Annotated in this window: 56 protein-coding genes and 2 tRNA genes (2 of these 58 cut by a window edge); 54 read left to right on the top strand and 4 right to left on the bottom strand. The window is 40.4% G+C overall.

What is annotated here, in order from left to right:
* From DWW43_RS08080 to DWW43_RS08000, 18 genes are all read left to right on the top strand, one after another.
* Nucleotides 1–279: the end of a nitrogen-fixing protein NifU gene (locus DWW43_RS08080; protein ID WP_008401546.1), read on the top strand. 429 nt of this gene lie to the left of the window's left edge; only the last 279 of its 708 coding nucleotides appear in the window; its start codon lies beyond the left edge, outside the window; the stop codon is at nt 277–279.
* A 20-nt stretch (nt 280–299) separates the two neighbouring features.
* Nucleotides 300–1,310, top strand: coding sequence for a GGGtGRT protein (locus tag DWW43_RS08075; protein ID WP_008401547.1), 1,011 nt, complete (start codon nt 300–302; stop codon nt 1,308–1,310).
* 279 nt (nt 1,311–1,589) lie between these two features.
* A complete protein-coding gene (locus DWW43_RS12095) occupies nt 1,590–1,736 on the top strand; it encodes a hypothetical protein (protein WP_165853045.1) in 147 nt (48 codons plus the stop codon).
* A 14-nt stretch (nt 1,737–1,750) separates the two neighbouring features.
* On the top strand, nt 1,751–2,095 hold the full coding sequence (locus tag DWW43_RS12465; RefSeq protein WP_347475258.1) for a hypothetical protein: 345 nt from the start codon (nt 1,751–1,753) through the stop codon (nt 2,093–2,095).
* 125 nt (nt 2,096–2,220) lie between these two features.
* Nucleotides 2,221–2,358 (top strand): hypothetical protein, encoded by a 138-nt coding sequence (locus tag DWW43_RS12460; RefSeq protein WP_274922252.1) that lies wholly within the window; start codon nt 2,221–2,223, stop codon nt 2,356–2,358.
* A gap of 84 nt (nt 2,359–2,442) precedes the next feature.
* Entirely contained in the window at nt 2,443–3,048 is a 606-nt protein-coding gene (locus tag DWW43_RS08060; RefSeq protein WP_119963252.1) for a TetR/AcrR family transcriptional regulator, read from the top strand.
* Between the two features lie 102 nt (nt 3,049–3,150).
* Nucleotides 3,151–3,780, top strand: coding sequence for a CatB-related O-acetyltransferase (locus DWW43_RS08055; protein ID WP_008401554.1), 630 nt, complete (start codon nt 3,151–3,153; stop codon nt 3,778–3,780).
* Between the two features lie 65 nt (nt 3,781–3,845).
* Nucleotides 3,846–5,195 carry an MATE family efflux transporter gene (locus tag DWW43_RS08050; RefSeq protein ID WP_119963251.1) on the top strand — a complete coding sequence of 450 codons (1,350 nt, stop codon included), beginning with the start codon at nt 3,846–3,848 and terminating at the stop codon, nt 5,193–5,195.
* A gap of 323 nt (nt 5,196–5,518) precedes the next feature.
* Nucleotides 5,519–5,812 carry a hypothetical protein gene (locus DWW43_RS08045; protein ID WP_133302407.1) on the top strand — a complete coding sequence of 98 codons (294 nt, stop codon included), beginning with the start codon at nt 5,519–5,521 and terminating at the stop codon, nt 5,810–5,812.
* The gene (locus tag DWW43_RS08040; RefSeq protein ID WP_119963249.1) at nt 5,809–6,162 is read left to right on the top strand and encodes a hypothetical protein; all 354 of its coding nucleotides are present in this window, start codon (nt 5,809–5,811) and stop codon (nt 6,160–6,162) included. The genes DWW43_RS08045 and DWW43_RS08040 overlap by 4 nt, the downstream gene beginning before the upstream one ends.
* Nucleotides 6,163–6,265: 103 nt before the next feature.
* Nucleotides 6,266–7,327 carry a histidinol-phosphate transaminase gene (gene hisC, locus DWW43_RS08035; RefSeq protein WP_119963248.1) on the top strand — a complete coding sequence of 354 codons (1,062 nt, stop codon included), beginning with the start codon at nt 6,266–6,268 and terminating at the stop codon, nt 7,325–7,327.
* A 305-nt stretch (nt 7,328–7,632) separates the two neighbouring features.
* The gene (locus DWW43_RS08030) at nt 7,633–8,565 is read left to right on the top strand and encodes a DUF5688 family protein (RefSeq protein WP_119963247.1); all 933 of its coding nucleotides are present in this window, start codon (nt 7,633–7,635) and stop codon (nt 8,563–8,565) included.
* A gap of 148 nt (nt 8,566–8,713) precedes the next feature.
* Complete coding sequence (locus tag DWW43_RS08025; protein ID WP_008401562.1) at nt 8,714–9,301, top strand: TetR/AcrR family transcriptional regulator; 588 nt, start codon at nt 8,714–8,716, stop codon at nt 9,299–9,301.
* An 18-nt stretch (nt 9,302–9,319) separates the two neighbouring features.
* Nucleotides 9,320–9,712, top strand: a complete 393-nt coding sequence (locus DWW43_RS08020) for a response regulator (protein WP_008401563.1) — start codon at nt 9,320–9,322, stop codon at nt 9,710–9,712.
* Nucleotides 9,713–9,721: 9 nt separating this feature from the next.
* Nucleotides 9,722–11,038 (top strand): replication-associated recombination protein A, encoded by a 1,317-nt coding sequence (locus tag DWW43_RS08015; protein ID WP_008401564.1) that lies wholly within the window; start codon nt 9,722–9,724, stop codon nt 11,036–11,038.
* Nucleotides 11,038–11,286, top strand: coding sequence for a hypothetical protein (locus DWW43_RS08010; RefSeq protein ID WP_119963246.1), 249 nt, complete (start codon nt 11,038–11,040; stop codon nt 11,284–11,286). The genes DWW43_RS08015 and DWW43_RS08010 overlap by 1 nt, the downstream gene beginning before the upstream one ends.
* A 54-nt stretch (nt 11,287–11,340) precedes the next feature.
* On the top strand, nt 11,341–11,844 hold the full coding sequence (locus DWW43_RS08005; protein WP_008401566.1) for an SEC-C metal-binding domain-containing protein: 504 nt from the start codon (nt 11,341–11,343) through the stop codon (nt 11,842–11,844).
* A 107-nt stretch (nt 11,845–11,951) separates the two neighbouring features.
* Entirely contained in the window at nt 11,952–13,970 is a 2,019-nt protein-coding gene (locus tag DWW43_RS08000; RefSeq protein WP_119963245.1) for an ATP-dependent helicase, read from the top strand.
* On the opposite strand, the gene DWW43_RS07995 is transcribed toward DWW43_RS08000, so the two are convergent.
* Nucleotides 13,967–14,281, bottom strand: a complete 315-nt coding sequence (locus tag DWW43_RS07995; RefSeq protein ID WP_008401569.1) for a DUF1292 domain-containing protein — start codon at nt 14,279–14,281, stop codon at nt 13,967–13,969. The two genes, DWW43_RS08000 and DWW43_RS07995, sit on opposite strands and share 4 nt — an antisense overlap.
* 228 nt (nt 14,282–14,509) lie before the next feature.
* Between DWW43_RS07995 and glgA the strand changes: the two genes are divergently transcribed.
* The 16 genes from glgA (at nt 14,510) to DWW43_RS07915 (ending at nt 32,630) form a co-directional block, all read left to right on the top strand.
* Nucleotides 14,510–15,946, top strand: coding sequence for a glycogen synthase GlgA (gene glgA, locus DWW43_RS07990; protein ID WP_044945451.1), 1,437 nt, complete (start codon nt 14,510–14,512; stop codon nt 15,944–15,946).
* A 144-nt stretch (nt 15,947–16,090) separates the two neighbouring features.
* Complete coding sequence (locus DWW43_RS07985) at nt 16,091–17,839, top strand: NFACT RNA binding domain-containing protein (protein ID WP_119963244.1); 1,749 nt, start codon at nt 16,091–16,093, stop codon at nt 17,837–17,839.
* Nucleotides 17,840–17,907: 68 nt separating this feature from the next.
* On the top strand, nt 17,908–18,786 hold the full coding sequence (locus DWW43_RS07980; protein WP_008401574.1) for a YicC/YloC family endoribonuclease: 879 nt from the start codon (nt 17,908–17,910) through the stop codon (nt 18,784–18,786).
* Nucleotides 18,787–18,791: 5 nt separating this feature from the next.
* On the top strand, nt 18,792–19,412 hold the full coding sequence (gmk, locus tag DWW43_RS07975) for a guanylate kinase (protein ID WP_008401576.1): 621 nt from the start codon (nt 18,792–18,794) through the stop codon (nt 19,410–19,412).
* Between the two features lie 32 nt (nt 19,413–19,444).
* A complete protein-coding gene (gene rpoZ, locus DWW43_RS07970) occupies nt 19,445–19,687 on the top strand; it encodes a DNA-directed RNA polymerase subunit omega (RefSeq protein WP_044945455.1) in 243 nt (80 codons plus the stop codon).
* 63 nt (nt 19,688–19,750) lie between these two features.
* A complete protein-coding gene (locus tag DWW43_RS07965) occupies nt 19,751–21,250 on the top strand; it encodes a UDP-N-acetylmuramoyl-L-alanyl-D-glutamate--2,6-diaminopimelate ligase (RefSeq protein ID WP_119963243.1) in 1,500 nt (499 codons plus the stop codon).
* On the top strand, nt 21,207–23,459 hold the full coding sequence (gene priA, locus DWW43_RS07960; RefSeq protein WP_119963242.1) for a primosomal protein N': 2,253 nt from the start codon (nt 21,207–21,209) through the stop codon (nt 23,457–23,459). The genes DWW43_RS07965 and priA overlap by 44 nt, the downstream gene beginning before the upstream one ends.
* A 14-nt stretch (nt 23,460–23,473) precedes the next feature.
* Nucleotides 23,474–23,935 carry a peptide deformylase gene (gene def, locus DWW43_RS07955; RefSeq protein ID WP_119963241.1) on the top strand — a complete coding sequence of 154 codons (462 nt, stop codon included), beginning with the start codon at nt 23,474–23,476 and terminating at the stop codon, nt 23,933–23,935.
* 40 nt (nt 23,936–23,975) lie between these two features.
* Nucleotides 23,976–24,929 (top strand): methionyl-tRNA formyltransferase, encoded by a 954-nt coding sequence (gene fmt, locus DWW43_RS07950; RefSeq protein ID WP_119963240.1) that lies wholly within the window; start codon nt 23,976–23,978, stop codon nt 24,927–24,929.
* Nucleotides 24,922–26,271 carry a 16S rRNA (cytosine(967)-C(5))-methyltransferase RsmB gene (gene rsmB / locus DWW43_RS07945; RefSeq protein WP_008401583.1) on the top strand — a complete coding sequence of 450 codons (1,350 nt, stop codon included), beginning with the start codon at nt 24,922–24,924 and terminating at the stop codon, nt 26,269–26,271. Before fmt ends, rsmB begins: the two co-directional genes overlap by 8 nt.
* Before the next feature lie 70 nt (nt 26,272–26,341).
* Nucleotides 26,342–27,406: a 23S rRNA (adenine(2503)-C(2))-methyltransferase RlmN gene (gene rlmN / locus DWW43_RS07940; RefSeq protein ID WP_119963261.1), complete on the top strand. Its 1,065-nt coding sequence runs from the start codon at nt 26,342–26,344 to the stop codon at nt 27,404–27,406.
* Nucleotides 27,407–27,420: 14 nt separating this feature from the next.
* Nucleotides 27,421–28,143, top strand: coding sequence for a Stp1/IreP family PP2C-type Ser/Thr phosphatase (locus DWW43_RS07935; protein ID WP_119963239.1), 723 nt, complete (start codon nt 27,421–27,423; stop codon nt 28,141–28,143).
* A 14-nt stretch (nt 28,144–28,157) separates the two neighbouring features.
* A complete protein-coding gene (pknB, locus tag DWW43_RS07930; RefSeq protein ID WP_119963238.1) occupies nt 28,158–30,377 on the top strand; it encodes a Stk1 family PASTA domain-containing Ser/Thr kinase in 2,220 nt (739 codons plus the stop codon).
* 8 nt (nt 30,378–30,385) lie between these two features.
* Nucleotides 30,386–31,264: a ribosome small subunit-dependent GTPase A gene (rsgA, locus tag DWW43_RS07925; protein ID WP_119963237.1), complete on the top strand. Its 879-nt coding sequence runs from the start codon at nt 30,386–30,388 to the stop codon at nt 31,262–31,264.
* Entirely contained in the window at nt 31,265–31,924 is a 660-nt protein-coding gene (rpe, locus tag DWW43_RS07920) for a ribulose-phosphate 3-epimerase (protein ID WP_008401588.1), read from the top strand.
* Nucleotides 31,925–31,982: 58 nt separating this feature from the next.
* Nucleotides 31,983–32,630 carry a thiamine diphosphokinase gene (locus DWW43_RS07915; RefSeq protein ID WP_119963236.1) on the top strand — a complete coding sequence of 216 codons (648 nt, stop codon included), beginning with the start codon at nt 31,983–31,985 and terminating at the stop codon, nt 32,628–32,630.
* A gap of 166 nt (nt 32,631–32,796) precedes the next feature.
* Here the strand turns inward: DWW43_RS07915 and DWW43_RS07910 are convergent, their stop codons facing one another.
* The gene (locus tag DWW43_RS07910; protein ID WP_119963235.1) at nt 32,797–34,794 is read right to left on the bottom strand and encodes a Na/Pi cotransporter family protein; all 1,998 of its coding nucleotides are present in this window, start codon (nt 34,792–34,794) and stop codon (nt 32,797–32,799) included.
* Nucleotides 34,795–35,081: 287 nt separating this feature from the next.
* Between DWW43_RS07910 and DWW43_RS07905 the strand changes: the two genes are divergently transcribed.
* The gene (locus DWW43_RS07905; RefSeq protein ID WP_119963234.1) at nt 35,082–36,506 is read left to right on the top strand and encodes a hypothetical protein; all 1,425 of its coding nucleotides are present in this window, start codon (nt 35,082–35,084) and stop codon (nt 36,504–36,506) included.
* Complete coding sequence (locus DWW43_RS07900; RefSeq protein ID WP_008401593.1) at nt 36,503–36,958, top strand: 23S rRNA (pseudouridine(1915)-N(3))-methyltransferase RlmH; 456 nt, start codon at nt 36,503–36,505, stop codon at nt 36,956–36,958. The genes DWW43_RS07905 and DWW43_RS07900 overlap by 4 nt, the downstream gene beginning before the upstream one ends.
* Here DWW43_RS07900 and DWW43_RS07895 read toward each other — a convergent pair.
* Nucleotides 36,942–37,343, bottom strand: coding sequence for a 23S rRNA (pseudouridine(1915)-N(3))-methyltransferase RlmH (locus tag DWW43_RS07895; RefSeq protein ID WP_119963233.1), 402 nt, complete (start codon nt 37,341–37,343; stop codon nt 36,942–36,944). The two genes, DWW43_RS07900 and DWW43_RS07895, sit on opposite strands and share 17 nt — an antisense overlap.
* A 185-nt stretch (nt 37,344–37,528) precedes the next feature.
* Between DWW43_RS07895 and DWW43_RS07890 the strand changes: the two genes are divergently transcribed.
* The 17 genes from DWW43_RS07890 (at nt 37,529) to DWW43_RS12455 (ending at nt 56,980) form a co-directional block, all read left to right on the top strand.
* Nucleotides 37,529–38,338 carry a Cof-type HAD-IIB family hydrolase gene (locus tag DWW43_RS07890; RefSeq protein ID WP_243104435.1) on the top strand — a complete coding sequence of 270 codons (810 nt, stop codon included), beginning with the start codon at nt 37,529–37,531 and terminating at the stop codon, nt 38,336–38,338.
* Between the two features lie 137 nt (nt 38,339–38,475).
* Nucleotides 38,476–39,708, top strand: coding sequence for an LCP family protein (locus tag DWW43_RS07885; RefSeq protein WP_119963231.1), 1,233 nt, complete (start codon nt 38,476–38,478; stop codon nt 39,706–39,708).
* Between the two features lie 193 nt (nt 39,709–39,901).
* Nucleotides 39,902–40,603, top strand: coding sequence for a UMP kinase (pyrH, locus tag DWW43_RS07880; RefSeq protein WP_207666007.1), 702 nt, complete (start codon nt 39,902–39,904; stop codon nt 40,601–40,603).
* 21 nt (nt 40,604–40,624) lie between these two features.
* Nucleotides 40,625–41,170, top strand: a complete 546-nt coding sequence (gene frr, locus DWW43_RS07875; protein WP_008401599.1) for a ribosome recycling factor — start codon at nt 40,625–40,627, stop codon at nt 41,168–41,170.
* Nucleotides 41,171–41,182: 12 nt separating this feature from the next.
* Complete coding sequence (locus DWW43_RS07870) at nt 41,183–41,911, top strand: isoprenyl transferase (protein WP_008401600.1); 729 nt, start codon at nt 41,183–41,185, stop codon at nt 41,909–41,911.
* Between the two features lie 12 nt (nt 41,912–41,923).
* Complete coding sequence (locus tag DWW43_RS07865; RefSeq protein WP_008401601.1) at nt 41,924–42,721, top strand: phosphatidate cytidylyltransferase; 798 nt, start codon at nt 41,924–41,926, stop codon at nt 42,719–42,721.
* 140 nt (nt 42,722–42,861) lie between these two features.
* A complete protein-coding gene (dxr, locus tag DWW43_RS07860; protein WP_008401602.1) occupies nt 42,862–44,004 on the top strand; it encodes a 1-deoxy-D-xylulose-5-phosphate reductoisomerase in 1,143 nt (380 codons plus the stop codon).
* 3 nt (nt 44,005–44,007) lie between these two features.
* On the top strand, nt 44,008–45,105 hold the full coding sequence (locus DWW43_RS07855; RefSeq protein ID WP_008401603.1) for a M50 family metallopeptidase: 1,098 nt from the start codon (nt 44,008–44,010) through the stop codon (nt 45,103–45,105).
* 27 nt (nt 45,106–45,132) lie between these two features.
* Nucleotides 45,133–46,191, top strand: a complete 1,059-nt coding sequence (ispG, locus tag DWW43_RS07850; protein ID WP_008401604.1) for a flavodoxin-dependent (E)-4-hydroxy-3-methylbut-2-enyl-diphosphate synthase — start codon at nt 45,133–45,135, stop codon at nt 46,189–46,191.
* A gap of 3 nt (nt 46,192–46,194) precedes the next feature.
* A complete protein-coding gene (locus DWW43_RS07845) occupies nt 46,195–50,739 on the top strand; it encodes a PolC-type DNA polymerase III (RefSeq protein WP_119963230.1) in 4,545 nt (1,514 codons plus the stop codon).
* Nucleotides 50,740–51,165: 426 nt separating this feature from the next.
* Nucleotides 51,166–51,237 (top strand) — tRNA-Glu (locus DWW43_RS07840).
* A 125-nt stretch (nt 51,238–51,362) separates the two neighbouring features.
* A complete protein-coding gene (gene cysS, locus DWW43_RS07835) occupies nt 51,363–52,769 on the top strand; it encodes a cysteine--tRNA ligase (RefSeq protein WP_008401607.1) in 1,407 nt (468 codons plus the stop codon).
* Entirely contained in the window at nt 52,754–53,212 is a 459-nt protein-coding gene (locus tag DWW43_RS07830) for a ribonuclease III domain-containing protein (RefSeq protein WP_008401608.1), read from the top strand. Before cysS ends, DWW43_RS07830 begins: the two co-directional genes overlap by 16 nt.
* Nucleotides 53,213–53,227: 15 nt before the next feature.
* A complete protein-coding gene (gene rlmB, locus DWW43_RS07825; protein WP_008401609.1) occupies nt 53,228–53,983 on the top strand; it encodes a 23S rRNA (guanosine(2251)-2'-O)-methyltransferase RlmB in 756 nt (251 codons plus the stop codon).
* Between the two features lie 15 nt (nt 53,984–53,998).
* A complete protein-coding gene (locus tag DWW43_RS07820; RefSeq protein ID WP_119963229.1) occupies nt 53,999–54,601 on the top strand; it encodes a sigma-70 family RNA polymerase sigma factor in 603 nt (200 codons plus the stop codon).
* Between the two features lie 111 nt (nt 54,602–54,712).
* A complete protein-coding gene (locus DWW43_RS07815; protein ID WP_119963228.1) occupies nt 54,713–55,999 on the top strand; it encodes a ComEC/Rec2 family competence protein in 1,287 nt (428 codons plus the stop codon).
* Between the two features lie 30 nt (nt 56,000–56,029).
* Nucleotides 56,030–56,980 carry a cysteine-rich small domain-containing protein gene (locus DWW43_RS12455; protein WP_119963227.1) on the top strand — a complete coding sequence of 317 codons (951 nt, stop codon included), beginning with the start codon at nt 56,030–56,032 and terminating at the stop codon, nt 56,978–56,980.
* A 5-nt stretch (nt 56,981–56,985) separates the two neighbouring features.
* Here the strand turns inward: DWW43_RS12455 and DWW43_RS07805 are convergent.
* Nucleotides 56,986–57,058, bottom strand: a tRNA-Thr gene (locus DWW43_RS07805).
* A gap of 171 nt (nt 57,059–57,229) precedes the next feature.
* Between DWW43_RS07805 and DWW43_RS07800 the strand changes: the two genes are divergently transcribed.
* On the top strand, nt 57,230–57,671 hold the 5' portion of the coding sequence (locus DWW43_RS07800) for a glutamine--tRNA ligase/YqeY domain fusion protein (protein ID WP_044946142.1). The gene runs 1,223 nt beyond the window's last position; 442 of the gene's 1,665 nt are visible here — the first part of the coding sequence; its start codon is at nt 57,230–57,232; its stop codon lies off the right edge, out of view.

The following is a 57,671-nucleotide window of genomic DNA, read 5'->3' as shown; positions in this document are numbered from 1 at the left end:
GGTAAGGGACTTCGTTCACAGGTTGGTACTATGTACGGTACATTAAAGAAGGGTCCTAGATACCTTGAGATGGCTGAAGGATATGTAAATGCTATCGCTCTTGATGAAGAGGGTATGATCATTGGATATAAATTCGTTAACCTTGGTAAGATGACTGATTTCATTAAGAAGGGTGATGACCCTAACACAGCTTATGAGAAGTCATGTGGACAGTATGGACGTGTTGCAGATGCAGTTAAACTCATCGACCCACGTACAGACAAAGAGATTGAGAAATAATAGAAGGAGGTAACGATATAATGGCATTATTTGAATCATATGAAAGAAGAATCAAACAGATCAATGAAGTATTAAACAGCTACGGTATCTCCTCAATCGAAGAGGCAGAGAAGATTACAAAGGATGCTGGTTTAGACGTATACAATCAGGTAAAGAGCATTCAGCCTATTTGTTTTGAGAATGCATGCTGGGCATACACAGTAGGTGCAGCAATCGCAATCAAGAAGAACTGCAGAAAGGCTTCAGAAGCTGCAGCAGCAATCGGTGAAGGACTTCAGTCATTCTGTATCCCAGGTTCAGTTGCTGATACACGTAAGGTTGGTCTTGGACATGGTAACCTTGGTAAGATGTTACTGGAAGAAGAAACAAAGTGCTTCTGTTTCTTAGCAGGACATGAGTCATTCGCAGCAGCAGAAGGTGCGATCGGTATCGCAGAGAAAGCTAACAAAGTTCGTAAAGAGCCACTTCGTGTTATCTTAAACGGTCTTGGTAAGGACGCTGCTCAGATCATTTCAAGAATTAACGGTTTCACATTTGTTGAGACTGAGTACGATCCATATACAAACACAGTTAAAGAAGTATTCAGAAAGTCTTACTCAGAAGGACTTCGTGCAAAGGTTAACTGCTATGGTGCAAACTCTGTACCAGAAGGTGTTGCTATCATGCACAAAGAGGGTGTTGATGTATCTATCACCGGTAACTCAACAAACCCAACTCGTTTCCAGCATCCAGTAGCTGGTACTTATAAGAAGGAATGTAACGAGTTAGGAAAGAAGTACTTCTCAGTTGCTTCAGGTGGTGGTACAGGTCGTACACTTCACCCAGATAACATGGCAGCAGGTCCTGCTTCCTACGGTATGACAGATACACTTGGACGTATGCACAGTGACGCTCAGTTCGCTGGTTCATCATCCGTACCTGCTCACGTAGAAATGATGGGTCTGATCGGTGCTGGTAACAACCCTATGGTTGGTATGACAGTTGCTGTAGCTGTTTCTGTTGAGGAAGCAGCAAAGGCTGGTAAGTTCTAAAAAAGCTAGGAAATAAGCCAAATAAAGAAACGTGAAAATACCTGAAAAAGTGATTGTAACTAACAAACAACTAACAGGTAACTAACACTCGTAACTAACAAAAAACGGGGCAGCAATTATAATGATTGTTGCCCCATATTTTTATTTTATCTTTTCAATTTCAGTGTGAAGTTGCTTCATGGTCCTGTGGGTGTACACTTTCTCAGTCACATCCTCGATAGAATGACCAACTATCAGCTTTATGATGTATTCATCCATGTAAAAGATTTATTTGAGAGCATGGGAATTATAGATGCGGAAGATAAAGCATCGAGATTTTATGCAATTATGTATTTCTATTACAGCATTTATGATGGAGCAGTTGATAAGGAAAAAGTAAAAGAAGTTGTTTTAGCATTGAGCAGCATAGTACAAGAGTTGAAATAGGGGAGAGTCATATCATGAAGGAAAATATAGAAATTCGTTTAGAAGAAAAAAGTGAATATCGTCAAGTTGAAAAAATGGTAAGGGATAGCTTCTGGAATGTATATCGTCCCGGATGCCTGGAGCATTATGTTCTTAATCAGCTAAGAAATGATCCGGCATTTGTACCGGAATTAGATTTTGTTATGTATCGGGATGGAGAACTCATTGGTCAGAACATATTTGTAAGGACTGCAATTGCAGCAGATGACGGAAGAAATATTCCGATTATGACAATGGGACCGATCTGTATCAAGAATGAATATAAACGGAAAGGATATGGAAAAATCCTGCTTGACTATTCGTTAGAGAAGGCGGCTTAACTTGGCTGCGGTGCTTTATGTTTTGAAGGAAATATTGATTTTTACGGTAAAAGTGGTTTCAGACAGGCAAGCGAGTATGGTATCCGTTATCATGGATTGCCGGAGGGGGAAGATGCATTATTTTTTTGTGTAAAGAATTGATACCAGGGTTTCTGGATGGGATTACAGGGGAATATGCAACACCGGAGGGCTATCTGGTTGACGAGCAGGAAGTGGAAGAGTTTGATAGGCAGTTAACGATGTTCTTTTCTATTTTTAAATAATAGCTGTTGACAAGTAACCGATAGGTAACTATAATAAAGTGGCCAAAAGGTAACCGATTGATGAGGCTGATTTAGGAGACAAGTGTGGAGATTAAAGAAAAGAATACAAAGGACAAAATACTGGAAGAAGCTTTAAAATTATTTGCACAGAGCGGATATATGGGAACATCCATGAATGATATTGCTTCAAAGCTTGGAGTAACCAAGGCTGCATTGTATAAGCATTATAAAAGCAAGCAGGAGATATTGGACAGTATTATTGACAAAATGAATGAACTGGATATGGAGAGAGTAAAGCGGTATGAAATGCCGGAGGGCGATCTGGAAAAGGTTGTGGCCGAGTATAAAGAAACAGCATTTGATAAAATTAAGCAGTTTACAAAGGTGCAGTTTCTTCACTGGACAGAGGAAGAGTTTTCATCCTGTTTCCGTAAGATGCTGACATTGGAACAGTACAGGGAGCCGCAGATGGCACAGTTATATCAGAATTATCTTGCAGGTGGACCATTAACTTATATAGAAGCTTTGTTCTCGGATATGCTTGGGGATACAAGAAAAGCCAGACAGACAGCACTTGATTTTTATGGACCTATTTTTTTGCTTTACAGTATATATGATGGAGTAGATGACAAGAGTCGGGTGATAAAGCTTCTGGAAGATCACATGGATCATTTTCTACAGGAAATGTAGAAAAATATATCAAACTAAAATGTCCGGTGGTGTGATGCTGAAGGTTGCAGTTATGGAGATTTCGAGAATTATGCAGATATTTTCGACAACAGGAGGCAGAAAATGAAAGATAAAATTTTTCCTAGGACATTCGATAAACAGATCGTTTATCTGAAAAATGTTATAAATACCCCTGATATAGAGGTAGGGGATTATACAATGTACAACGATTTTGTACATGATCCGATTGATTTTGAAAAAAATAATGTTTTGTATCATTATCCTGTTAATAAGGATAAGCTAAAAATTGGAAAATTCTGTTCTATTGCATGTGGAGCAAAATTTTTATTTACCAGTGCAAATCACGCAATGGAATCGTTATCTACGTATCCGTTTCCTATTTTCTTTGAAGAATGGGGGTTGGATGCAAAGAATATATGCGATGCATGGGATAATAAGGGTGATATTGTAATTGGAAATGATGTGTGGATTGGATATGAAGCAGTTATTTTGTCTGGTGTAACAATCGGTGATGGCGCAATTATAGGCACTCGTGCAGTGGTAACAAAAGATGTGCCTTCATATACGGTAGTTGGAGGAGTGCCGGCAAAGCCAATCCGTAAACGATTTGATGAAGAAACAATTCAGAAACTTGAAGAAATCAGATGGTGGGACTGGGAAGAAGAACGAATTAAAAAGAATATTCAGGCAATACAGTCTGGTGATATAAGTATGTTAGAGCGTATGAATTAGAAATAAAAACATGACTTTAATAAAGGATATATACCATTTTAATTACAAAAGAGGTGAATGCAGACATGAGTACATTTGAACATGATCTTACAAAAGGAAATATCTGGAAGCAGCTTGTATGGTTTGCTGTGCCGTTTTTTATCAGTAATTTGATCCAGTCCTTATACAGCCTGATCGATCTGATCATTTTAGGACATTTTGGCGGAACAAATTCTATATCGGCAGCTAATATCGGAGGGCAGGTGCTTGTGATCTTGACAAATCTTGCCGCGGGACTGTCAGGCGGAGGAACTGTGATGCTTGGAAATTATCTGGGATCAAAACGTAAGGATAAGATCAATGGAGCGATCAGTACATTATTCATAACATTGACAGTTATGGCAGCAGCATTTATGGTACTGTTATTTATATTAAAACAGCCGTTACTTCGATTACTTGATACACCTGAAGAGGCATTTTCACAGGCAGAACAGTATTTGTTTATTTGCACTTTGGGCCTATTATTTATTTATGGTTATAATGCATTAAGTGCAATTATGCGTGGACTTGGTGACAGTCGGACACCGATGATCTTTGTTATGATTGCATGTGTGATCAACATTATTTTGGATCTGGTGCTGGTTGCCGGATGTCATTTAGGAGCCGGTGGTGCTGCTGTTGCAACTGTATTTGCACAGGGCTGTTCGATGTTATTTTGTATAATATATTTAAAACATCATGATTTTATGTTTGATTTCAAACCATCTTCTTTTCATTTTATAAAAGAGGAATTCCACACTCTGCTTCGTACCGGATTGCCGCTTAGTATTCAAATGGTTGGTACAAATTTTTCGTTTTTGATCTTGACTACATTCATTAACAGGGCGGGTGGTGTAGCAGCATCGGCTGCAGCAGGAATAGTAAATAACTTTAATGGATTTGCAATTCTTCCGGAAGCAGCGATCAGCTCGGCTGCATCAGCCATGATCGCACAGAATATGGGCACGAAAGATGTGAAACGATCATCAAAGACTATGCACTGTTGTCTGGTTCTCTGTATTGGTGTGTCTTTGGTCGTGTTTACGTTGATGCATATATTCCCGGAGCAGATATTTCATCTGTTTGGCGTAAAAGAAGATGTCCTGGTCTATGGTATGCCGTATATCTTTGCTTTTTCGTTTGAATATGTGGGACTTCCATTTATCATGTCATTTAATACGGTTTCAACCGCAACTGGAAATGGATGGATTACGCTGGTTACAAATATGATATCTGCATTTATCGTTCGTATTCCGTTAGCATATGTTCTGGCATTTCTTTGTGAACTTGGTGTAAGAGGAATTGCGATATCTATACCGATCGCAACAGCCGTTGGAGCTATAATATCATTTTTATTTTACAAAGCCGGAATTTGGAAAAAACACATTCTGTTATAAAAGGATTTATATGCCATATCTGAAAAATTGAGTATAATATTTCTATCCGGGCAGTACAGATATAGAATGTACCTATCCCCGGCATAGAACGAAGGTTGTAGTATGTCAGTTTGAATATGGAGCGGAAAATGGCATTTTCAGAAAATACAAAAACAGAAATTCAGATACGAGAAATTAAGGCAAAGACAATACTGCTGTTTTTTATTGTGATCACGATAACAGTAGGGGTTGTTTCATTTATAATAACAAGAAAATCTTGAAACGAGATGCAGAATAAGGTTGTTAACCTGGTTGCACAAGGAAATAGGCAGCAGATTAATAATGTGAACAGCTATCTTGGAAAGATAGAAGATACGGCGGCATTGTTATTCTCTGATGAGCTATATTATGAGTTCGATGCAACGGCGCCGGCTCTCGATACATTTGAAAAGCTTCAGACCGAGAAGACGATCAAGAACCGACTGGATGATTTGGGTATTCTGGAGAATTTCTCTGACTTTGGAATCGTGTATGCAGATGATTCTACGATTGGCTGGATATCGAATACAACGATACAGTTATTTCCAAATGGAGGGTTATTCGCTTATCTTGATAATAATATCAATATTACCAGTTGATCGGAGATGAAAATCTGATCGTGCAGGGAAAATGTGAGAATAACTGGAGAGTCATTTGCGCAGCTCCTGTTAAGGTTATTTTTTCAGAAGACCTTCAGGATACAGAGAAGGGAATACCGATCAGTGATGCAGCCAGAAATGTTCTGGATGAAGAAGGTAAGCTTGTTGGTTATGAGAAGCTTGCTGATGATAAGAGAGAACAGAATACAGATCGGTTGGAAATTTTGCCGCCGATATTTGAGAAGGAAAATATCTACGATTCCTTTAAAACGAATGCTGACTATTATCTGTATGGTAAAAAGTCCAAAGAAGAAGTTGTGGATGCAATCGTAGAGTCCTTTTATAAATAAGTGTCAGATGATTCCTATCTTGTATCTCATCCTACAAAATGATAGAATAGACAACTGAAAACGATAACCTGCTGATTAGCAGAGATAACATGGAGGATAAATCATGGCATCATGGAGAGATAATATTCGTCAGGTTGAACCATATGTACCTGGTGAGCAGCCAAAGAATACAAATGTGATCAAATTAAATACAAATGAGAATCCGTATGGACCGTCTCCAAGAGTAAAAGCGGTTCAGGATAATGAGGATCTGTTACGGTTATATCCGGATCCGACGGCAAGCGTACTGGTGGACGCACTGGCGGAGTATCATGGTGTGGATGCATCACAGGTATTTGTAGGTGTAGGTTCCGATGATGTACTTGCAATGTCATTTTTGACCTTCTTTAATTCGGATAAACCGATTCTGTTTCCGGATATCACATATTCTTTTTATGATGTATGGGCAGAACTGTTCCGGATTCCATATAAGCAGATGCCACTTGATGAGAACTTCCGTCTGAAGATAGATGATTATAAGGGCGAAAACGGTGGAATCGTATTCCCGAATCCAAACGCACCGACCGGTATCTACGAATCGTTGGATCATGTAGAGGAGATCATAAAGAACAATCCGGACGTGATCGTGATCGTAGATGAGGCATATATTGATTTTGGAGGAGAAACAGCACTTCCGTTGATCGACAAATACGACAATCTTGTGGTAGTCAGAACCTTTTCAAAATCACGTTCCATGGCGGGACTTCGAATCGGTTATGCGATCAGCAACCCTGAACTGATCAAAGCCTTAAATGATGTGAAATACTCCTATAATTCATATACGATGAACCGACCGTCTCTGGTGCTCGGTGTAGAATCCATTCATGATGATGCATATTTCAGGGAGAAGGTTGGACAGATCATTGCAACCAGAGAAAGATTTGTGAAAGAGATCGCAGAGCTTGGATTTACCTGTCTGCCATCATCTGCAAACTTTGTATTTGCAACACATGAGAGTATTCCTGCAAAGGAGATCTTTGCTGCGGCAAAAGAGAATAATATCTATGTGCGTTATTTTGATAAGCCAAGGATTGACAATTATCTGAGAATCTCGATTGGAACTGACGCAGAGATGGACACATTTGTTGCATTCTTAAAGGGATATGTAGAGACAAAGCAGAATTAAAATTTACAATGACTGAAAATTAAAAGTAATTATAGTATAAAGCTAATAAATAAGCCAAAAGAAAGATTTGTTTTTCATAAAAATATCAGAAAACAGATTTGATTTTGGCTTATTTTTTTCGCGCAGTTATGCACGTTGCGTAGATGTATGTGTTAATATAGCACAAATGACTCAAAATAGCACACGCAAAATGTTGACTTTGATCTAATCTCTTTTTATTATGGGAGTCAGAAATATTTCAGACAAAAATCCGGATTTTATCAATTTTCGAAACGTTTCAATATAAGTTACGAAGGAGAGATAAAATGAATTTTGAGGAATTTACAGAAACTATAAGAACAGGGTTGGTTCAGGTATTTGAGATGAATGATATGGACATAACCGTGAATAAAATAGTAAAAAATAATGGAATTATGCTAACAGGAATTAATATAAGACAGGCACATACGATGGTGGCACCTACGATTTATATCAATGATTTTTACAGAGAAGATGTGGATAAAAAGGAGATTGACAACATTGTACTGAAGATCAAACGAATCTATCAGGGAAGATGCAAGGAGAATCCGGTCGGGGAAGAGGTGAAAAATTATTTGGATTTTGACTGGGTAAGTGAGAGAATCTTTTATACCTTGATAAACCATTCTATGAATGAAGAAATACTGCAGAATGTCCCATATCTGCCATTCTATGATCTGGCGATTGTATTCCGTTGTGTTTTCCATATCGGTCAAAATGGGATTGCGTCATCGGTAGTATCCGAGGATGATATGAAACGATGGGGGGTAGATACGAAATTGTTGTATCAGTTGGCAGCAAAGAATACGCCACGACTTTTCCCTCCTGTAATGGATAAGATTACTCGTTATCTGAAGGTTCATGCAAACGTGCCGGATTCCTTATTAGAAGATTTCCCGCAGGACGATGATAAACTCTATGTGCTGTCTAATTCGTTTGGGATCAACGGAGCAGCGGCGCTTTTATATGAAGGTCTGCTTGCGGATTGTGCAGATCTGGTTGGGGAGGATATATATGTATTGCCATCCAGTATTCATGAAACGATATTTGCAGGGGTGTCTATAGTAGATGATCCTGAGTTGCTGACCGAGATTGTTCAGGAGGCAAACGACAAAGTTATCAGCCAGTCGGATATATTATCCTATAATGCATATCGGTACAGTAGAAAGGTGAAAAGGCTAATGATGATTCGGTCGGAACAGGAAACAGTTCCGGTATAGATCTCAAAGTATAAAGGTACATTGAAAAATAAATAACAAAAGAACTAACAGCACGGACAGATGATTCTCTGTATTGACAAAAGAAAGAGCATGACATAGAATTAAAAGGTGTATTGGGTGTAAATTTATGTGTTGAGAGGAGAACGGTGTGGCTGAAAATTATGTATCAAGGAGAGATAAAATTGTTGCATCGGCAGTCGAATTGATCGGCGATCTAGGGTTGAACGCTCTGACAACGAAAAATCTGGCTCGTAAAGAAAATATATCCGAAACCCTAATTTATAAGTATTTCGGGGGCATAGATGAAGTACTTACAGAAGTAGTTCTGCAGTATGCTGTATTTGATAAAAATATTCAGATGACGGTAGTAAAGCAGAGTGGCTCAAATATGGATAAGTTAAGGTTTTATGCAGATACATATGCTACATACTATGATAATTATATCGGTATGGGAGCAATCATGTTGCATTATGAGGAATTATTACATTTAAGTGAGACACGGGAGATTATCTCAGAATGTATACTGAAAAGAAACGAATTTGTCTGTAAGCTTTTTGAAGATGCTATAGCAGAGAGAGAGATTCGGGCGGTATTTACCCCGAGAGAATTGACATTGATGTTTAATGGTATATTTACTGAAGGCTTACTGGAGCGAAGAACAAAGTATTCGAAGAAGACATTTCGTGTGGAAGTGAAGGAAATGTTGAACCAGATTGAAAAGATGCTGAAATTCTAGTATAGGAGGAAGTTTGTCATGAGAATTTTAATTGCTGAGGACGATGTTGCAAATGCAAAGTTTTTATCAAAATATTTAAGCAAATTCGGAGAGGTTGTTATTACACCGGATGGAATTGCAGCTGTGGATGAGTTTGTAAAACACCTGGAAAAAGGCGAAAACTTCGAACTTGTATGTCTGGATATTATGATGCCAAAGATTGATGGTTATAAAGTACTTGCATCGATTCGAAATGCTGAGAGAAAGCACGGGGTATCCAGAATGCTACGTTCCAAGGTAATAATGACCAGTGCTTTGGATGAAACAAGTTTTGACAGCAATCAGGCAAGTGATGATTATGATGAATACATCTGTAAGCCGATTGATATTATGAAGTTAAATGATATTCTTAAGAAATTGGATGTAATTTAGGACAGATAGATGGATTTGTTTGATTATATGAGAGAGAATCAGAAGGATGATGATTCTCCACTGGCAAAGAGAATGCGCCCGGAAAATCTGGACGAAGTAATTGGACAGGAACATATCATAGGTAAGAATAAATTGTTATATCGTGCGATCAAGGCGGATAAGTTGGGCTCATTGATCTTTTATGGACCTCCGGGGACAGGAAAGACAACACTTGCTATGGTGATCGCGCATACGACAAAAGCGGATTTCAAACAGATCAATGCGACAACTTCCGGTAAAAAGGATATGGAGCAGATCATCGAGGAAGCAAAGAATACGAAAGCTATGTATGGCAGGCGTACGATTCTGTTTATCGATGAGATTCACAGGTTTAATAAATCGCAGCAGGATTATCTGTTGCCGTTTGTTGAAGATGGAACGATCATATTGATCGGTGCCACAACGGAGAATCCATATTTTGAAGTGAATGGAGCTTTGATTTCGAGGTCGAATATATTCGAGCTAAAGCCGTTATCAAAAGAGAACATTAAAGACATTATCTTAAAGGCTGTTTATGACCAGAAGGGCATGGGAGCCTTTAATGTATGTATAGATGATGATGCGGTAGAGTTCTTAAGTGATATGTCGGAGGGAGACGCCAGAAGTGCATTAAATGCAGTGGAACTTGGCGTGCTTTCTTCAGAGCCGGCAGCGGACGGCAGGATTCATATAACTCTGGCAGTAGCAGAGGAATGTATTCAGCGGCGGGCACTTCGGTATGATAAAGACGGAGATAATCATTATGACATTATATCAGCATTTATAAAAAGCATGCGTGGATCAGATCCGGATGCAGCTGTTTTCTATCTGGCTAAGATGCTTTACGGTGGTGAGAGTATCACGTTTATTGCCAGGAGAATTATGATTTGTGCCTGTGAGGATGTTGGAAATGCAGATCCGAATGCAATCTGTGTTGCAACGGCATGTGCGCAGGCAGTGGAACGGGTTGGTATGCCGGAGGCACAGATCATACTGGCACATGCAGCTATATATGTGGCGTGTGCTCCAAAGAGCAATGCTATTGTGAATGCGATCTTTTCTGCGAAGGATGTCGTAGAACATGAACAGTCGGGGCAGGTTCCGGTCTATCTTCGAGATGCACATTATGGCGGAGCGAAGAAGCTTGGACATACAGGTTATAAATATGCACATGATTATCCCAATCATTATGTAAAACAGCAGTATCTGCCGGATGAGATTGCGGACAGGCAGTTTTATGAGCCGTCGGATAACGGATATGAGCAGAATATAAAACAATATTTTAAGAAGATAAAGGAAGGACTTTAATGGAGATAATAAAGCGGATAGCAGCTTTTCTTATGATCCTAGTGATCTTAGGACTGGTTGTTTGGGCGTTTATCCTTGGGATAACAGGAAGTGAATATTTTTCGGCAGCATTGTTTCTGTGTATTCTGGTACCGGTACTATTTTATGGAATCAGTCTGGTCACAAGGCTGCTTACAGCAAAAGGAAAAGAACTTGCGGATCAGACCGGGTCAGACGTCGAAACAAAAAAGAATAATGTTGAAAAATAAGGTATAATCTGATATACTCTATAAAGTTTTAAAAATTGAAACGAGGTATGTAACATGAGTTTATTATCACAGTGGCGCGAATATGCGTATGGTTTTGATGACAGAACACCGGAAGGAAAGCAATTCTGGTTTGATTATTTTCAGGCTGAAAAAGGAATCTATGAAACAATTCTTGCAACACCAAAGGCAGATCCTGTGAAAGGAACTGTGAAAGAACTTGCAGAGAAGTATAATGTCAGCATTCAGACAATGATCGGTTTCCTGGATGGAATTGATGACAGTTTGATCACATCTAACAATCTGGATGATGTAACAGAGGATTCAGAAGTAACACTGGGTATTGATTATGAGAAACTGTATATGAATATGGTTGGGTGTAATGCAGAATGGTTATATACATTACCTGCATGGGATAAGATCTTTACAAAAGAAAAGCGAGACGAGCTTTATAAAAAAGAGAAGACATCCAGAACACTTGTAAAACCTCCAAAGGTTGGAAGAAATGATCCATGTCCATGTGGTAGCGGTAAGAAGTATAAGAAGTGCTGCGGTAGATAATCAGTTACAGGGTAACTATAGCAGAATTCAATAACAGGGAAAGACAAAGAGAACAGACAGATGGTGGTATCCGTCCTGTTCTCTTTTCAGTTGAAGGGAAGAAACAATTGGAAAAGAAACAGCAATTCAGCAAAGAACAAACAGATGCGATCCGGTATGAAGATGGACCTATGCTGGTCCTGGCGGGACCCGGAAGCGGCAAAACAACCGTAATTACGTATCGTGTGAAATATATGCTGGAGCAGACAGGTATAAACGGGAATCAGATTCTGGTGATAACATTTACAAAAGCTGCAGCAAATGAAATGAGGACACGATTTGAGAAAATAAGTGGTTATTCCGATGGAGTTACATTTGGAACATTTCATTCTGTGTTTTTCATGATCCTACGTCATGCTTACGGATATAATAGTAGCAATATTATACTCGAATCAGAGAAGTATCAGATCATAAATGGAATCATTGAAAAGCATAATATGGAATATAACGGACAGGATGATTTTGCAAAGAATGTGATAGCAGAGATCGGCTTGGTAAAAAGTGAGATGAAACCGGTGGAACAGTACCATTCAGTGAATATGAAGGCAGATGATTTTCAAATCACTTACCGGGAATATGATGAGATCCTGCGTGCAAACAATAAAATCGATTTTGATGATATGCTTGTATTTACATATGAATTGCTTCGTGACAGATCGGATATTCGGAAAATGTGGCAACAGAGATTTCAATATATTCTGATCGATGAGTTTCAGGATATCAATTGGATACAGTACCAAACCGTAAAACTTCTGCTTGGAAAGAAACAGAATATATTTGCTGTAGGGGATGATGATCAGTCAGTCTATGGGTTCCGTGGAGCGGATACAAAGCTTATGCTTGGATTTCCAAATGAATTTCCGGGAACAAGGCTGGTATATCTGAATACAAATTACAGATGCAGCAGTGCCATTGTAGAATCTGCTTGTCGTATTATAAAGAATAATAAGGAAAGATATAAAAAGGCAATTCATTCGGCATTTGAAAAAAGTCAGTGTGAACGGGTTCATGTGATCGAAGTGGATGGAATGAGACAGGAAACAGACGGGATTGTACAGAAAATTCGGAAGATGAATCAAAACGGAATCCCGTATTCGAATATTGCTGTACTTTACAGGACAAATTCTGAACCATCAGGACTTGCAATGAAGCTGATGCAGAGTAATATCCCTTTTCGTGTGAAGGATAGTATACCTGATCTGATGTCACATTTCGTAGTTGTGAATATTCTTGATTATATAAAGGCAGCACTTGGAAACAGGGAACGAGCTTTGTTTTTACGAATTATAAATCGTCCGAATCGATACGTAAGCCGGGAAAGTCTGGAGACTGATCCGGTTGATACGGAACGGATGAAAGAATTCTATAGGGATAATAACAGGCTGGTACAGAATCTGGTAACACTGGAAGCAGATCTCAGAAGAATCGCAGAATTAAAGCCATATGCAGCGGTTAATTATATCAGAAAAGCAGTTGGGTATGACGAGTATTTGAAGGAATATGCCTCATACAGAGGGATTAATCCGCAGGAGTATATGGATATTGCGGATGAATTTCAGGAAATGGCACGGGATGCGGATTCTTTTATTGAATGGTTTAATTTTTTAAATGAATACAGGATAAAGCTTAAGGAACAGATGAAGACGACGGATCACACCAGGGATGCAGTTGTACTTGCTACGATGCATGGGGCAAAAGGTCTGGAATTTGATCAGGTATTTATCATGAATGCGGTAGAGGGGATGACCCCTCATAAGAAGTCGGTTGCGGATGCTGAATTAGAAGAAGAGCGTAGGATGTTCTATGTTGCAGTTACCAGAGCACGGTACGGATTATATATCTATGTACCTAAGGTGGTTTATGGAAAGGCAGCCCAGATATCGCGTTTTGTCACAGAGATGGTAGTTGATCATGATATGCTGCAGATTGGAAATAAAATCATCCACAAACGATATGGCAGAGGTGTCATAACATTTGTGGATGATAAAAAAATTTGTGTTTATTTTGAGAAAGACCAGATCACAAAAACATTAAGTATTGAATATACGATTAAAAATAATCTGGTTACCATGTCTGAAGATGACTAATCATCTTCAGACATGGAATTGAATTCCATTTCGTCTAAGATTTCATCAAAAGCATCTGCGACAATATCAAATTCTTCTTCGTCTTCGATCGGTTCTAAGGTGAACTCGTCATTTGGAAGCTCGATATAGCGGTATACAAGGACTTCGTCATCATCGTAGCCTTCCGGTGCTTCTATAGGAAGCAAAGCAATATAAGAGGTATCTTCAACATCGAAGGTTGCAACAATCTCACATTCGAGCTTTGTTCCGTCATCAAGTTCAAGGGACATCATTTCGATATCATCTAATTCTTCATCATTCTGTTTTGACATGTTTGATCTCCTTATCAAATAAAATTACCGGTAACTTTATGATATGTTGTTATCATTTAAAATCATATTGACCGGATAATTCCATGATAATGGAAAAATAACAAAAAGTCTACATCCAAATTTTTATAAAGCAATAAAATGCAGGTGCTTTATTCATTGAATTATATGTATAAATATGATAAAATTAATATTATTTTGGAGTTATTCCATGGGAGGAAATTAGAGAAGATGAAGAAAGTTGCTTATATTGCTTCAGAGTGTGTGCCATTTATCAAAACGGGTGGTCTGGCGGATGTTGTAGGAACACTTCCAAAAATATTTGACAGAAATGAATATGATGTTCGGGTTATTATGCCAAACTATCTTTGTATTCCAAATAAATACAGAGAAAAGATGCAGTACCTGACTCATTTCTATATGGATATTGGATACAAGAATGATTATGTTGGGGTTATGTATCTGGAGTACGAAGGAGTAAAAGTATATTTCATTGACAATGAATATTATTTCAATGGCTTCACTCCATATGGAGATGTAAAGTGGGATATTGAAAAGTTCAGCTTCTTTTCAAAGGCAGCGTTATGTATCCTGCCGGCAGTTGGATTTCAGCCGGATATCCTGCACTGCCATGACTGGCAGGCGGGTCTGGTTCCGGTATATTTGAAAACATTATTTGCCGGAAATCCGTTTTTCAGTGGAATGAAGTCGGTTATGACGATCCATAATTTACAGTTTCAGGGTAAATGGGATATCGATACGATCAAGGCGGATTCCGGTCTTCCGGATTATGTATTTACACCGGATAAGCTGGAAGTCAGAAAAGATGCAAGTATGTTAAAGGGTGGTCTTGTATATGCAGACAAGATCACAACAGTAAGTAACACATATGCCAGAGAGATTCAGACACCATATTACGGTGAAGGCTTGGATGGACTTCTGAGTGCAAGATGGCAGTCACTCTGGGGAATTGTAAACGGAATTGATTATGATGTATGGAATCCGGCAACAGATCCACAGGTATATAAGAATTACAGTGTAGATAACTTCCGTGAACTGAAAAAGATCAATAAGGTTGAACTTCAGAAGGAATGTGGACTTCCACAGGATGATAAGCAGTTTGTGATCGGTATCATATCCAGACTGACAGACCAGAAGGGACTGGATCTGGTTGATCGCATTATGAATGATATTTGTTGCGATGGTGTCCAATTTATCGTTCTCGGAACCGGAGATAGCAGATATGAAGATATGTTCCGTTATTATCAGGGCATTCATCCGGCAAAGGTTTCAGCGAATATTTATTATTCGGATGAAAGATCTCATAAGATGTATGCTGGCTGTGATGTTATGCTTGTTCCATCCAGATTTGAGCCATGTGGTCTGACCCAGTTAATGGCACTTCGTTATGGAACAGTTCCGATCGTAAGAGAGACAGGAGGACTTAAGGACACGGTAGAACCATACAATCAGTTTGAGAATACAGGAACAGGTTTCTCATTTGCAAATTACAATGCATATGAGTTGCTTGATGCGATCAACTATGCAAAGGAAGTTTATTATAATAATAAAGACGCATGGTATGGTATTCAGGAGCGTGGCATGAGAATGGATTACTCATGGTATAATTCAGCAAAGATCTATAATGATCTGTATAATTCATTATAAAATGAACGAACAAACTTATTTTTCATAAATGAAAAATCAGGCAGAAGATGTTGCGATACATTTTCTGCCTTTTTACCGCAGAACGGAGAGACAAGCTGCGTGAATATGAAAATATGCGGATCTGCGCAGGAAAGGTGGTTTCATATGGCTTTTGACGGAGTTGTAATATCAAATGTTGTAAGTGATCTGAAAAAGAAATTAGTGGATGGAAGGATCTATAAGATCTATCAGCCGGAAAATGATGAACTGAATATTATTATAAAAAACAACAGGGAGAATTACCGCTTACTGTTATCTGCAGATGCAAGTCTACCTCTGATCTATCTGCTGCAGGTGCCGAAGGAGAATCCGATGACAGCTCCGAATTTCTGTATGCTGCTTCGTAAGCATATCGGAAATGGCAGAATCGTAGATGTCTGCCAGCCGGGTTTTGAACGTATCGTGGAATTCACGATCGAGCATCTTGATGAGATGGGAGATCTGCGCAGAAAGAAACTTATCATAGAGATCATGGGTAAGCACAGTAATATTATCTTCACGGATGCGGATGGAATGATCATTGACAGTATCAAACATATATCCCATCTGGTAAGCTCGGTAAGAGAGGTACTTCCGGGTAAAGCGTATGTATATCCGCCGTCCGGTGATAAGCGTCCCCCATATGATGCAGACCGGGATTATTTTATATCTACGGTATATACAAAACCGGTAACTGTCACAAAGGCAATTTATTCCTCTGTTACAGGTATTTCACCGCTGATCGCAAATGAGCTTTGTTATCGCGCGGGGATTGATGGCGGACAGTCAACAGCAGCGTTAACGGATATTCAGAAAGAGAAGCTGTATCAGGAATTTGAGAAACTGTTTTCCGATATAAATACAGAAAACTATGTGCCGAATATTGTATATGACGGGTATGTTCCGGTTGAATTTTCATCGGTAAGACTCAGTATGTATCAGGACTATCAGGCAGAAGATAAGGATGAAATTTCAAAGGTTTTAGATGAGTATTACTTTAAGAAGAGCAAGGTAACAAGAATCCGGCAGAAGTCGGCAGACCTGCGGAAGATCATCTCAACTGCAATCGAAAGAACCAGCAAGAAATATGATCTGCAGTTAAAGCAGATGAAGGATACCGAAGACCGGGAGAAATATAAGGTATATGGTGAGCTGATCAATACCTATGGATATGGAGTGGCGCAGGGAGCAAAGAGTTTCCATGCACTGAATTATTATACGAATGAAGAAATTGAGATTCCACTCGATCCAACGATATCGGTGCTTGAAAATGCCAAACGATATTTTGCAAAGTACAATAAACAGAAGAGGACGTATGAAGCATTAGAAAAGCTGATTGTTGAGACGGGACATGAGTTGGAATATCTTCAGTCGGTTCAGGCATTTATCGATATGACTCTGGATGAGAATGCATTGGCACAAGTGAAAGAGGAGCTTATGATAAGCGGATATATCAAAGGCAGATACGGAAAAAAGGGGGACAAGCATACGAATAAGAGTAAACCGTATCATTACATTTCGTCTGACGGCTTTCATATGTATGTCGGAAAGAATAATCTGCAGAATGATGAACTGACCTTCAAGTTTGCAAATGGTGGAGATATGTGGTTCCATGCCAAGAAGATGCCCGGATCACATGTGATCGTACGGATGGAGGGAGCGGAAGAACTTCCGGACCAGACTTATGAAGAGGCGGCAAGGCTTGCGGCATATTATTCCTCCGGCAGAGAAAACCCAAAGGTGGAGATCGACTATACAAAAAGGATGAATCTGAAAAAACCGGCAGGGGCAAAACCCGGATTTGTAATTTATCATACAAACTATTCTATGATAGCCGAGCCGACGATACACGGAATAGAAGAGGTAATCAGATAAAATATTTGATTTTTTATAGTGGTTGAAGTATAATATAGTATCCATTGTTTTAAGGAGAATGTGATTTTATGATTAAGAGTATGACAGGCTTTGGAAGAAGCGAAGTTGTTTCCGGAGCCCGTAAGATAGTTGTGGAGATTAAGGCTGTTAATCACAGGTTTTGCGAGATCAATGTAAAAACACCAAAGAAACTGAGTTTTTTTGAAACAACTATAAGAGCATATTTAAAGAAGTATATAGAACGTGGTAAGGTAGATGTCTTTATCACTTATGAAGATCTGACCGAGACAAATGTCTCAGTAAAATATAATAAGGAGCTGGCAGAGGAATATGTTGGCTATATGAATCAGATGGCAGCAGATTTCAATCTTACAAATGATATCAGTCCATCGGTTATATGCAGACTTCCGGAGATTTTTGTTCTGGAAGAGCAGACAGTAGATGAAGATGAGTTATGGAGCCTGATACAGGGTGCACTTGACGAGGCGGCTGATAAGTTTGTGAAGTCAAGAATGGTGGAAGGTGAGAACCTGAAGGTTAATCTGTTGGAGAAGCTTGATAATATGACGGCTGCAGTTGATTATATCGAAGAAGTTTCTCCGGAGCTAATAACAGCATACAGACAGAAGCTGATCGATAAGATTTCAGAACTGGTTGACAGTTCAGTTATTGATGAGAATCGTATTGCGACTGAGGTAGTTATATATGCGGACAAGATATGTGTAGATGAGGAAACGGTTCGATTAAAGAGCCACATTGACAGCACCAGAAAGATACTGGAGGCAGGCGGAAGTGTCGGAAGAAAGCTCGATTTTATTGCACAGGAGATGAACAGAGAGGCGAATACGATCCTTTCCAAGGCGAATTCTCTAGATGTATCGAACCGGGCGATCGAATTAAAAACAGATATCGAAAAAGTCAGAGAACAGATACAGAATTTGGAGTAAAAAAGATGGGAAACAGAGGTTCGTTAATTGTAATTTCGGGTTTTTCGGGAGTTGGAAAAGGAACGGTCGTAAAAAGACTGGTATCTGATTACGGATATGAATTATCTATATCAGCAACAACAAGAAGTCCACGTGCCGGTGAAGAACATGGAAGAGAATATTTCTTTATGGACAAGAGTGAGTTTGAGAATCTGATCGATTACGGTGGATTTATCGAGTGGACACAGTATGTTGAGAATTATTATGGAACACCGAGAAAGTTTGTAGAAGAAAGTCTGGATCAGGGTAAGAACATTATTCTTGAGATAGAAGTTATGGGTGCTATGAAGATTAAAGAACAGTACCCGGATGCATTGCTGATCTTTATCAGTGCGCCAAGCATAGACAGTCTGCGCGACAGATTGCGTGGAAGAGGTACAGAAGCAGAAGATGTGATACTGAAGCGTTTAAAGAAGGCAACAGAAGAATCAGCAGACATGGATAAATATGACTACATTGTTATCAATGATGATCTGGAGGAGTGCATACAGACGGTGAATTCAGTAATTGTAGGATATGCATGCAGAACATCGAATAATAAGGCATATATAAAAGAAATAAGGGATGACCTGAAAGGCATCTGGTAAGAAAAATAAATTCAGAAAGGGGATATAATATTATGTTACATCCATCATACACAGACTTAATGGCAGTTGTTAATTCAGAGGTTGAACCGGGAGAACATCCGGTAGTTCAGAGTAGATATTCTATCGTGCTTGCAACCGCTAAGCGTGCAAGAGAGATAATCGCAGGACAGGAGCCACTTGTAAATACAGCAAGCAACAAGCCTTTATCAATAGCAGTTGATGAGCTTTACAGCGGCAAAGTAAAGATTGTTGGCGATGACGAAGAAGAGAACTAATCAGAAAAAGAGGTTGTTGCAGTTTTGCGCAGCCTTTTTCTTTTATAAAAAGGAGAGCGGCATATGAAAGCAAGAGAATTGTTAAAAGGATTACAGTATTCAGTAATCTGCGGAGACGAAGATGTTGAGATAAAAGAGATTTATAATGATTCCAGAAAAGTAGGGGAACAGGGGCTGTTCTTCTGTATTGTCGGGGCAAACTTTGATGGACATGCTTATGTAAAGAATGTAATTAATAAGGGAGCAGTCTGCCTGGTTGTTCAGAAGGATGTAGAGCCGGTTCCGGGAGTACTGATCGTAAAGGTAGACAGTACGAGATATGCAATGGGAATCGTCAGCAGCAATTTCTACGGAAATCCTTCATCCAAGCTGACAGTGATCGGTATCACAGGAACAAAGGGTAAGACAACAACGACATATATGATTCGCGAGATGCTAATGAGTGCAGGACATAAGACCGGTCTGATCGGAACGATAGAGATTATTGACGGCAATAATGTTACGGCAGCAAATAATACAACACCGGAATCTATGATCGTGCATAAGAAATTAAAGGATATGGTTGACAACGGATTAGACAGTGTTGTTATGGAGGTGTCTTCACAGGGGCTGATGCTTGACCGTGTGGCCGGGGTTGATTTTGATTATGGAATCTTTTCAAATCTTTCCAGAGATCATATCGGACCAAATGAACATAAGACATTTGAAGAATATGCGATGTGGAAAAGCAAATTATTCACAATGTGTAAAATTGGCATTTTTAATGCAGATGATCCACATGTAGATACAATGACAGAACATGCAACCTGTAAGATTGTGACATATGGAATTAATGGCGATTATGATTATAAGGCAAATGACCATAATCTGTATAATAAAGATGGTCATCTCGGTATCGGTTATCATTTGTCAGGAAAGTTAGATGGAGATGTGCTGGTCAATCTTCCGGGTAATTTCAGTATCTATAATTCCCTGGCAGCTATTGCAGTTGCAGATCTGATGGGTGTTCCATTTGACAAGATACAAGAGATCCTGAAAACGATCAAGGTAAAGGGAAGGGTAGAACTGATCCCGATATCGGACAAATTTACGATCATGATTGACTACGCTCATAATGCAGTAAGCCTGATGAGCATTCTGGAGACATTAAGAGAGTATAAGCCGAAAAGACTGGTCAGTCTGTTTGGCTGCGGTGGTAACCGTTCAAAAGAGAGAAGATATGAGATGGGTGAAGTGTCTGGTAATATGGCAGATCTTACGATCATTACTTCCGATAACCCAAGATTTGAAGAACCACAGGATATCATTAATGATATAAAGACAGGAATCAATAAAACTACAGGAAAGTATGTAGAGATTATTGACCGGAAGGAAGCAATCCGGTATGCGATCATGAATGCTGAACCGGGAGATGTGATCGTGCTTGCCGGAAAAGGACATGAAGACTATCAGGAGATCAAGGGCGTAAAGCATCATATGGATGAGAGAGACCTGATCAGAGAGGTACTGGAGGAAGAAGATGTTACCAAGATATGCGGATATAATAATCGATATTTCGCATGAAGCTATTGATCGTCCGTTTCAATACAGAATACCGGATGGTCTGAGGGAAGATATCCGGCTTGGCAGTATGGTTAAGATCCCATTTGGCAGGGGAAATCATCTTCGAACCGGATATGTGATCGGATTTTCAGATCAGACAGAGTATCAGCCGGATCGGATTAAGGAGATTGCAGAACTCTGTGATCGTTCCGTGCCTGTGGAAGGGCGGCTGCTTGCGCTTGCGGCATGGATTCGTGAGAATTATGGATCTACAATGATCAATGCGATCCGTACGGTAATGCCGGTAAAAAAAACAATTCGACAATTAGTAGATCAGGTCGTAGTGCTTGCGGAGAATATGGATACAGAGCATCTGGCAGATATCAGGGAGCAATATCATAGAAAACATGCACAGGCAAAACTGCGTCTGTTACAGGCGTTAGAAGAAACGCCGGAACGATATCTTTCGATGGATGTCGTGAAGCAGAAATGGAATATATCACCGGCTACACTTAAAACGATGCAGCAGGACGGTGTAATTACTGTAATCAGTAAAGAACGGTATCGGACAGCAGGTGTTTATGATTATAAAGAGAATTTTCAGATTACTTTAAATAATGAACAGCAGGCAGTCGTAGATGAAGTAACTCGTGATATGGAACAGGGAAGACAGCAAACATATCTGCTGCATGGAATTACCGGAAGCGGAAAAACGGAAGTCTATGTTAAAATTGTAAAAAAGACAATTGAGATGGGAAAACAGGCAATCATACTGATTCCGGAAATTGCCCTTACCTATCAGACAGTCCGCTATTTTAGAAATTATTTTGGTGACCGGGTGACTATCATTAATTCCAGGCTAAGTGACGGAGAAAAATATGACCAGTTTATGCGTGCGAAAAATGGAGATGTAGATGTCGTGATAGGACCGCGTTCTGCATTATTTGCCCCATTTCAGAATCTGGGTATCATTATTATAGATGAAGAACATGAGACAAGTTATAAGAGTGATTACCCACCCAAATATCATGCGAGGGAGACGGCAGTAAAACGTGCAGAGCTCGAACATGCAAGCGTTCTTCTTGGTTCGGCAACTCCGTCCGTTGAGAGTTATCACAGGGCACTTAACGGGACGTATCGTTTGCTTGAACTGCATGAACGTGCGGGAAGCGGACAGCTCGCAAAGACATCGATCGTTGACCTGAGAAAGGAATTAAAAGCAGGGAATCGATCTATCATAAGCAGGGAGCTTGCAGATGATATCGCGGATCGGCTTGCCCGCAGGCAGCAGGTAATGTTATTTATCAATAAAAGAGGATATAACAGCTTCGTGTCATGCAGAAGCTGTGGTGAGGCACTTAAATGTCCGCACTGTGATGTCAGCCTGACCAGGCATGAAAATAACCGGATGATCTGTCATTATTGTGGATTCCAGATGCCTCAGCCCAAAGTATGTCCTTCCTGTCATTCCGGGCTGATCGGTGGATACGGAACAGGAACCCAGAAGCTTGAGGAGGAGGTTCGGCGGTTATTTCCTCAGGCGAGAGTCCTTCGTATGGATAAGGATACAACGGCAGCGAAGGATGCACATGAACAGATCTTAGAGAAGTTTGGAAACGGAGAAGCGGATATACTGGTTGGAACTCAGATGATCGTAAAGGGACATGATTTTTCAAATGTAACTCTGGTTGGGATCATTCTTGCAGATCTTACTTTATTCCAGAATGATTACCGGGCAGGAGAACGTACCTTTGATCTGATCACACAGGCAGCCGGAAGAGCCGGGAGAGGGACACAGCCGGGTAAAGTCGTGATCCAGACTTATAAGCCGGAGCATTATGCGATAAAGGCAGCAGCAGCTCAGGATTATTTGGATTTTTATAAGGAAGAAGAAGCGTACCGTGGACTTATGAAATATCCGCCGGAATGGAATATGATGGTGGTATTGATGGTGTGCTCAGACGAGACCTTTCTGGATCAAATGGCGGAAGATATCTGTTCAAATATCAGAAGCTGTTCAGAAAATGACCGGGATATGAGAATAATCGGACCATCGGCACCTGTAATAGCAAAGATACGAGATATTTACAGAAGGGTTGTCTATATTAAGAATTATCGGTATAATGAGCTGGTGGCTTTAAAAGACCAGATTGAAATATATGTATCAGAGAAAAAAGAACTTCAGGATTTTAGTCTGCAATTTGACTTTAATCCTTTAAATATGTATTAAGGAGAGAATGAGAAATGGCAACAAGAAAGATAAGAATCGATGGCGACAGCGTTTTAAGAAAGATATGTAAGCCTGTTACGGAGATGACACCACGGTTATCCCAGTTGATCGATGATATGTTTGATACCATGTACGAGGCGAATGGTGTCGGACTTGCAGCGCCACAGGTTGGAATCGTAAAGAGGATCGTTGTAATTGATATCGGAGATGAGCATCCATTGACACTTATTAATCCTGAGATTATAGAGACGTCCGGTGAGCAGACCGGAGACGAGGGTTGTCTGAGCCTTCCGGGAAAGGTTGGACAGGTGACAAGACCAATGTATGTTGTCTGTAAAGCACTGGATCGAGACATGAATGAGATCACGGTAACAGGTGAAGGACTTCTGGCACGGGCGATCTGCCATGAGACAGACCATCTGGATGGTATCTTATATAAAGATAAAGTAGAAGATGGTTTATACGAGACAGAATAGAAAAGTAAGCAGATAATAATAAGGAGGCAGAGACAGTCGTATGAATATTATATATATGGGAACCCCTGAATTTGCAGTAAAACCATTACAGACGATCGTAGATGCAGGACATAATGTCCTTGCATGTTTTACACAGCCGGACAAGCCAAAAGGAAGGGGCAAGACACTTCAGCCGACACCTGTTAAGGAAAAGGCTCTTTCTCTTGATATACCTGTCTATCAGCCGGTAAAACTCAGGGAAGAAGAAAATGTTCAGATTATCAGGGACTATCAGCCGGATGCTATCGTTGTTGCGGCCTATGGTCAGATATTGCCGGAATCAATCTTGAATATTCCAAAGTATGGCTGCATTAATATCCATGCGTCTCTGCTTCCCAAATACAGGGGAGCCGCTCCGATTGAATGGGCTATTATCAATGGTGAGACGGAATCCGGTGTCACAACGATGTATATGGCAAAAGGACTTGATACCGGAGATATGATCGAGAAGACGGTTGTTCCGATCACAGATACAGATACCGGTGTTACACTTCATGATAAACTTGCTGATGCAGGTGCAGCGTTGATCCTGTCTACGCTTACAAAGCTTGCGGATCATACAGCAGTACGAACCCCGCAGGATGATTCCTTAAGCTGCTATGCATCCATGTTAAAGAAAGAGCAGGGTGAGCTTGATTTTACGAAAGATGCAGCTTCACTGGAACGATTGATCAGAGGATTGCAGCCATGGCCGGTTGCTTATATGAAAATGAATCAGAAGACGGTACGTATCTATGAGGCTTCTGTATGTGAACAGACAGAGGAGACATTAGAGGATGGAACAAAGATCGTACCGGGGATGATCGTTCATGTGACGAAGAAAAACTTTACGGTTGCATGTGGAAGTGGAGCATTAACGATAAGAAAGCTTCAACCGGAAGGCAAGAAACCGATGGATTGTGCAGCATTTCTTGCAGGAAATAAACTTAAGACAGGTCAGATGATATATGAGTAAAACTTCAAGAGAGATAGTTCTGGATATTCTGCTGGATATTGAAAAAAATGACAGATTTGCCGGTGAAGCATTAGGGGAAGCACTCCGGGCAAACCAGTTTATGAATAAAAAAGAGAGGGCTTACATCGGTCGGTTGACAGAAGGTGTAACAGAGCAGAAAATCAGATTGGATTATATTCTTAATCAATTTTCAAAAGTAAAAGTAAAAAAATGTAAACCGGTCATCCGCTGTATTTTACGGATGGCTGCTTATGAGATCTTTTATATGGATTCTGTTCCGGATGAGGCAGCCTGTAATGAATATGTGAACCTGACTGCTAAAAGAGGATTTCGGACATTAAAAGGCTATATGAACGGTGTCCTTCGAAACGTGTGCAGAAATAAAGCAGCTATCATCTTTCCGAAAAAAGAGGATGGTCTAGAAGCGTATTTGTCTGTTAAATATTCGATTCCGGAGGAACTGGTAAAATTCCTGTTAAATGATTACAGTGCAGAACAGTTAGAACAGATTCTGCAGGCGGGTGAAACAAATCGCGGAACGACGGTTCGTGTGAATACTATGCATACAACACTTGAGGAATTTCGGAATAATTTGATTGAAAAGGGCATAAAGGTAGAAAAAGGATATTATAATCCGACCTCTCTTATTATTTCGGGATATGATTATATTCGTATGGTTCCGGGATTTCATGAAGGCCTGTTTACGGTTCAGGATGAGAGTTCCAGTTTGCAGGTGCTTGCAGCAGGAATCAGACCGGGAAATGTGATCCTTGATGTTTGTGCGGCTCCGGGAGGAAAGACCATGTATGCGGCAGAACGCACCGGAGAGCAGGGACATGTGTATGCGAGGGATATTTCAGAAGAAAAGATCGATAAGTTGGAAGAAAATCTGGGCCGATTAGAGATTCATAATGTGACAACTAAGGTATGGAATGCAATGGAAACTGATCCGAAAATGATAGAAAAAGCAGATGTCGTTCTTGCGGATCTTCCATGCTCCGGACTGGGTGTTATGGCACGAAAAAATGATATCAAATATCATGTGACGGCAGACTCGATAAGTGAACTTGCCGAGATACAGAAGAATATTCTGGATGCCTGTGCGTCTTATGTAAAACCGGGTGGAACGTTAATTTTTTCCACCTGTACAATTGATCGGACAGAGAATGAAGAAAATGTAGAGATATTTTTAAAAAGGCACGAGGAGTATTATCTGGAAAGTCTTGCACCATATCTGCCGGAGAAGTTGAAAGAACGTGGAGAAAAAGGATATATCACGCTTTTGCAGGGAATTGATCATTGTGATGGATTCTTTATTTCGCGATTACGAAGAAAAAAATAATAGATGACAGAATGACACAGAGGAGTTGAGCTTCTCGTGTTATCAGTACATGATTCAGGAAGAAAAGAGTATGTTTACAGAGATAGAAGATATAAAGAAACTGGATATCCGTTCCATGATGTTTGATGAACTTGCGGTCTGGGTAAAATCAGTAGGACAGCCGGCGTTTCGAGCAAAACAGATATTTGAATGGGTTCATGCCAAAGGTATAGCACATGCGGAAGATATGACCAATGTTCCGAAAAAATTAATTGAAGAAATCAAAAAGCAGCACATGTATGGTGTGGAAGAAGTGACCAGACTGGTGTCAAAACAGGATGGCACAAATAAATTTCTGTTTCGTTTACAGGATGGAAATGTGTTGGAAAGCGTATTAATGAGATATAAGCATGGCAACTCTGTCTGTATATCTTCTCAGGTCGGATGCCGTATGGGATGTAGATTCTGTGCATCTACGATCGGTGGCTTGATCCGTAATCTGGAGGCGTCTGAGATGCTCGATCAGATCTATGCGATCGAACGGATCACGGGTGAACGTGTATCGAATATCGTTGTAATGGGAACAGGGGAACCACTTGATAATTATGACAATCTTATCCGATTCATTCGCATTATCAATGATGAGCAGGGTAAGAACATCAGTCAGAGAAATATCACGGTTTCAAGCTGTGGATTGGTTCCGCAGATAAAAAGACTGGCAGATGAAGGCCTTTCTATTACATTTGCATTATCCCTTCACAGTCCGACTGATGAAGACAGAAGAAAACTTCTTCCAATCGCAAATAAGTATTCAATTGCAGAATTGATGGATGTATGTCGGTATTATTTTGAAAAAACAGGAAGAAGGGTTACTTTCGAGTATTCACTGGTGAAAGATGAAAATGATACACCGGAACATGCATATAAGCTTGCTGAGCTTCTTAAGAATATGCACGGACATGTGAATCTGATTCCGGTAAATCCGATAAAGGAGAGAAAGTATTGTCGATCTCTCAATGATTCTGTTGAAAAATTCAAATATATACTTGAAAAGAAAGATATAAATGTTACAATAAGAAGGAGTATGGGCAGAGATATTGACGCTGCCTGTGGTCAGCTTCGGAGAAAATATGAAGAAGCAAAAGATACTTTTTAGACGGGAGGCAGCAAATGAGATCTGATGGAAGAACCGACATCGGTAAGAAAAGAGTTCAGAATCAGGACAGCATTTTCTTTACAGATGAGCCGATCGGACCATTACCCAATCTTTATATAGTGGCAGACGGAATGGGTGGTCATAAGGCAGGAGATGTTGCATCAAAGACTGCGATAGAATGTGTAACTGAATATATAAAAGAGAGTGCAATAAATAACTCGGTATCCGTTCTAAAAAGAGCGATTCTGTATGCCAATGACAAGATATATAAAATGGCAAAGGAAAATGAGGATTGGAAGGGAATGGGAACGACCCTTGTAGCTGCTGTATGTGAGGATAATATATTATATGTAGCAAATATCGGTGACAGCAGATTGTATTTCATAGATGATGAGATACGGCAGGTAACGATGGATCATTCACTGGTTGAAGAGCTGATCCGTTCCGGTCAGCTTGATCGAAATAAAGGACGTAACCATCCGGAAAAGAACATTATTACTAGAGCACTTGGAATATCTGACAAGATTATGACAGACTTTTTTGAATTAGAGATGAAACAGGGGGATGGAATCCTTCTTTGCTCAGATGGTCTTTCTAATATGCTTGAGGATGATGAGATAAAAGAAATCGTGTTGGAGAGCAGCGGGGATATAACAGCAGCGGTTGAAAAGTTGATAGACAGAGCGAATTACTATGGTGGTAGAGATAACATATCCGTAGTGGTAGCTGTAAAATAGTGAGAGGTGTAAGCATGTTAAATCCAGGAATGATACTCAGTAATCGTTATGAGATAATAGAATTGATCGGTACAGGCGGTATGTCAGAAGTCTATAAGGCAAAATGTCATGTACTGAACAGATATGTTGCAATTAAAGTATTAAAACCGGAATTTAGTTCTGATGTAAATTTTGTTACAAAGTTTAGAATTGAAGCACAGTCCGCAGCCGGACTTTCTCATCCGAATATCGTAAACGTATATGATGTCGGAGAGGATAATGGTATCTATTATATAGTAATGGAACTTGTAGAGGGCATTACTTTAAAAGAATATATTCAGAAAAAAGGCAGACTGCTGCCTGAGCAGGCAATTGATTTTTCTATTCAGATAGCCCAAGGCCTGGAGGTAGCTCATCAGAACCATACGATCCACCGAGATATTAAGCCGCAGAATATTATTGTATCGAAAAATGGCGGAATCAAGGTTACAGATTTTGGTATTGCCAGAGCTGCTTCATCAAATACAATGACAGCGAATGCAATGGGAAGTGTACATTATATCTCTCCGGAGCAGGCAAGAGGCGGATTCAGTGATGAGAGAAGCGATATATATTCTCTTGGTATCACCATGTATGAGATGGTTACGGGACATGTTCCGTTTGAAGGCGAGAATAATGTTGCAGTCGCTCTTATGCATATACAGGGAGAGATGGTTTCTCCTAGAGAATATTATCCGGATATTCCAACCAGTCTGGAAAAGATAATTTTAAAATGCACACAGAAGAAAGCAGAACGCAGATATTTAACTGCAAGCGCATTGATTGCAGATTTGAAACGCGTACAGGCAAATCCTGACATAGATTGTGTTGTAGTTCCACCGGTTGTACCGAATTCACCAACGGTAGAGATCACATCAGATGAGATGAAAGCGATCAAAGAGGGTAGACAGATGAATGAAGCACCTGTTGTTGAGGAAACTCCGTCAAGTGTAGTGGAACGTCCGGATATTACGCCAATCATTCCGCCATCCAAATTTGATAATCTGTTTGACGATGATGACGATGATGATTCATATGGTGATGAGGGGATGGCTCCGGAGGACGATGATGATAATGAGATCGAGGAATTGGATCCGAAGCTTAAGAAGATCATTATGATATCCAGTGTAGCAGTTGTGATTATCATTGCGATTCTTGTTGCAATCCTGATTCTTAAGATTACAAGCCCCGGTGGACTTGGAGGAATATTCTCCGGAAATAATAAAAAGACAGAAAACAGTTCAGAAGAAAATTCAGGAGATTCCACCGAAGATGGATCTACAGATGAGGATACTTCGGATAAGGCGACGATTCCTATGGTCAATGTAGTAGGTCTTTATAAGACGGCTGCAGAAGAAGAATTAAAGAAAGCAGGATTTACTGCATATACAATTGAGACGGCAACTGATGATAAGGTAGAAGAAGGTTATGTTATCAGTCAGAGTGTAGATGAAGGAACAGCGATTCCTGCTGATGAGAAAATTGTTATCACGGTATCAGAGGGAAAAGAAGATGTCGAAGTACCTGCTGTAACAGGTTATTCGGATGATCAGGCAACTACACTTCTTACGGAAGCCGGATTTGTTGTTACTCATGGTTATGAATATGATGATACGGTAGAGAAAAATAAGGTTATCAGTCAGTCACCGGAAGGAAAAACGATGCAGAAATCCGGTTCAACAGTTAAGATCATAATAAGTAATGGTAAAGAGGTTGAGGAAGTTGAGGTCCCGAATCTGCTTGGTAAATCTGAAAGCAAGGCAGCCAATTTGTTGGAAAATGCAGGATTAAGCGGTAAAGTATCGCATGCAAACAGTGATGAGGTTAAGAAAGGCCAGGTTATCAGTCAGGATGTTTCGGCCGGCTCGTCTGTAGAAAAAGGTTCAACAGTTGGTTATGTGATCAGTGATGGACCGGAAAAAGTAACATATTCTGTTAAATTTACAGGAAGTATAACAAATTCCGGATTTGATTTTGCAACCTTTGGAAATGTAACAGTTAATGTTACCTATACGGTTGGTGACGCAACCTATAAGTTGTATTCCGGAGCTGCAGGAGAAGATTCGTTCCCTCTGGATATAGGATCTGCAGATCCTATCGGTGGCTTATCGCAGAACTCCGGTACATTTGCAGTAACAATCACGGATTCAGATGGAATAGATGTAACATCAAGCTTTAATACCAGTGGTTTGTCTGCGTCATTCTCAAAGGAATAGGAGAGATTATGACAGGAAAGATCATAAAAGGTATTGGAGGTTTCTACTATGTCGTCTGCGAAAATGGCGTCACATATGAGTGTAAAGCAAAAGGAGTTTTTCGAAATCGAAAGATCAAGCCTTTAGTTGGTGACAATGTAGAGATAGAGATATTAGATGCGGAGAAGAATCTGGGCAATATTGAAGATATATTGCCCAGATTTAACTGGTTAAACAGACCTGCAGTTGCAAACGTAGATCAGACTGTAATTATTTTTGCAGTGTCTGCACCAGCACCTAACTTCAATCTGCTTGACCGCTTTCTGATCAATATGGAGCAGCATGAAGTTCCGACTATAATCTGCTTTAATAAGATAGATTTGGAAGGATTTCGTCAAAGTGAGGATATATGCAGATCTTATACAAAGAGCGGATATGAAGTGTTGTTTATCAGTGCGGAGAGTGGTTATGGAATCAATACATTAGAAGCAGTTATAAAAGGAAAGACAACGGTATTCGCAGGTCCGTCAGGAGTAGGTAAATCCTCAACGCTTAATTCGTTGTTTCCGGATGCAAATGTACAAACTGGTGGATTAAGTGAAAAGATACAGCGTGGAAAGCATACAACGAGGCATTCAGAGCTGATGTTTGTAGATGATGATACTTATATTATGGATACACCGGGTTTCAGTTCGTTATATACAGAAGGAATCGAAGCAGAAGATCTGAAGCTGTATTTTCCTGAGATTGCAGCATATACAGGAACCTGCAAATTCAATATGTGTAATCATATCAGTGAACCGGGATGTCTGGTAAAAGAAGCCGTCGGTGATGGAAGGATCAGTAAGATGCGGTATGATGATTATGTCATGATATACAATGAATTAAAAGAAAAGAGGAAATGGTAAATGTTAAAGCTGTCACCTTCAGTATTATCTGCGGATTTTGGACATCTGGCAGAAGATATACAGATCATAGATCAGGCAGGAAGTGAATATATTCATCTGGATGTTATGGATGGGTCCTTTGTGCCGAATATTTCATTTGGAGCACCGGTTATCAAGAGTGTTCGTCCGGTATCTGATAAGGTGTTTGATGTTCATCTTATGATTGATGAACCGACGCGTTTCTTACAGGATTATAAGAATTGCGGAGCAGATATCGTAACAGTACATGCAGAAGCCTGCAAGCACCTTCACAGAACCATCGCAGCCATAAAAGAGCTGGGAATGAAAGCCGGAGTTGCATTAAATCCTGCAACACCATTATCAGTAATTGATTATGTATTAGAGGATGTAGATATGGTTCTGATCATGTCGGTAAATCCGGGTTTTGGCGGACAGAAATTTATTCCGTCTTCTCTGCGGAAGATTGCAGAGACCAGAAAACTGTTAAACAGCCGTGGACTTCAGACGGATATTCAGGTGGATGGTGGTGTTACCCTTGCAAATGCAGCAGAGATTATTCGGGCAGGAGCGAATGTATTGGTTGCCGGTTCGGCAGTATTTAAAGGGGACAAGACAGAGAACGTAAAAGCCTTCCGTAAGATTTTTTCAGAAATACAGTAGATAGTAATAAAAAGGCGGAAAGCAGATCTGCTGTCTGCCGGAACAGGTAACAGGATAGATGAATCGATATTTAATCGTTACAGGAGGAACCGTTTCAAAAAGATTGCTTGAAACGGTTCTTTCCGATTATGATTTTCAAAAAATAATAGCATGTGATAAAGGACTTGAGATCTGTAAGGAATGTAATATACTGCCGAATCTGATCATTGGAGACTTTGATTCTGCAAAGATAGATGTCGTAGCGGCATATCGGGGAAAGACAGAATTTCTGGATCTGGATACACATAAGGATTTTACAGATACCCATGTTGCAATCTCGTATATACTGGAGCAGGAGATCAGACCGGATGAAGTAATTCTGGTTGGAGCAACCGGAACCCGTATGGATCATACCCTTGCCAATATTGGCTTATTAAAGCAGTTTGCAGAGGCCGGAATATCGGCATATCTGATCGACGAGCATAACAGGATCACGATGACAGCACACCGGCATATTGTGAAGCGTAACGATGCATACAGATATGTGTCACTGCTTCCATATACGGAACAGGTGACCGGAGTAACGCTTCATGGTTTTTATTATAATGCGCAGGGGCTTACATTGAAGCTTGGAGAAAGCATCGGCGTCAGCAATGAGCTGATCGCAGAGTGCGGCCTGATCGAATTTGAATCCGGATTGTTAATTGTAATTGAAAGCCGTGATTGAGATAGAGTCATTATGTATATCTGTCTATACGATATACAATATCAGATAATAATAAAATGCAGTATCAAAGAATAAAAGGAAATAAAAAAGATACTCTGAAAGCAAAGGACCTGTATGATCCCGTGATCAGAGTATCTTTTTATAATACTTATTATCAGAATAATCTTTATTTTTTCTTAGAGTCTTTCTTCTGTTTTACTTTTTCAATCTTTGCCTTTTTGATTTCTTTTAATTTAGGCTCTTTTTTGGTCTGCTGTTCGTTTTTATCTGCCTTAGCTGTGTTCAGATCCACAGATTTCGGAGCAGAAGATTTATTTGCATCTGATTGTGAGATCTTATGTTCCAGCTCTGACAGGCTCGCTTTATACTTTTCGGTGATCGGATCAGAGTACAGAGACATGTAGTAACAGTAGAGTGCTTTGTATTCTTCGGAGGTCTTATATCCATTTGTGTAGATATGACCATGCATTTCGTCAAAGGAATCTGTAGTTAATTTCTTTGCAATATGAAGTCCGATATTGGAACAGTGACTTCCGATACGATCCAGACTGGTCAGGATATCTACAAGAGCAAAACCACCGTCGATATCGCAGTCTCCGGTCTGTAAACGGATAACATGGTGATCTTTGATGATCTCTTTTACCTCTGTGATCGACTGAGCAAGCGGTTCGATACGGGAAACAGCAGTCAGATCATCATTTTTAAAAGCAGTAAAGGTTGTATCGATGATATTGGCTGTAGCCTGTAAGAGCGTATTGATCTCCATGGTTCCCTGTGTAGAGAAGGAGATCTTTTCATCGGAGATCTTTCTGCTGACGATCAGAAGATTTTCACAGTGGTCACCGATTCGTTCCAGGTCACTGACACTGTTTAATAATTCCGATGCCAGCTTTCGTTCGGATGAATGCAGTCGCTTGGAGGTGATCTTTAACAGATATTCGTTTAACGCACTTTCGCATTTATCAATGAACATCTCATTTTCCAGAAGTTTTCCGGCAGTTTCTTCATTATATTCCGATAATAACTGACTTCCAAGTTCGAAGTTTTCCTTGATGGAGTCTGTCATGGAGAACATTACCTTCTGTGCCTGGGTAAGAGCGATGTTTGGTGTATCAAGAAGCATTGGATCGAGAGACGCAAGCTCTTTGTCAATCTTGGATTCCATATCGTCACCGATGATCTTACCGGTCAGATCTGCGATCTTATTTGCGAATGGAAGCAGTAGGATCGCAATGATAAAGTTAAACATAAAATGCAGGTTTGCAATTACACCACGGTTGATGATCTTATCCATGAATGGGAATGTGATAAACAACTGAAGTCCATAGATCACAACAACGAAGAAGATCGCACCGATAATATTAAATAACAGATAGGACATGGCAACACGTTTTGCCTTTTTGTTTGCACCGATACTGCCGAGCAGGATCGCGAAACACTTTCCTATATTAATACCGATAATAATTGGAATCGAAGAACCATAGGAAACAACTCCTGTTGAGGATAATGCCTGAAGGATACCGACCGAAGCAGAGGAACTCTGGATGATCGCTGTTAAGATAAGACCGATCAGGATACCAAGGAGTGGATTGCTGAAAGAAATGAACAGGTTCTGGAAGGTTTCGGATTCTTTTAAAGGAGCGAACACAGCTTCCATTGTATTCATACCAAGGAATAAGATACCAAGACCGACTAAGATACCGGCGATATCTTTATGTTTTTTCTTATGGGCAAACAGAATGATAAAAGCACCAATACCGATCAGAACGGGTGCAAAAGAAGACGGTTTTAATAATTTGAGGATAAACATATCTTCGCCAAGATCACCAAGCCGCAGAATCTGTGCAGTTGCGGTGCTGCCGACATTGGCACCAAATACTACTGGAATTGCCTGACTGAGCTTCATAATACCGGCATTTACAAAACCGATCAGCATGATCGTAGTTGCTGCTGAACTCTGAATGATCGCTGTGACACCGGTACCGAGCCCAAAGCCTTTAATCGCACCGGTTGCCTGACTTTTACCGGTTGTCAGTTTTTCAAGTATCCGTTCCAGACTTCCTCCTGCCAGATTTTTCAGGGAATCACCCATCATGTTCATTCCAAACAGGAAAAGCCCTACGCCTCCCAGTAAAGTCAGAATTGAAAAAAAGTCCACGTCCATATCCTCCTGTGAAAAAAATAACTTATTTAATGTCAAATCAATGTAATTAAATTGTAAATTAAATTTTACATACTTGGACATTATAACATAGATTATTTTCATGTTCTATATTTTTTATTATGAAGCACAGAAATTTGGAATATTACATATATTTTAAAAAGAATTCTGGAAAAAATATATAATATGGTCTTGACAGTACAGAGAACTTGGTGAGAACATAAGACGGAAGGAAAAACTGTGTTTATGATAAAGTTGAATGGAATGAATATAAATTTTGGAGAGAAAAAATGATACGAAAAAAGCAGAATGATCTAAATGGAATGCAGCTTGCCGGAAATAATTCAATGGCCGAGGTTCTGCTATGGGCGTTAATCTTATTACCACCGGTTATTACTGTAAATGGAGCAGGGGTTTGTTTTATTCATATAGGACTGTTTGCAGGGATAACCTTTGCCTGCCTTTTTCTTGTAAAAAGGTTACGTTCTTATCGGGATATTTCAGGAAAAGAAATTTCTGATATGGGTGATTTCCTGTACGCCAGATATTCTTCTTTTATTATAAAAGAGATGTTCATGTGTGTTTGGCTGATTCTGACCGGAATGATCACAATGGGTCTTCTCAGTTATATTGGAAAATATCTTAGCGGTGCGACAAACCAACATATGATCGTGGTTGTATGTGTGGTTTCATTATTTTGCGCATGTTCTATGTGTTTTATAAGTCGCAGGATAAGAAGTACTGTAAGAAATATTATATATACATTGATGGTGGTGATGTTTCTTGTACTTGTCATATGGCTGTTTGCGGTGAATACGCCGGCTGAGATACTGGATACTTACGGTAAAGTTCATTTGTCGGGTGGAACAAGTACATATCTCAATATTTTGTATTATGATGGAAGAGGTATAGGGGTTCCTCATATTATATCCATGCTTGGAATGGGACTTGGGTGTCTGGGATTACCATTTTTGTTCCATGGAGCAATGGAAGCAAGAGATGTACGCAGTCTGGATCGCGGACGTGTTCTTTCCATAATATATACAGGTATAGCTGTTGTGATTCTTAGTGTATGGGCGTTGTTAAATGTTGTCAGCATGTATCCGTTAAAAGCCAGTGAAGATATTGAAATGGGAAAACTGCTTGATATCTATATTACGTCATTATGTTATAAAGAGGAGTATCCGTTGTTTTTCCGATATATAGCCGGTGGACTGTTCTTATGTGCCGTGATCTGTCTGTTGGAACGCATTTATACAATGATGTTTGATCTGTTATTTGGTATGGTTGGATACGAGAAAAAGATCCGGTCAAAAACTCTGATAACCGGGATTGATTTGATGGCTGCTTTGTTTTTTACAGGATTTATTGCTGTAATGTCGATAATTATTCAGAATAATTACCGGGAAATATTATATATTGCATGGGATTATTCAGCTGCGATAGCAGCAGTCTGTATACTGCCGATTTTGTGGAGAGAGACCAGTAAGGCAGGAATCATTTCGGGTTTTTTTACAGGTCTTGCTGTCTGTACGATCTGGAGATTTATTCCTCTCCTTGAGAATCAGACACTTGCAAATGCAACAGAGCTAGGAAGCGGGGTTGCAGCATTTATCATCAGTCTGGCAGTTACGGTTATTGTAAGTATGTTTACACATAAGGCAGATGAAGCAGAGAATAAATTATTTGAACAGATTAAATTGGAGCAGAAATGACATTTAAAATAGTGTGTGTGGGTAGAATAAAAGAGACGTATTACACTGATATGATCGATGCATATAAAAGACAGATCGGCAGAAAACATGAACTTGTGATCATACAGCATGAAGATGAGAAAATACCACAAAATGCATCAGATACGATAAAAAAGAAAATTGTTGATACAGAGAGCCACAAATGCATGGAAAGTATTGGAAAATCAGAATATGTGATAGCGTTGTGCATTAATGGAAAGAAGTGTACAACAGAGTTATTAAGAGAAAAGATACGGCAGGCAGAAGACAGAGGGATTACGACAGTTACATTTCTGATCGGAGGCTCACTTGGGATGTCAGATGAACTGATTCGAAAGGCAGATTTTAAGCTTAGTTATTCAAATATGACATTTCCACATCAGTTAATGCGTGTCATGTTGCTTGATCAGCTTCAGATTATTTGTGATATGTAATATGGTTGTTGATCGTATAAGCACGATATAACTGTTCTGTAAATGCGATAAGAGTTACTTCATCGGACATGGACATACTGGAAATAAAGAAGCTTTCATTATAAGCATCTGATGCCGGAAAACCGATATAATAACAGATGTGAGAGTACCCGTTTACATTCATCCGGTTGATCTTGGATGCAAACTGTTCGGAGGATATGGTCTGAGTGCCTGCCTTATCGGGAAGAAGCTGGATGTTATACGCATCCTGAACAGGCTTCGGAGTTTTTTTGCATGGAATGACGGTGACCTTACAGAAAGGGGAAAGTCGTTTTATATATTCCGTAACAGCGTCTTTTGTACCGGCTGATATTTTTTTCTGATTAACAAAAAGCTCGTAATTCATGGTATTTCCTCACAATTTTAATAAAAAAGATGCATTTATGATTGGTTATTATAATACAATCACGCGGTAGTTTACAAGAAAAGAAAATTACGGTATGAGATTCTTTTTTTTTTCGGCAAACTACTGGACAAAGCTGCAAATCTAATATATATTATCAATTTGATTACACATAATGGAGAAAAATGATGAAGAAGATTATTGCATTAGATATTGATGGCACACTTACAAATTCAAAAAAAGAAGTGACACAGCCGACACTTGATAAGATCATCGAGATACAGAAGAAGGGACATGTAGTAGCAATTGCTTCAGGCAGACCGCTTCCCGGGATCAGAAAGATAGCTGATACATTGAAGCTTGATAAATATGAAGGCTATGTACTTGCATTTAATGGTGGAAGAATCGTTGATTATAAGACAGGAGAAGTGGTATATCAGGCATGTGTCGATAATGATATTGCACGGAGAATCTATGATTATTGTGTGAAAAAGAAGATTGGAATGGTTACTTATGAAGGAGATACAGTTATCACAGGTACGCCGATCGACGAATATATGAGTCTTGAAGCAAGATTGAATTTTATGGAGATACATCAGGTGGACAATTTCAAAGAGTATATTGATTTTCCGCTGAACAAATGTCTTCTGACGGCGGAAAGTACTGTTGCAGAACAGGTGGAACAGGAATTAAATGCACTATATGGAGATAAAGTTACAGTTTTTCGTTCCGAACCGTTCTTTGTAGAGATCATGCCGAAGAACGTCCATAAGGCAACTTCGCTTGAAAAGCTTTTGAAATATCTGGATATGGATGTCAAGGATCTGATCGCATGCGGAGATGGATTTAACGACTTGACCATGATAGAGTATGCGGGAGTCGGAGTGGCAATGGGAAATGCACAGCAGATCGTAAAAGATCATGCGGATTATATCACACTTACTAATGAAGAAGATGGTCTGGTTCCGGTGATCGAGAAGTTTATTTTAAATTTATAGTGTAAATGTTATATTTTTATGAACAGGTTGAATTTGAAATATGTTTGTAGTAGAATACACTTTGTTTATTCGTAAATAATTGACAGTAACTGATTTGATGTGACAGATCAGATGTACAAATGCATAGGAGAATAAAAATGAGCGATAATATTTTTAGCGATGAAGATTTTGACGATTATAATGATACAGATGATGTTCATTACGAGAAATCACCGGCCAGAGAACCGGTAAGAAGAAGCGCTTCCGGAAATGGTAGAAAAAAGAGAAAGAAGAAAAGCAGAAACAAACCATGGATTATTGCATTGATCGTAGAAGTACTTGTGATCATCCTTGGAGTTGTATTATTTGTAAATGCTTATATCAATTCTGCCCTTGGCAAGATGCACTACGAGAAGTTAGAGGGTGTAAAGGCCAATGATGACCTGTCAGAAGAAACAGTAAAGAAGATGACCGGATATACGACGATTGCATTGTTTGGTGTTGACAGCCGAGATATTGATATGGTAGAGAACGGAGCACGTTCTGATGCGATCATTATTGTAAGCATCAATAATGACACACAGGAAGTCAAGATGTCTTCCGTATATCGTGATACGTATTTAGAGCTTGCCAATGACTCACAGAGTTATGAAAAAGTAACACATGCATATGCATATGGCGGTGCCAAGGAAGCAATCAATACATTAAATAAGAATCTTGACCTGAATATCACAGCTTATGTAACTGTAAATTTCAAGGCACTTACAGAAGCAATCGATGCACTTGGTGGCCTTGATATCGAATTGAAGTCCAGCGAGCTTGACAAGCTGAATCAGTGTATCGATGAACAGCAGAGAGTTAATGGCATCCAGTCTTCTTATGTATATGAGACAGGTGTTGTACATCTCGATGGTGTTCAGGCTACCGCATATGCAAGAATCCGAAGTACAGACCAGGGAGATATCACAAGAGCATGGAGACAGAGAAAGGTTATCAGCCTTATGATCGAAAAGGCAAAGAGTGCCGGAATCTCCAAGTTAAATGACTGTCTGAATGCAGTTGTAGATGATATCAGCTCCAGCCTTACAAAGAAAGAGATCATGGATCTTGCAACGAACTGCTTCAATTACAAACTGAAATCTTCAACCGGTTTCCCATTTACATGGTCAACACCGACACTTGGAAGCAAGGGAAGTCTGGTTGTAGCAGGAGATCTGGAGAACAATGTAGTTGTTCTTCACAGATATCTGTTTAACGATTATGATTATGTTCCATCCCAGACAGTTAAAAATATCAGTGCAAATATCATCAACGATACAGGATATTATAACCAGATCGATCTGGATACGTTTACAGTAGAAGATGATCCGGATTCAATTGTTAATAAATAGTATATAGAAACATATCAGAAACGAAAGAACATCATGAAACCAGTCAGATTTTGTGGTGTTCTTTTTGTTATGGAGAACAGATCCGGAGCTACGATAATTTGAATAAAATCTTTCCAACTTCCTGTTTGAAATATAGTTATATTGTGCTATACTAGGATAGAAAAATTTTGAGAAAACATAAGAGGTTACAATTATGGAAATGAACAGAGTGTTATTGAAACTTAGTGGAGAAGCACTTGCCGGAGAAAAAAAGCAGGGCTTTGATGAAAAGACTGTATATGATGTTGCCGGACAGGTGAAGAAGATCCTGGATAAAGGAATCCAGCTTTGTGTAGTAATCGGTGGTGGTAATTTCTGGCGCGGCAGAACCTCAGAAAATATGGATCGTGTAAAAGCAGATTCAATCGGCATGCTTGCAACTGTTATGAACTGTATTTATACCGCAGATGCTTTTCGTGTATTTGGAATCAAATCACATATCATGACCCCATTTGCATGCGGAACAATGACAGAGCTGTTCAACCGTGATAAAGCTGTAGAATATATGGAGCAGGGAGAAGTTGTTTTCTTTGCCGGAGGAATCGGGCATCCGTATTTCTCAACAGATATGGCAACTGTTCTTATGGCGGTTGAAGTAAAGGCAGATGTAGTCTTATCTGCAAAAGCAATTGACGGCGTATATGACAGTGATCCTAAGGCAAATCCAAATGCAAAGAAATATGACAGCATGCAGATGAAAGACATTGTTGATAATAAGCTTGGAGTTATTGATCTTGCATCTGCAGTTCTTGCAATGGAAAACAAAATGCCGATGATGTTATTCGGCTTAAATGGTGAAGACAGTATTGTAAAGGCCGTTACCGGTGGCTTTACAGGGACATATGTGAACGTATAAATAAACAGGAGGAACAAAGATATGTTGACACAGTACGAAGAGAAAATGACGAAGACAGTTGAAAACCTGGAAGGGGAATATGCTACGATCCGTGCAGGACGTGCCAACCCTAACATTTTAAATAAGATCAAGGTAGAATATTATGGTGTACCGACACCGATGCAGCAGCTTGCAAATATCACCGTCCCGGAAGCAAGAACGCTGATGATCGCACCATGGGAGCCATCACTGGTAAAGGCAATCGAGAAGGCGATCCTGAATTCAGATCTTGGGCTGACACCAAACAATGACGGTAAGAACATCATCCTGAATTTCCCTGAACTGACAGAGGAAAGAAGAAAAGAGATCGTTAAGGATATTAAGAAAAAAGGTGAGAATGCAAAAGTTGCTATCCGTAATGTCAGAAGAGATGCAAACGATGCGATCAAGAAGATGGAGAAAGCCGGAGATATCTCAGAGGATGAATTAAAGACAAACGAGGATAAGATCCAGAAGATGACAGACAAGTATGTTGGTCTGATCGATAAGGCTATTGAGAAGAAATCAACAGAGATCTTAACTGTTTAATTTGGAGTAATTATGAATAAAGAAATAAATGGAGAAATGATCAATATTCCTGAGCATGTTGCGATCATCATGGATGGAAACGGAAGATGGGCGAAGAAACGACTGATGCCAAGAACCTATGGACATTCAGAGGGCGCAAAGGCAATCGAGCGAACATGCGAGAATGCAGATGAACTTGGGATTAAATACCTGACTGTATACGCATTTTCTACCGAGAACTGGAAACGTTCAGTAGAGGAAGTATCTACGATCATGAATATTTTCCGCAAGTATCTGGTTGACAGCATCGAGCGATCCAATCGGAATAACATGCGTGTAAGGATCATCGGTAAGCGCGAGGATCTTCCGGAGGATATCGTGGAGAAGATGTATAATCTGGAGAAAGCTACAGCAAATAATACAGGACTTCAGTTTTCTGTAGCGATTAACTATGGCGGACGGGATGAGATCACAAGAGCGGTCAGACAGATTGCATCCGACTGTATGGCTGGAAAGCTATCACCGGATGCGGTTACAGAGGATACAGTCAGTTCCTACCTTGATACAAAGGAACTGACGGATCCGGATCTGTTGATTCGTACCAGCGGAGAGCTTCGGACATCGAATTTTCTTCCATGGCAGATCGCATATTCGGAATTTTATTTTACGGATGTGTTATGGCCGGACTTTGATATGGACGAGCTGGTCAATGCATGCCGGTATTACAGTCATAGAGACCGTCGGTATGGCGGGGTAAAATAAAGAGGAAATAATATGTTTAAACAACGGGCAATCAGTGCAGTGATCCTGGTGATCATTGCAGCAATCACACTTTATTTTGGCGGAGCACTTACATGTCTGGTAATGTGTGCGGTTTCGCTGATCGGTGTGATGGAGTTACTTCGTATATATGGGCTGAACAAGAAAGGACTTGGATATGCAGCTTACGGTGCAACGGTTTTTTATTATGCATTGTTGTATTTTGACCTGCATCAGTTTATATTACCGCTGATCGCGGTCTATATGCTGGTCATCCTTGCAATCTATGTGCTCACATATCCGAATTACAAAGATAAAGAGATCATGGCGGCATTTTTTGCATTTGTATATGTAGGTGTAATGTTGTCGTATGTGTATCTCATACGAGATATGAAACATGGACTGATTCTTGTTCTGCTGATCTTTGTCAGCTCCTGGGGTAATGATACCTGTGCCTATCTGGTCGGACGTGCGATCGGTAAGCACAAGATGTCACCGATCTTAAGCCCGAAGAAGAGTATCGAGGGCCTGATCGGCGGAATCGTTGGAGCAGGAATATTAGGTGTTGTATTTGGTTTGATTTATAATCATTTCATGCAGGTTGCACATTCTGTATGGATATTTGCATTGATCGGAGCTGTATGTGCGTTGCCTGCAGTTATCGGGGATCTGGCGGCTTCTGCAATCAAGAGAAATAATGATATCAAAGATTATGGCAAGCTGATACCGGGACATGGCGGAATCCTTGACCGGTTTGACAGTATTATATTTACAGCACCAATTATGTATTATCTTATATTATATTTGTTGTAATCAGAAAAAGCAGTGTGGGAGAGCGTACAGATGAACTGTGCTCATAATTACGCTGCTTTTCCTTTATGTCGCATTGGAAATAGTGCAGACAGATAAAAATGTTAGATACAGATGTTTGAAATGGGTAAAGGAGAACAAATATGAAACATGTAGCTATCATTGGATCCACAGGATCTATAGGAACACAGACACTTGAGATCGCAAGATGGAATCAGGATATAAAAATCTGTGCTTTATCAGCAGGAAGAAACATAGACTTATTAGAGAAGCAGGCGAGAGAGTTCCGACCGGAGATCGTTGGTCTGTGGGATGAGAAGCTGGCAGATGAATTAAAAGATCGTCTGAAGGATATGGATATCCGTGTCGTATCAGGCATGGATGGGCTGATCGAGATTGCAGAATACAAGACATCGGATATATTAGTTACCGCTATTGTAGGAATGATCGGTATCCGCCCGACTGTGGCAGCGATTAAAGCGGGAAAAGATATTGCCCTTGCAAATAAAGAAACTCTGGTTACAGCGGGACATATCATTATGCCGCTTGCAAAGGAAAAAGGAGTATCAATCCTTCCGGTTGACAGTGAACATTCGGCAATCTTCCAGTCATTGCAGGGAAATACACATGATTCCATTGAAAAAATTCTGTTGACAGCATCCGGTGGACCATTTCGTGGCAAGAGCAGAGAGTTTTTAAAGCATGTGAAATTAGAGGACGCATTAAAGCATCCAAACTGGAGCATGGGAAGAAAAATCACCATTGATTCAGCAACGATGGTAAATAAAGGGCTGGAAGTTATTGAAGCAAAATGGTTATTTGATGTAGCCCCAGAAAATATTCAGGTTGTGATCCAGCCGCAGAGTATCATTCATTCTATGGTAGAATATAAAGATGGAGCAGTGATCGCACAGCTCGGTACGCCGGATATGAAGCTGCCGATCCAGTATGCGCTGTTCTATCCGGAACGAAGATACATGCCAGGAGATCGTCTTGACTTTACGAAGCTTTCATCGATTGTGATCGAGACACCGGATATGGATACCTTTCTTGGGTTACGATATGCATATGAGGCAATCGGGATCGGCGGTTCGATGCCTACAGTATTCAATGCGGCAAATGAATATGCAGTAAAGCAGTTCTTAGACAGAAAAATCGATTTTCTTGATATCTATGATATCATCCGTGCATCCATGGATCATCATAATTTGATTGAAAATCCTGATATAGATGAGATTCTTGCAACCGAGCAGGAAGTATATGAATTTATTGAAAGTGGGTGTTAGTTTTTGAATATCATATTAATCATACTAGTCTTTGGTGTCATCATTTTCTTTCATGAGCTGGGACATTTTATCGTAGCAAAGATCAATCATATCACAGTAAAAGAGTTTTCGATGGGATTCGGACCGAAGCTATTTCAGTTTCATAAGAAAGAAACACAGTATACGCTGCGGCTGATTCCGCTTGGCGGCTATTGTATGATGCTCAGCGAAGATGATGAAGAAAACGAAAATGATGAGAATTCCTTTGAGAAGAAATCCATCTGGGCAAGAATGGCGGTTGTACTTGCAGGCCCTGCCATGAACTTCGTGATCGCATTTTTATTTTCCATGGTGATTATTCATTTCTGTGGAAGTGATCCTGCGATCATAGGAGCAGTATACAATAAAGATAATATTGAAAAATACCAGATCAAAAATGCCGAGGAATATTTTAATGGTGTATATCCGGCGGAAGAAGCCGGGATATCAGATGGCGACCGGGTATTGAAAATCGAGGGAAGCACGGTTAAGAATTTCCGTGAGTTACAGATCTACCTTCAGATTTATGGAGATGGTTCACCGATCGATCTGACACTTGAGAAAGAAGACGGAACGGTCTATGATACGACGGTATATCCGGCAAAGACACCGGATGGCTATAAGATCGGAATAATGAGTGTCGGTTATCAGCTCCCGAAGAACTTTGGAGAGCTTTGTAAATATTCTGCTTATGAGACCAGATACTGGGTAAAAGCAACCTTCTTAAGTCTGAAGCTGATCGTTACCCGTCAGGTAAGTTCGGATGAAGTATCCGGTCCGGTCGGAGTAGCGAAGAACATGAACGATACCTTCAATGAGGCAGCAAAGAGCAGTGTGCTCGATCTGTTCTTAAACTGGATGAATTATATCGTACTGCTGTCGGCAAACCTTGGCGTTATGAACCTGCTGCCGATACCGGGCTTGGATGGAGGACGATTTATCTTCCTGTTAATTGAAGCAGTAACGAGAAAGAAGGTTCCGAAGGATAAGGAGAATATCGTGACGCTGATCGGATTTGTTCTGGTTATGCTGTTGATGGTTGTGATATTATTTAACGATATCAAGAATGTATTCTTTCATTAGATGAATAGGAGTTAAACAGGAGTTAATATGTACAGAGATCATACAAAAGTTATAAAGATAGGAGACCGGGTGATCGGTGGTGGGAATCCGATCCTGATCCAGTCGATGACAAATACAAAAACCAGTGATATAGATGCTACAGTTGCACAGATCTTAAAACTTGAAAAGGCAGGCTGTGACATCATCAGAAGCACCGTAAATGATGATGCGGCAGCGGCAGCGATCCCTGCGATCAAGAAACAGATCCATATTCCGCTGGTTGCAGACATTCATTTTGATTACCGTCTGGCGATCGCAGCGGCTGAGGCGGGAGCAGATAAGATCCGTATCAATCCGGGTAATATCGGTGGTAAGGATAAGCTGGCACAGGTAGTAGCGGTATGTAAGGAACGGAATATACCGATCCGTGTCGGTGTAAACAGCGGTTCCCTTGAAAAAGAATTAGTTGAAAAATACCATGGCGTGACAGCGGAAGGAATCGTTGAGAGTGCGTTGGATAAGGTTCATATGATCGAAGACTGCGGATATGACAATATGGTCATCAGTATTAAATCTTCCGATGTTATGATGTGTGTAAAAGCACATGAGCTGATCGCAGATCAGACGAATTATCCGCTGCATGTGGGTATCACGGAATCCGGTACGGTTATGAGCGGTAATATCAAATCCTCTGTAGGACTTGGTATTATCCTGCATGAGGGAATCGGAGATACGATCCGTGTATCCTTAACAGGGGATCCGGTCAATGAGATCATGACAGCAAAGATGATCTTAAAGACGCTTGGACTCCGTACAGGAGGAATCGAACTTGTGTCCTGCCCGACCTGTGGAAGAACGGAGATTGATCTGATCGGACTGGCAGAACAGGTAGAAAAGCTGGTTGCCGATTATGATCATCTGAATATCAAGGTTGCTGTTATGGGCTGTGTTGTAAACGGACCGGGCGAAGCAAAGGAAGCAGATCTTGGAATTGCGGGCGGAAAAGGCTGCGGTATCCTGATCAAAAAAGGACAGATCATAAAGAAGATCGACGAGAAAGATATATTATCAACATTAAAGTACGAGTTAGATAACTGGAGTGAATAGAACGTGCCGGTAGAAGCAAAATTATTTTTTGAAGTATTTCCTGAACTGAATATGGATAAAGAGATGTCTTCCCTGTTTGAGGATACGATGATCGAAAAGGTAGTAATGAAGCAGGCAGAACGACGGCTTATTATCAGCCTTCTGTCGAAGCATCTGATCAGCCGTCCGAAGATTGTACAGGTGGAAGATATCATTTGCGGACATTTATTTCGTGGACGTGGTTATAAGGTCATCATTGATGACCATTATGAGCTGTCTTCCCAGTACAATACCAGAACCTTAACAGAGGTATATAAGGACAGTATCTTGTATGATGTCGAGAAGATCAGTCATGTTGGATATCGTTTATTAAAGCGGGCAGAATGGTATTATGCAGATGATATTATCACGCTTGCGATGGAGGACAGTAAGCTGTCAAAGAGCCATTCGATCGGGATCAAAAAATATCTGGAGGAGACCTATAAAAAACGGTTCGGTATGGATATCAAGGTCGGTTTTGATTATACGGAATCTGATAAAGAGATGCTCCGCCGTGCAAATGAACAGAAGATGAAGCTTGAGATTGAGGCAATCTTAAGTAATGTACATGAGGATGCGGATTTGACCTTGGATGGTAAATCAGTAGATAAAAAGAAGCTGGTCGGAGAAGGCAAGAAGGATGCTCCGGCTGAAAAGAAAGCACCTGCACAGGAGGAAAAGTCGAAGGAGACATTTGCCGCCAGAAGAAAGAAATATACCTCGAATGATCCGGATGTATTCTATGGCAGAGACTGCGAAGGGGAACTGGTAAAGATTTCTACATTAGTAGATGGTATCGGTGAAGTCTGTATTCATGGCCAGTTGATCAAGATGGAAGAAAAGGTTCTCCGAAATGGTAAGACTTTATTCATCTGCAATATTACGGATTTTGAAGATACGATCGCATTTAAGATATTTGCATCAGAGGATGATGTGCCGGTTTATAAGGATGAGTTAAAAGAAGGAAGCTTCTATCGGTTAAAGGGTGTGCCGTTATACGATACTTTTTCCAAGGAGTTAAATATTGCATCTGTGCGTGGTATCAAGCATATACCGGATTTCCGTGTGCCAAGAGTTGACACATCACTTGAAAAACGTGTGGAATTACATATGCATACGGTTATGAGCGAGATGGACAGTGTTGTTGATATCGAGAAGATCGTGAAACGTGCAAATGACTGGGGACACCCGGCGATTGCAATCACGGATCACGGCGTTGCACAGGCGTTCCCGATTGCAGCACATGCAAAGGGTATGAAGGATGGCTTTAAACTGATCTTTGGCTGTGAGGGATATTTTGTCGATGACCTGAAGAATCTGGTTATCAATCCCAAAGGACAGGATTTGAATACAGAATATATCGTATTCGATATCGAGACGACCGGTCTTAGTCAGAAGAAGAATAAGATCATAGAGATCGGAGCTGTAAAGGTAAAAGATGGAGAGGAGATCGATCGTTTCTCGGAATTTATCAATCCGGAAGAACCGATCCCTTATAGTATAGAGCAGTTGACTTCCATTACAGATGAGATGGTTATGCATGCACCGACCGTCGACGTGATCCTGCCGAAGTTTTTGGAATTCTGTGGTGATGATATCGTTGTTGCACATAATGCAGCATTTGATACCGGATTCATCAAGAAAAATGCCAAAGATCTTGGAATGAAATTCGATAATACGATCATGGATACCATGACACTCAGCCATGTGTTATTGCCGGAGCTTGGTAAGTTTACACTGGATCGTGTCTGTAAGGCGTTAAATGTAAAAAATGAACATCATCACCGTGCTGTTGATGATGCAAATGCAACCGCAAAAATTTTCGTAAAATTATATGAGATGTTAGTGGAACGTGGCGTAAAGACGGTGGAGGATGTAAATGAATTAGGTTCTGCATCGGATGATACGATCAAAAAAGGCAGAACATATCATGGCATCATTCTGGCAAAAAATGAGATCGGCCGTGTGAATCTGTATCGTCTGATTTCTGAAGCGCATGTCAGATACTTCAACCGCAGACCGCGTATGCCTATGAGCATGATCAATAAATACAGAGAAGGACTGATCTTAGGTTCTGCCTGTGAAGCAGGTGAGCTGTTCCGTGCGGTCGTAGATGATGCACCGGATGAAGAAATTGCAAGACTTGTTAATTTCTTTGATTATCTGGAGATACAGCCGATCGGAAATAACGAGTTTATGACCAGAAAGAAGGAGAATCCTTGTACGATCGAGGATCTTCAGAATTATAATAAGCGTATCGTGGAGCTTGGACGATTATTTAATAAGCCGGTTGTTGCAACCTGTGATGTCCATTTCCTTGATCCGGAAGACAGTATCTATCGTGCGATCATCATGAAAAGTAAAGGTTTTGAGGATGCAGTTAATCAGCCTCCGCTTTATTTCAGAACGACGGAAGAAATGTTGGCGGAATTCGAATATCTGGGAAGTGAGAAAGCCAGAGAGGTTGTTATCACGAATACAAATCTGATCGCGGATATGGTGGAATATATGGACCCGGTTCGACCGGATAAAGCACCGCCTATCATCGAGAATTCAGATGAGACACTTACGAATATCTGTTATGAAAAGGCTCATAAGATCTATGGACCGGATCTGCCGGAGGTCGTTGTAGAACGACTGGAACGTGAGTTACATTCCATTATATCAAATGGATTTGCCGTTATGTATATCATTGCACAGAAGCTTGTGTGGGATTCCAACGATCATGGCTATCTGGTTGGTTCCAGAGGATCTGTAGGTTCTTCCTTCGTAGCAACGATGGCAGGTATCACAGAGGTAAATCCGTTGTCGGCACATTATATTTGTCCGGAGTGTCATTTTGTTGATTTTGATTCCGAGCTTGTAAAATCATATTCCGGTATGTCGGGATGTGATATGCCGGATCGTGACTGCCCTCGATGCGGTCATCCACTGATCAAAGAGGGACACGATATTCCGTTTGAAACCTTCCTTGGATTCAAAGGAGATAAGGAGCCGGATATCGATCTGAACTTCTCCGGTGAATATCAGTCATGTGCACATGCTTACACAGAAGTATTATTCGGTAAGGGTAAGGCATTCCGTGCAGGAACTGTAACAACGGTAGCAGATAAGACAGCGTATGGTTATGTATATAATTACTTCAAAGATCTTGCAAAGGATGAAGCGAGAGCAGAAGCTACGGCAATGGGAGATCTGACCCAGAAGGAGATCGAGAAATATGTCGATGAAAAGGCTATCGTCACGAAACGAAGCTGTGAGATGGAACGTCTGGCAATCGGCTGTACCGGCGTTAAGCGTTCGACCGGACAGCATCCGGGTGGTATGATCGTTCTTCCAAGGCATGAGGAGATCTATTCCTTCACACCAATCCAGAAGCCGGCAAATGATATGACGACGGATGTCGTAACATCTCATTTCGAGTACCATTCGATCGATCATAACCTGTTGAAGCTTGATATTCTCGGTCATGATGATCCTACGATGATCCGAAGACTGGAGGATCTGACCGGTCTTGATGCAACCACGATCCGGTTAGATGATCCTGATGTTATGGCGTTGTTCCATGGAACAGAAAGTCTTCATATTACACCGGAGGATATCAATGGCATTCCGCTTGGCAGTCTGGGTGTGCCGGAGTTCGGTACGGATTTCGCCATGCAGATGTTAATTGATGCAAATCCACAGAACTTCTCGGATCTGGTGCGAATCGCAGGTCTGGCGCATGGTACGGATGTATGGCTTGGAAATGCACAGGAGCTGATCAAATCCGGTCAGTGTACGATCTCGACCGCAATCTGTTGTCGAGATGATATCATGGTATATCTGATCCATATGGGCCTGGAATCCGGTACAGCGTTCCAGATCATGGAGAATGTCCGAAAAGGTAACGTAGCTAAAGGCAAATGTGCAAAATGGGAAGAATGGAAAGAGGATATGAAGGCACATGGTGTACCGGACTGGTATATCTGGTCGTGCCAGAAGATCAAATACATGTTCCCGAAAGCCCATGCGGCGGCTTACGTTATGATGGCGTGGAGAATTGCATATTTTAAGGTGAATTATCCGCTTCAGTATTATGCAGCGTTTTTCAGTATCCGTGCATCAGCCTTCAGTTACGAGATGATGTGCTTTGGAAAAGAAAAGGTACTGTATCATATCAATATGATACAGAGTATTGATAAGAATAAACGAACCGCAAAGGATGAAGATAAGTTAAAGGATCTGAAGCTGGTTCTTGAGATGTATGCGAGAGGTTTTGAGTTCATGCCGATCGATATCTATGTGGCGGATGATATCCGTTTTCAGGTAATAGACGGTAAGATCATGCCGTCACTGGCTTCCATTGAAGGAATGGGAGAGAAAGCTGCAAAGCAGTTGAAGGATGCAGCCTGCAAAGGCAGGTTTATCTCAAAGGAAGATCTGCAGGCTCATTCTAAGATTGGAAAGAGTGCGATCGACAAGCTGTCAGAGCTTGGCATCTTAGACGGTATGCCGGATACCAACCAGCTTACCTTTGACTTTGTATAAACGGACGAAACAATACCTTTATTCTGTAAGCCCTGACACTGTATTCCTTTCATTACGCAAAACACTTGCGTTCTGTTTTTCACGTAGCGGTACTAAGCTCACTGCTTACAGCAGTTTGCCAAGTACCGACGTGAAAAAAGGTTTGCTGCATGAAAGAATACAGAATCAGGACTTGGCAGATAAAAGGTATTGTTTCTGTCTATGATAAAATTAATGCAAAAATATGCTAAGGTGTATTTAGATATAAGGAAGATCTATGCAACAACCCTGTATCCCTTTCATTACGCAAAACACTTGCGTATTTGATTGACAATGCCCTTATTACAAGCTAAAATATGGTCAGTATAAAAAAATGTAAATTTACTGAAAAAAAAGCTTGCATTTTATCGTAGCTTCTGGTATATTAAACAAGTCGCTAAGATATATGGTTCATTGGTCAAGCGGTTAAGACGTCGCCCTCTCACGGCGAAAACAGGGGTTCGATTCCCCTATGAACTGCTATTTGATAACCTGGAAGTTTTTTCCAGGTTTTTTCTTTTTTATGCGTAATCTATAGTGCATGATAAAACTGCTTCGAATGAAAGACAGGCGAAAATAAAAACTATATTTATTGGAGGATTCCCATGAAGATTTTTAATACTCTTACAAGAACAAAAGAAGAATTTGTACCGATCAATGAAGGTAAAGTAGGAATCTATGTCTGCGGACCTACCGTATATGATTATATCCACATCGGAAACGCAAGACCAATGATCGTATTTGACACATTGAGACGGTATCTCACATATAAGGGATACGATGTAAATTATGTATCCAATTTTACAGATGTTGATGATAAGATCATCAAACGTGCAAATGAAGAAGGTGTTGATTCTAAGGTGATCTCTGAGCGTTTCATTGCAGAGACAAAGAAGGATATGGCAGCGATGAATGTACAGGAAGCTACGACACATCCAAAGGCTACCGAAGAGATACCGGATATGATCGAGATGATCAAGACACTGATTGAAAAAGGACATGCATATGAAGTAAATGGCACTGTATATTTCCGTACCAGAAGCTTTGCAGACTATGGTAAATTATCCCATAAGAATATTGATGATCTGGAATCCGGACACAGAGCAGAGAACCATCAGCTTAAGGTTTCCGGTCAGGATGAGAAGGAAGATCCACTGGATTTCGTTCTCTGGAAGCCAAAGAAAGAGGGGGAACCGTTCTGGGAGTCACCATGGGGTGAAGGAAGACCAGGCTGGCATCTGGAATGTTCTGTTATGTCTAAGAAATATATCGGTGATATCATTGATATCCATGCAGGTGGTGAGGATCTGATCTTCCCACACCACGAAAATGAGATCGCACAGAGTGAAGCAGCAAATGATAAGGAATTTGCAAGATATTGGATGCATAACGGTTTCTTAAAGATCAACAACGAGAAGATGTCCAAGTCACTTGGCAACTTCTTTACAGTTAGAGAGATCGCAGACAAATATCCACTTCAGGTTATTCGTTTCTTTATGCTGTCTGCTCACTACAGAAGTCCATTGAACTTCTCGGCTGATCTGGTAGAGGCATCCAAGAATGGTCTGGAACGTATCTTGACTGCTGTTGACAAGTTAAAGTCACTTGCGCCGGCAGATGTGGAGGGTTCCGATGTTTCTGTCGAGGCAGAATTAGATGGATATACAAAACGATTTGAAACAGCTATGGACGATGATCTGAATACAGCAGATGCGATCTCAGTTATCTTTGAATTAGTAAAATATACAAATATCAATATTTCAAATGATACACCAAAGAAAACAGTAGATCTGGCAATCCGGACGATTGAGAAGCTGTGTGATATTCTCGGTATCATTACAGAGCGGGAAGAAGAACTGTTAGATTCTGATATCGAGGCTTTGATCAATGAACGTCAGGAAGCAAGAAAAGCAAAGAATTTTGCAAGAGCAGATGAGATCCGTAACATGCTCAGTGATAAGGGCATTATTCTTGAGGATACAAGAGAAGGAGTAAAATGGAAAAGAGCTTAGATCAGTATTTTACTGCGATATTAGGTGTAGAAGATTCCAATCCGGCAGAATATTCCGGGCTGGCGCTTGCTTATATAGGGGACAGTGTATTTGACCTTTTAGTAAAGACCGTTCTGGTATCAAAGGATAACAAGCAGGCATTCAAATATCATAAAGAAGCTATTCATATCGTAAATGCAGAGTCACAGGCAGGTTATATCGATCTGTTGGAAGAGAAACTGACCGAGCAGGAAATGGCGATATATAAGCGTGGAAGGAATACAAAGACACATTCCAAGGCAAAGAATGCATCGGTAGGACAGTACAGGAAAGCTACCGGTTTTGAAGCACTGATCGGCTATCTTTATCTGAATAAAGAATATGACCGTTTATTTGAGTTGACAAGAGACTGCCTGGAATCAAAACAACTGATTGAGCATTTACAATCTGATGATGTGGATTAGAAATGGAGCATAAGCATGGAAGAAAATAGAAATGAAAAGTTTGAGATAGAGGGTAGAAATGCAGTTATGGAAGCATTTCGTTCCGGTAAAACAGTTGACAAGTTATATCTGCAGGATGGCTGTCATGATGGCAGTATCAATTCAATCGTGCGTGAAGCAAAGAAGCAGGAGACGATTATTAATTATGTTTCGAAAGAGAAGCTGAACCAGATGTCTTCGACCGGGAAACATCAGGGTGTGATCGCTCATGTGGCAGCCTATGAATATTCAGCAATCGATGAGATTTTTGCAAAGGCTGAGGAAAAAGGACAGCCGCCATTTATCTTTATTTTGGATGAGATTGAAGATCCTCATAATCTTGGCGCGATCGTTCGTACAGCGAATCTGTGCGGTGCACATGGCGTTATTATTCCGAAACGAAGAGCGGTCGGAATTACAGCAACAGTTGTTAAGGCTTCTGCCGGTGCAATCGCATATACTCCGGTGGTTAAGGTAACAAATCTGGCGAAGACGATTGATGAATTGAAAAAACGTGGTATGTGGTTTGCCTGTGCCGATATGGATGGAGAACTGATGTACCGCTGCAATCTGACCGGACCGATGGGACTTGTGATCGGAAATGAGGGTACAGGTGTCAGTCGTCTGGTAAAAGAAAAATGTGATTATGTTGTATCCATACCAATGAGTGGAGATATCGATTCATTAAATGCTTCGGTTGCGGCCGGAGTATTGGGATATGAGGTTGTCCGTCAGAGGATGGGTGTGAAATAGGGGAGTACCAGCGTTGTGGGTGTGTATGAAACAAATACCGATGAAGAAAATATCCGGTTGATCCGGGAAGAAAATGATAATGCCGCTTTTGAATATCTGATCAAAAAGTATATGGAAATCGTAAAGAAAGAGAGCCGTGCCCTGTATATTATCGGTGCAGAAAATGAGGACATCATTCAGGAAGGAATGATAGGGCTCATTAAAGCTATCCGAAGCTTTGACGGAAGCAAAGGGGCATCTTTTTCTACATTTGCAAATCTGTGTATCAAGCGGCAGTTGATCACTGCGGTGAAGCTGTCGAATAGGAAGAAGCATTCTCCGCTTAATTATTATGTATCATTTTATACGGAAAATGACGATGATGTTGCGCTTGTGGATGAGCTGCAGGCAGACCAAGCATTTGAACCGGAGAATCAGATGCTTGGGCAGTTGAAATCCCAGAAGCTTGCGGAAGCGATTGATAAAAAACTCAGCAAATTTGAAAGACAGGTGTTAGAAGGATATCTTGCCGGAAAAAGCTATGATGAGCTAGCGGAAGCATTTGGCAAGCCGTATAAATCTATCGATAATGCGATCCAGCGAATACGAAAGAAATTACGGGATATAGAACAGGATTAAATATATATTTAATAAACAGGGTCAGGTCTGGAAATTGCAAAGAATAATTCGATAGTGACAAATGACCTATGAAAAAACTGAGCAAAAGATATAATTCTGGGGGAGTAGCTTATGATAAATTCTATAAATAAAAAAAATGGCCTGAGGAAAGTGATGATCATTGTCGGCATGTGCTTTGTCCTTGGGCTTTTTTCAGGATGTCTGGATTTATCGGATGAAACGAACGAAAATCAGACAGGAAATACAACAGAGAATATAACAGAGAATATAACAGAATCGATTGACAGTACGGAAGCTACGTCAGATGAGCAGATAACCTCGGAAGCGAATACCGGGGGCACAACAGACGATCTTGCCGGACTTACAGTTACTTTCTTAGATGTCGGTCAGGGGAATGCGGTGTTATTTTCCTGTGATGACCATTACATGATGATGGATGGAGGTCCGTCGTCAGCGTCTTCATTTGTCGTGGCATACCTGAAAAAACAGAATATAGAGTCACTTGATTATGTCATCGCGAGCCATTATGATTCTGATCATATAAATGGTCTGGTGGGTGTGTTGAATGTATTTGACACAGAGACTTTTATCGGCCCGGATTATGTTGCAGATACAAAGATCTATGATTCGTTGATGGATAAGCTTGCGGCGCAGAACCTGACTGTTACATTCCCAAAGGCAGGGGATTCTTATACCTTTGGTGATGCGGTATTTACGATAGTAGCACCAATCACTTATAGTGATGATAATGAAAATGATAATTCTGTCGGAATTCGTATGACATATGGGGATACTTCATTCCTGATCTATGGGGATGGAGAAGAAGCCGGTGAGCAGGCAATGATCGCATCCGGAGAGGAGCTTTCCAGTGACGTTCTGATGGTCAGTCATCACGGCAGCAGAAATGCCACAACAAAAGAGATGTTAGAGGCTGTTAAGCCCGGTTATGCGGTAATCAGCGTTGGGGCAGATAATTCATATGGACATCCGACCGAAGAAGTGCTTGATCGTTTGGCAAATGCAGGATGCACGGTGTATCGTACGGATCTGAATGGTACGATTCAGGCGTACAGTGATGGAAAAACAATTACTTTTATACCGGAACGGCAATCAGATATGTCAGGGGTGGGAGAAAATCAGAATCTGTCGGATGATACAACGAAAACAGATAATGTAACAAGAGAGAGTACGACAGAGAAAGTTCAGACGGAAATAGAAGCAGGATCAGAAAAGACAGCAGAGCATACTTATATTATTAATACAAATACAGGAAAGTTCCATGAGCCGTCATGTCGTTCGGTTAAGCGAATGAATGACAGCAATAAGAAAGAATATATCGGAAGCCGGGATGATCTGATCACGCAGGGGTATGAGCCATGTAAGATATGTAATCCATAGGGTATGTTAAGAATGGGAGGATAAACGGATATGAAAAACAATTACAAATTTTTTCAGAATCGGGATTGTGAATTTTTCCCATGCCATAAAATAGAAAATGAAGATTCCTTTAATTGTCTGTTCTGTTATTGCCCCTTGTATCTGAAGGAAAACTGCCTTGGAAGTCCTGATTATATCTTAAATGGGAAAGGACAGAAAATCCGGGATTGCAGTAACTGTACGATTGTACATCGCCCGGAGATGTATGAAGCAGTGATTGCACAGTTTCAAAAGCAGGACTGTGTGGTATTCGTCAGTATTTGGGATCTGAAGGATGAAATCATGGCGCGGATCGCAGAGATTGCTTCATGGGAACAGATGGAGCCGGAGAGCAGAAAAGAGCATAAGGATGAAGCCGAGAAAACGATTATGCGTTTTTTATCCAGATACAATAATCGAAACCGGTATCTGGTACCTGTACTTTTGCAGCCATTTTCCAGAGACTGTATTAAGTCTGATGGATTTATGCTCGGCAAAAAGAATATTTCATGCCGGATACTGGAACGAATAGATCCGTCAAAGATTACACAGGGATATCTGTATGCATTTCATGCCCCGGAGATCCGGATCGAGGAGATGGATTCATTACTAGGAACTTATTATCTGGAAACCTTTCAGATCGCATGTATGGATATTGTAAGAAAATGGATAAGAAAATACCTGGAACGAAAGCACAGTGTAGAGTCGGTGCATTACTGTAGTCCTTCTTTTGGACCCGGTTATTATGGAATGCCATTGGAAGCTGCCGGAATTCTTTGCAGCCTGATGGATACGGAACAGATCGGAATCAGTTGGCATAAAGAACGAATGGAGCCGATGATGAGTCTGGCAGGAATTTATCTGATCAGTGAAGAACCACTGATACAGAACTGGAACGATTGTGAAAACTGTATCGGACAGTCCGTTGGATGTGAATACTGTATAAATAAATCCGGACATTAAAAAAGAGCTACTAACGGGAGTCGGACCCGTGACCTCCACATTACCAATGTGGCGCTCTACCACCTGAGCTATAGTAGCAACAACATTAGTTAATATATAGTAAAATGACGTATTTGTCAATAAGAGATTTGCTGAAAGTTATTGAAAATTACTGAGTTTTGCTGAGTTTTAGAATTTGCAGTTGAGGCTTTATGTAAAATGTGATAGACTAAAAAAAGTCATGCTAATTATATGAAGGAGGCATTAATGATGGCAGAAGAATCAATCGGGAAAAATTTTATTGAACAGATTATTGATAAAGATATAGCGGAGGGCAAGGTAACGAAGGTAGTCACAAGATTTCCTCCGGAACCGAATGGATATTTGCATATAGGACATGCCAAATCCATATTATTGAACTATGGTCTTGCACAGGAATATGGCGGACAGTTTAATCTGAGATTTGACGATACAAATCCAACAAAGGAAAAGACAGAATTTGTAGAATCCATATTAGATGATGTAAGATGGCTGGGTGCCGATTTCGGAGACAGAGTATTCTTTGCATCCAATTATTTTGACCAGATGTATGAAGCAGCAGTCAAATTGATCAAGAAAGGCAAGGCATTTGTATGTGATCTGACAGCAGATGAGATCCGCGAATACAGAGGAACTCTGACAGAGCCGGGTAAAAACAGCCCATACAGAGACA

It is taken from the genome of Clostridium sp. AF15-41 (assembly GCF_003604095.1).
Taxonomy (GTDB): Bacteria; Bacillota; Clostridia; order Lachnospirales; family Lachnospiraceae; genus Coprococcus.
The sequence above is the reverse complement of the archived record's forward strand: the minus strand, read 5'-3'. Positions and strand labels throughout refer to the sequence as shown.

Coding starts and splice junctions, on each gene's coding strand:
- DWW43_RS08075 (WP_008401547.1), top strand. CDS start 300: ATGGCATTATTTGAATCATATGAAAGAAGAATCAAACAGATCAATGAA.
- DWW43_RS12095 (WP_165853045.1), top strand. CDS start 1,590: ATGGGAATTATAGATGCGGAAGATAAAGCATCGAGATTTTATGCAATT.
- DWW43_RS12465 (WP_347475258.1), top strand. CDS start 1,751: ATGAAGGAAAATATAGAAATTCGTTTAGAAGAAAAAAGTGAATATCGT.
- DWW43_RS08055 (WP_008401554.1), top strand. CDS start 3,151: ATGAAAGATAAAATTTTTCCTAGGACATTCGATAAACAGATCGTTTAT.
- DWW43_RS08050 (WP_119963251.1), top strand. CDS start 3,846: ATGAGTACATTTGAACATGATCTTACAAAAGGAAATATCTGGAAGCAG.
- hisC (WP_119963248.1), top strand. CDS start 6,266: ATGGCATCATGGAGAGATAATATTCGTCAGGTTGAACCATATGTACCT.
- DWW43_RS08030 (WP_119963247.1), top strand. CDS start 7,633: ATGAATTTTGAGGAATTTACAGAAACTATAAGAACAGGGTTGGTTCAG.
- DWW43_RS08020 (WP_008401563.1), top strand. CDS start 9,320: ATGAGAATTTTAATTGCTGAGGACGATGTTGCAAATGCAAAGTTTTTA.
- DWW43_RS08015 (WP_008401564.1), top strand. CDS start 9,722: ATGGATTTGTTTGATTATATGAGAGAGAATCAGAAGGATGATGATTCT.
- DWW43_RS08010 (WP_119963246.1), top strand. CDS start 11,038: ATGGAGATAATAAAGCGGATAGCAGCTTTTCTTATGATCCTAGTGATC.
- DWW43_RS08005 (WP_008401566.1), top strand. CDS start 11,341: ATGAGTTTATTATCACAGTGGCGCGAATATGCGTATGGTTTTGATGAC.
- DWW43_RS07995 (WP_008401569.1), bottom strand. CDS start 14,281: ATGTCAAAACAGAATGATGAAGAATTAGATGATATCGAAATGATGTCC.
- glgA (WP_044945451.1), top strand. CDS start 14,510: ATGAAGAAAGTTGCTTATATTGCTTCAGAGTGTGTGCCATTTATCAAA.
- DWW43_RS07985 (WP_119963244.1), top strand. CDS start 16,091: ATGGCTTTTGACGGAGTTGTAATATCAAATGTTGTAAGTGATCTGAAA.
- DWW43_RS07980 (WP_008401574.1), top strand. CDS start 17,908: ATGATTAAGAGTATGACAGGCTTTGGAAGAAGCGAAGTTGTTTCCGGA.
- gmk (WP_008401576.1), top strand. CDS start 18,792: ATGGGAAACAGAGGTTCGTTAATTGTAATTTCGGGTTTTTCGGGAGTT.
- rpoZ (WP_044945455.1), top strand. CDS start 19,445: ATGTTACATCCATCATACACAGACTTAATGGCAGTTGTTAATTCAGAG.
- DWW43_RS07965 (WP_119963243.1), top strand. CDS start 19,751: ATGAAAGCAAGAGAATTGTTAAAAGGATTACAGTATTCAGTAATCTGC.
- priA (WP_119963242.1), top strand. CDS start 21,207: ATGTTACCAAGATATGCGGATATAATAATCGATATTTCGCATGAAGCT.
- def (WP_119963241.1), top strand. CDS start 23,474: ATGGCAACAAGAAAGATAAGAATCGATGGCGACAGCGTTTTAAGAAAG.
- fmt (WP_119963240.1), top strand. CDS start 23,976: ATGAATATTATATATATGGGAACCCCTGAATTTGCAGTAAAACCATTA.
- rsmB (WP_008401583.1), top strand. CDS start 24,922: ATGAGTAAAACTTCAAGAGAGATAGTTCTGGATATTCTGCTGGATATT.
- rlmN (WP_119963261.1), top strand. CDS start 26,342: ATGTTTACAGAGATAGAAGATATAAAGAAACTGGATATCCGTTCCATG.
- DWW43_RS07935 (WP_119963239.1), top strand. CDS start 27,421: ATGAGATCTGATGGAAGAACCGACATCGGTAAGAAAAGAGTTCAGAAT.
- pknB (WP_119963238.1), top strand. CDS start 28,158: ATGTTAAATCCAGGAATGATACTCAGTAATCGTTATGAGATAATAGAA.
- rsgA (WP_119963237.1), top strand. CDS start 30,386: ATGACAGGAAAGATCATAAAAGGTATTGGAGGTTTCTACTATGTCGTC.
- rpe (WP_008401588.1), top strand. CDS start 31,265: ATGTTAAAGCTGTCACCTTCAGTATTATCTGCGGATTTTGGACATCTG.
- DWW43_RS07915 (WP_119963236.1), top strand. CDS start 31,983: ATGAATCGATATTTAATCGTTACAGGAGGAACCGTTTCAAAAAGATTG.
- DWW43_RS07910 (WP_119963235.1), bottom strand. CDS start 34,794: ATGGACGTGGACTTTTTTTCAATTCTGACTTTACTGGGAGGCGTAGGG.
- DWW43_RS07905 (WP_119963234.1), top strand. CDS start 35,082: ATGATACGAAAAAAGCAGAATGATCTAAATGGAATGCAGCTTGCCGGA.
- DWW43_RS07900 (WP_008401593.1), top strand. CDS start 36,503: ATGACATTTAAAATAGTGTGTGTGGGTAGAATAAAAGAGACGTATTAC.
- DWW43_RS07895 (WP_119963233.1), bottom strand. CDS start 37,343: ATGAATTACGAGCTTTTTGTTAATCAGAAAAAAATATCAGCCGGTACA.
- DWW43_RS07890 (WP_243104435.1), top strand. CDS start 37,529: ATGAAGAAGATTATTGCATTAGATATTGATGGCACACTTACAAATTCA.
- DWW43_RS07885 (WP_119963231.1), top strand. CDS start 38,476: ATGAGCGATAATATTTTTAGCGATGAAGATTTTGACGATTATAATGAT.
- pyrH (WP_207666007.1), top strand. CDS start 39,902: ATGGAAATGAACAGAGTGTTATTGAAACTTAGTGGAGAAGCACTTGCC.
- frr (WP_008401599.1), top strand. CDS start 40,625: ATGTTGACACAGTACGAAGAGAAAATGACGAAGACAGTTGAAAACCTG.
- DWW43_RS07870 (WP_008401600.1), top strand. CDS start 41,183: ATGAATAAAGAAATAAATGGAGAAATGATCAATATTCCTGAGCATGTT.
- DWW43_RS07865 (WP_008401601.1), top strand. CDS start 41,924: ATGTTTAAACAACGGGCAATCAGTGCAGTGATCCTGGTGATCATTGCA.
- dxr (WP_008401602.1), top strand. CDS start 42,862: ATGAAACATGTAGCTATCATTGGATCCACAGGATCTATAGGAACACAG.
- ispG (WP_008401604.1), top strand. CDS start 45,133: ATGTACAGAGATCATACAAAAGTTATAAAGATAGGAGACCGGGTGATC.
- cysS (WP_008401607.1), top strand. CDS start 51,363: ATGAAGATTTTTAATACTCTTACAAGAACAAAAGAAGAATTTGTACCG.
- DWW43_RS07830 (WP_008401608.1), top strand. CDS start 52,754: ATGGAAAAGAGCTTAGATCAGTATTTTACTGCGATATTAGGTGTAGAA.
- rlmB (WP_008401609.1), top strand. CDS start 53,228: ATGGAAGAAAATAGAAATGAAAAGTTTGAGATAGAGGGTAGAAATGCA.
- DWW43_RS07815 (WP_119963228.1), top strand. CDS start 54,713: ATGATAAATTCTATAAATAAAAAAAATGGCCTGAGGAAAGTGATGATC.
- DWW43_RS12455 (WP_119963227.1), top strand. CDS start 56,030: ATGAAAAACAATTACAAATTTTTTCAGAATCGGGATTGTGAATTTTTC.